Origin of the sequence: Candidatus Methylospira mobilis, from assembly GCF_009498235.1 — a bacterium.
In the GTDB taxonomy this organism is placed as follows: Bacteria; Pseudomonadota; Gammaproteobacteria; order Methylococcales; family Methylococcaceae; genus Methylospira; species Methylospira mobilis.
The window spans coordinates 2300790-2356846 of sequence record NZ_CP044205.1; the positions used below are offsets into that span (position 1 = coordinate 2300790).

Genomic DNA, 56057 nt, shown 5'->3' on the forward strand with positions numbered 1-56057 from the left:
ACTGCCAGCGGCATTGTTTTTATGTATTGTGTTCTCTGCATTAGTTTTCTTACTTGATTTAGTCTCTACGGGCCAGCGCGCATGCAAAAAACCCAGTCAGATTTTCCGACAATACGCCGTAGAAGCCGCCCAAGCCAAGATACTACGCAATATGTCGGCCTAACGCAATGCCCCGCCAATCAACTTGGATGCGTCGGGCTAACATGACCTGGGAAACTACTCCGCGAACTGCACGGCTTCACGATTAAGCGCCAGCCATTGCAAGCCGATAATCGGTATCGCCGAGTCTATCGACCCTTGCTGCATCAACGCCATCGCTTCGGCAAAACCAACCACGCTGACTTTAATATCCTCATGCTCTTCGGCTAATCCGTGCACGCCACCGACGCCGTGAGTATCGATCAGGCCGCAAAACAAGGTAATTTGTTCGGACGAGCCTCCGGGGCTGGTATAAAACCGGCCTATGCGTATCAACTTTCTGATAAAGCACCCTGCTTCCTCCCGGGACTCGCGCATCGCCACTTCCTCAATCGATTCGCCTTCTTCTATACCGCCGGCGACTATTTCCAGCAGCCAGGGATTTCCCCCCGACTTCAACGCGCCGACTCTGAATTGCTCCAGCAATACAACTGCGTCACGTTCCGGATCATAAAGCACCACGGCAACGCCATTGCTGCGCTGATAGAATTCACGCGACAACACCGGGCTCACGCCGCCGCCAAACAACTCATGCCTTACGCGCAATCGCAACAGGTTAAAAAAACCACTATGCAATACTTTTTCATCAACAATATCAAAAAACCTGGTCATGCGAAACGCTCGATAGCTGATTTAATGCAGGCGGAATACCGACGTCAAATCGCGTAAATGGCGAGCCTGATCTTCCATGGACTCGGCTGCCGCCGCAGATTCCTCTACCAGTGCGGCATTTTGTTGCGTCACAGCATCCATTTGCGAAATGGCGCGGTTTACCTGGTCAATTCCGGCGCTTTGCTCCGATGAGGCCGCCGAAATCTCCGCCATAATATCGGTTACGCGGCGTACCGAAATGACTATCTCATTCATGGTTTCGCCTGCCTGCTCGACTTGATGACTGCCGCTGTCGACTTTTTCCACCGAATCCGATATCAGTTGCTTGATTTCCTTGGCGGCGGAGGCGGAACGCTGCGCCAGACTACGCACTTCACTGGCAACCACTGCAAAACCTCGACCTTGTTCGCCGGCACGCGCCGCTTCCACAGCGGCATTCAATGCCAAAATATTAGTCTGGAAAGCCAGGCCGTCTATGACGCCGATAATATCGACAACTTTGCGCGAGCTTTCCTGGATAGAACTCATGGTATTAACGACATCACCGACCGCTTCACCGCCTTTGAGGGCGATAGCGGAAGTATCCATGGCCAGCTGATTGGCCATGCGCGCATTATCGGCATTTTGTTTAACGGTCGCAGCCAACTGCTCCATGCTGGATGCCGTTTCCTGCAAGCTCGCCGCCTGCTGCTCGGTACGTTGCGACAAATCCATGTTGCCGCCGGCTATTTCAGTCGCGGAAGAATGAATGGTTGCCACGGAACTCACTATATCGCCTATCATCGTGGACAAATAATCATGCGTTACATTGATACCGTCGGCGGCTTGTCCGAATAATCCCGGGTAGTTTTTTTCGATACGTTGCGACAAATTGCCGCTCCCCAATGCGGTGGCAACACGCGAAATATCGCTCAATCCTTCGTAGGCGGTCAGGCTCAAGCGGTTCAGTAATTCGGCCAGGGTTTTCGCATAGCCCTGTTTGCTTGTTTCATCCATGCGCGCGCTGAAATCACCATTGGCGACAGCACCAACGACATCGCGCACCTCATCTATAATGCTTTGCAAACTGGCTTTCATGCGCGCCATTGCCGCCAGGATACTGTCGCCGCCGCCGTCGGCAATGCTCACATCGACGCTCAAATCGCCCGCGGCAATACACGAGGCGATACGAACCGCCTCATCGGGGTTGCCGCCTAATTTATGTAATAACTGTTCGTTGAGCGTATTCAGGGACAAACAAATATCCCTGTCAAAACCTCTGCGCCCCGACACGTCGGTACGATGAGTAAAACTGCCTTGAACTGCCGAAGCTACACCCTGCTGCACTTCAGCTACGATGCCCAGCAGATCATCCTGCATCCTTTTAATCGACGCCAGCAGACTGGTTTTATCCCCGGCCTTCAACGCAATCGGGTTTGACAAATTACCCTGGGCGATATTTTCTGTAATCTTCACAACTTCCGCAGGCTCTCCGCCCAGTTTTCCGAGCAGCATCCGCGCTATCCAGCCGCTGACAGCTATACCCAACAAAATGCCGATGACGACCAGCGTCGACACGGCTGTGTAGCCGAACGACATAGCGTCCAACGCCTCCGTGCTATTCTGGCCTACGCGCATATTCAAAAAATCCTTGAGTTCATCCAGATCTTTCTCATAGGCGAGCTGAGTCGGACTCAGTTTTTCGAGTAAAAAACGTTGTGCATCTTCCCGTTTTGCAGGGTTTTTAGCCCACAGTGTAAAAATATCGAGCTTGGAATCATAGCTGGTATGAGTTTCCGTCAGCTTGTTGAATAACTGGCGTCCCTCCGCCGAGCGCATCAATCCCCCCAGTCTGCCCATAATTTCCAGGGAGATATCTCTCGCCTGTGCGAGATTGTTAAACTCCTTCGCAATATCATCCATGTTTGTCAATAATAATGCACTCCTGGCAAACTTTGATTCGCTTTCGAGCTTCAACCGCAAAGTAAACGCATAATCCAGTTGAAGATAGCGGCGCTTGACCAGATCGACTTCGAGTTCGTTGAGATGGCGCAGGGTTAAAATGGAAAATCCGCCCACTATCACCAATAAGCACAAAACAAAACCGAAGCCAAGCAGCAACTGCTGTCTGACGCGCATCCTGGAAAAATTCATACGCCCCCCTATTCCTTTTCCGTGGCAGAATACACAAATTACAGTTGCAAACAAACCTGGCTATTGAAATTTAACCGATTCCAGAAAACCGCTAATGGAATGTCCGAAGCTGCTTCCCAACTGATGCGAAAGCCGGTCCAGCAATTGCTCCTGCGGCGTGTAGTTAACTCTATCTTCCGCCCCGATAATATCCTTGGCGACATGACGGATATCGCCCACATCATCGGCCAAACCCAGAGCGATAGCTTCCGAACCGGCCCAGACCATGCCGGAAAACATGTCCGGCGTTTCTTTCAGGCGGTTGCCGCGCCCCTGTTTCACCGCATCAATAAATTGCAGATGTATCTGGTCGACCAGCTGCTGGATCCGTTCTTTCTCTACGGCATCGACCGGCCCGAAAGGGTCCAGCAAGGCCTTGTGCGCGCCGCCTGTTATCAAACGCCTTTCCGCACCGAGCATTTTGATGGTATCGACAAAACCGAACCCGTTCATGATCACGCCAATGGAGCCGACCACGCTGGAGGGATGCACATAAATTTTGTCCGCTGCTGCGGCTATGTAATACCCTCCTGATGCGCACATATCCGATACGACAGCTAAAATTGGCAGATCGGGCTTTTCCTTCTTGACACGCCGGATTTCATCGTACACATAACCCGCCTGCACCGGACTGCCGCCCGGCGTATTGAGATGAAGAATAATGCCTTTAACGTTCTTGCTGTCCGCAGCATCGCGCAAACCGGCGATAATATTGTCGGCACTGGACTCGGTATCGCCGGCAATGACACCGGTTACATCAATAACTGCGGTATGTTTATTGCCGCCTGATGCGCTCTCGCGATCGAAAGGACCGGCAATCAACCAAAGACTCACTCCCAGATAGACTGCGAACAGCGATTTAAAAAAAATCCCCCAATAACGGGCGCGACGCTGCTCGCCAACGGCGGCGAACACCAATTTTTCCAACACCGCACGCTCCCAGTTGGATTGATTACTATTCGTAGTTTCGGCTTTGGCCTTGTGATCTGATTGTGATTCCGACATGTTGTCTCTCATTGGTTCAAAATATGGTAACTATTCAGTTATCGCGTTGAATTAAAAAACGCGTCGTTCCGGCAGGGAATGCAGCAACCCAAACGCCACGGCTGGTATCAGAGTAACATTCCTGTCAACTGGATACCGGCATTTCCTGCCGGTATGACGCGGAGAGTTTTTCTCCGTACAAGGCCGATCAGACTGATCAGTCTGAATAGTTACAATTTTTGTAACTATTCAGCTAATGCTTCTCCGTTTATCCGTTCGCAGTGGGTCTGTCAAACCTTAGGCGAATTAGCCATCAAGACCACAGATGAGTAAGAGGAAGCGAAGTGAGTCTGTCCAGAACGCTTGCAGCCCGGATAGCCGCAGCCGAACCTGATGGGCGGATTTGCGGATGCACCGGCACGCTTACGCGTGTCTCGACGGGATTGTCTCGCTTCCAGCGGCTGCGGCCATATCAGGAAAATTCACTCTGCATATTTACGATGCATCTTTAATCTATTGCAAACCCGCCAAGGTATCCAACTCACTCTGGCTAAATCCTGCCTGTAAGCGTAACTCGGCATTGTACGGGCCACGCGGCGCTCCTTTCATGTAACGCCCGAGCAGATTAAAATAGCTTGCCTCCAACGGCAGATCGCGCTCCCCGCAAACATAGGCGAACCATTTCGATCCGAGCGCGACATGTCCTACCTCTTCCCGCAGAATAACGCGCAGAATTTCGACACTGGCTTCGTCGCCCACAGCGTTTAAGCGTGCTATCATGGCCGGAGTAACATCCAGTCCACGGGCTTCCATGAAGCGCGGCACCAAAGCCATGCGAGCGAGTACATCGCCGAAGGTTTCCACCGCGATGCTCCATAAGCCGCCATGCGCCGGAAGATCGCCGTAATCGGCGTCCAGGCTTCGCAATCTTGCTCTGATCATCGAAAAATGGCGCGCTTCCTCAATCGCCACACCGGCCCAATCAAGGTAGTACGCTTCCGGCATGCCGCTAAATCGATAGACATGATCCCACGCGAGCAGGATAGCAATAAACTCGATATGCGCCACAGCATGCAGCAACGCTATGCGACCTGCCAAGGTATTGAGCCGGCGCCGAGCTAAGTACCGAGGGTCGACCAGTTCCGGACGCTGCGGTAAGACAACACGGTTAATCGGTAACGGATTGCGCCTATCAAGGGTAAGGCCGCCGGTCTGTAAACAGGAGGCAGCCTGTAGCGTCAAATCCAGTTTGGCGTCGATTTCTGCAACTTGCAACACCTGTTCCGCCAGGTCGAAAATGTTGACACGGCTCACGGTACGATCTAAGCCGCCTCGGCTGCGCGCGCGACAAACTCCGACATTTTATCGAAGTTTAAATAGCGGTAAGTGCTCTCTGCCGCATCGGCTAAATCCTGGACATAACTCATGTAGGCAGCAACATCGGGTATTCTGCCCAATATCGAGCAAATCGCCGCCAGTTCGGCCGACGCCAGAAATACCGAGGCTCCGGCACCAAGACGGTTCGGGAAATTTCGCGTCGAGGTCGATACCACCACTGCGTTATCGGCTACGCGCGCCTGATTTCCCATGCACAACGAACAACCGGGCATTTCCGTACGCGCTCCGGCCTTGCCGAAGCTGCTGTAAACCCCTTCTTCGATCAATTGCGCCTGATCCATACGCGTTGGAGGCGCGACCCATAAATGACTGGGTATAGCCTTACCGAATTTCTCCAATAAACGCCCAGCCGCCCGGAAATGACCGATATTGGTCATGCAGGAGCCCAAAAACACTTCGTCAATGGCTGTACCCGCCACTGCGGAGAGAGGTTTGACATCGTCGGGATCGTTTGGACAACACAGCAACGGTTCGCGTATCTGATCCAGATCGATTTCCAGAATCTCAGCGTACTCGGCGTTTTCATCGGCCTCCAACAACACCGGATTTTCCAGCCAGGCCGACATCGCGGCAATACGCCGCTGCAAGGTACGCGCATCGCCATAGCCTTCGGCTATCATCCAGCGCAATAACACGATATTCGAGCGCAGATATTCTTCTACCGGCGCTTTATTCAGCTTGATCGTGCAGGCGGCAGCGGAACGCTCGGCGGACGCGTCGGCCAATTCGAAAGCCTGCTCGACTTTCAAATCAGGTAAACCCTCGATTTCGAGTATGCGTCCGGAGAAAACGTTTGTTTTTGCTTTTTTCTCTACCGTCAGCAAGCCCCGCTGCAACGCTGCATAAGGTATGGCGTGTACCAGATCGCGCAAGGTGATGCCCGGCTGCATACTGCCGGTGAAGCGCACCAGCACCGACTCCGGCATATCCAGCGGCATTACCCCGGTCGCAGCGGCAAATGCCACCAGTCCCGACCCGGCAGGAAAGGAGATGCCGAGAGGGAAGCGCGTATGCGAATCACCTCCGGTGCCAACAGTATCAGGCAAAAGCATACGATTCAGCCATGAATGAATAATACCGTCGCCCGGACGCAAGGATACCCCTCCGCGATCCATGATGAATGCGGGCAGAGTGTGATGCGTTTTTACATCCACCGGTTTGGGGTAGGCTGAAGTATGACAGAATGACTGCATTACCAGGTCGGCGGAAAAACCGAGGCAGGCCAGATCTTTCAACTCGTCACGTGTCATCGGCCCGGTAGTGTCCTGCGAGCCCACCGTGGTCATGCGAGGCTCACAATAAGCCCCGGGATGCACGCCTTCGACGCCACATGCCTTGCCCACTATTTTTTGCGCCAGCGTATAGCCTATTCCGAGTGCTTCGGCCTCAGCTTGCGGACGCACAAATACCGTAGATGGTCCCAAACTCAACGCCGCGCGCGCGCGGTCGGTCAAGCCACGCCCGATAATCAGAGCGATGCGTCCACCGGCGCGTACTTCGTCAGGAATAATGCCGGTTTTCAGTGAAAACCGGCAAATCTCCTGATTGGAATCATGGCGGCGAATAATGCCTTCATAAGGATAGATATCAATAATATCACCCATCTGCAAAGCGGCTACATCGCACTCTATCGGCAGCGCGCCGGAATCCTCCAGCGTATTGAAAAATATCGGCGCGATTTTGCCGCCGATGCAAACTCCTCCGGCGCGTTTGTTGGGTACGAACGGAATATCTGCGCCGGTGTGCCATAGCACGGAATTGGTGGCTGATTTGCGAGACGACCCGGTGCCAACCACATCGCCGACATAGGCAACTGGAAAGCCTTTATCCTTCAGCGCCCTGATTTGCGCACCGGCATCGGTGATGCCATCGCGCGGTACTTTCAACATCGATTGCGCATGCAACGGGATATCCGGGCGCGACCAGGCATCCTGGGCCGGGGATAAGTCGTCGGTATTGGTTTCGCCGGCGACTTTGAAGACAGTTACCGTCAGTTTTTCCGCCAATTTAGGCCGTCGAGTAAACCACTCGGCATCGGCCCAGGACTGCAGTACAGTCTGCGCATGCGCATTGCCTTCACAGACTTTTTCAACCACATCATGAAGCGCGTCGAAAACCAGCAGTGTATGACTCAAGCCCTGAGCGGCAATCGCGCCGAGCTTTTCACTATCCAGCAACGCAATCAGTGGTGCGACATTGTAGCCGCCCTGCATGGTGCCGAGCAATTCGGTTGCGGTTTCCGGAGAAACCAATGGAGAAACAGTCTGCCCCATGGCGACAGCAGCCAGAAACTCCGCTTTGAGAGCAGCGGCCTCATCGACGCCGGCGGGTATTCGATGTATCAACAGATCGAGCAGCGCCTGTTGATCGAATCCGTCGTATGACGGCGCATTAGCTTTCAATACCTCGACCAACGCTGCAACTTGCGCAGCGGTCAACGGCTGTGGCGCCACGCCTAGCGCGGTACGCTCTGTTATGTGTTTTTTATATTCTTCCAACATATTTTAAGAGGCCTATTTTTCTTGTTTGCCGCGGTCCGGCGACTACCTTCTCCAATCTGGATCCATTATTACAACATAGCCAAACTATAACATGCCAACCCCTTAAAGTTGCGCATCACCGCATTAGTTTAGTATCGAAAAAGCAGAAAATGCCGGTACTAGCCAACTACTACGGTGTGGTCCGTCACTAAAAATAGTTGTCGATGCTAACGCCAAGTTATGAGATAATAATACAGTTGGCTGCGGGGTGTAGCTCAGCCTGGTAGAGCACTGCCTTCGGGAGGCAGGGGCCGGAGGTTCGATTCCTCTCACCCCGACCATAAAAACAAATACTTATCTATTTTACAAAAACAGACTGCCGGAAATTTGCCGGTTTCATAGATTAACCCACTTTTCTCAGGAGAACCATTTCAGTTCCTCCATCATCGTTTATCAGTCTATCGACGCATGACATAAGCCTGTCAATTGTCGCTTTACTGTAATGCTGGGTGACAGTTCCGTGTCTATGCCCAAGCAGATCAGCAATATCCTCCTGTGAAACGTCAGCGCTACGTAGTCTCCTGGCAAATGTATGGCGCAAATCATGTACGCGCACATCATCCAAGCTAACCTTTGCGCGTGCGCTTTTCCACGCGCGATTATTCATCCGTGAAATTCTATTACCTTCCAGGGTAAATACCCACTCGCTTGACCTACCGCGCTGCGTGTTTACCGATGAGGCCGCAGTTGCGTTTAGCGGCACCATCTTATCGTATCCGTTCTTTGTTACCGATCCGGGTATAACAAACACGATACGATCACTGCCGGATACTGTAAATTCCCACTCCCATCTCAACCCGCATATTTCCTGATCCCTGCATCCAGTGTGTACTGCGAATGTTGCCATATTCGCAAGGTAAGCAGGCAGCTCCTTGAACAACCTTACCTGTTCGGCCTGCGTTATCGGGCGCGGCTTTCTTGGGTCTAGCTTCATAATCGGCAGCGTGGGTATTTTCTCAAGCCAGTAGTGCCCGCTTGCATCCCTCCATGCGGTGGCAGCATCGGATAACACGGCGCGAAACGCGCCTATTTCCCTCTTTATGGTTGATGGAGATACATCCCTTGACTTAATATAATCATCGAAAATTTCAGCTCTCACCGCAGATAATTGCATATTGCCAAAGCATTTGACGATATGGCTCAGTGCAATTATCTGCCGCTCTATGCCCCTCGCATCTTTGTTTTCCTTTACATACCGCTCGCATGCCTCGTCTACCGTGTGAGGCTCGCGCTCGCCATACAGAATTGTGCTCCTTACCCGTCGCGTGACTTCCTCAAGGAGCCGCTCCGCCTCTGCGAGATCACTGCTGTGGCAGCTTTCGAAAATCCTGACGCCGCAGATTGTTTTTTCAATATGCCAAATTCCACTCCTTTTTCTAAGGCCTGGTGTTGGTTTTGCCATTTTACTTGCTCCATTTTTTCCCCAGGCTTTCCGTTCGCCGCTTTATATTGATCTACCCACGCGTCAATCTCAAGTCTGTCGTAGGCCACCGAGCGGCCGCCATCCTCCTGAATCTTTGTCAGATATGGGCGCACCTTCTTGTTAAACTCAGGTTCAGACATGTCCACATAAGCCGGGGCGCGGGCTTGCCTGATTAATCGCGGCTGCGTGCTGCCTCTGCTCATACTACCTCCGATAAAGCTGATGCCCCGCTGTTTCCCACCAGTACCGCATCGGGTGGAATATCTGCATGACCAGCTCGTTGTGAATCCGCTTTTTCTGCACAGCGATCTCGTGATCTACGTTTGCCTTAAGATTTTCCCATTTTGATAATTGCACAAGCATTTTTTCGATTGTCATTGCTTTATCTCTTTTTCCGATTGATGCACTGTGAAATTCCCGCTTTGCGCCACAAAAGCCATCGGGCTACGAGGAACCACCCCATGCTGTTCCATGCATGCAACGCCAACAGCAACTACCTTGCGTAACTCGTCGAGTGCTCCGGTATCTCCGCTCTGGCTCATGTAGGCGCGTTCTGCGTCGCTCAGCAGTTGGCGCATAATGAGTAACCAAGACCCGACTTCGTGCGGATGTTGTTCAATAGTTCCCCACTTTCTATTTTGGTATACGCGCTCGTCATTAATTGCTGAATAAATTGCTTTTCTGTCTATCATTGTTTTTCCTGTGTTCATGGATCGATCCTTTTGAATTCGATAACCCATACCCACGGATTTTTATCCCATGAGCCGGGGCCGTTGATTGATTCCCATAATTCTTTATAGGCATCCTCTGCGTAGCACTTGTTGTTCGGGTGCGGCGTAGTATGCGTAGCGTGATAAAAATCACCTTCGCGCCCATGTGTAATTCGGTTAATTCCTTCTGCTAGGACATCTTCTGTGCTAATACCCTGCAACCGCTCGACCCTCACACCAGTAATCTCCAGCACTATACGGCTGGCCCAGCGCGGCATATGAATAGAGGGGTGCCAACGAATACCTCCCGCACCGCGATCAAACGATGCTTGGTAAATTGCCGCATAGTCGACATCGTTATGGTTAATTGTTATCGGCACACCGGCGCTACGAGCATATGCCATGCTAGGAACAATTGCGTGTGTTTCACGTACCCACAGCCAATCATCCTTACGCCCATAGGGACACTTCCAATTACCGCCAGCTCCACACGGATAACGCCACGTACCAAAAGATGAGTTATAGGTAATAGGTTTATCGATCCATCCTTGTACGTCGGGCTGGTTTTTTATAACCCGCCGTGTTTGCGTTTTTCTACCGTCAAGAATGGCTCGAACCATGCCGCCTGAAAAAATGATTGGTCGTTCTATTTTCGTCATACAATCAATATTTCCCGTTGATTATTTGAACACATTCCTGGAACGTCGCTTTCCCCGTACCACCGGAGCAGCCAAGTATCACGCCATTTTGCGCGCCACATTTTTCCGGGGTAAACCCCGCTGGGTATTGATGAGCTGTATTCACTCAAACGATTTAGATCATCATTACTCATGAGCGCATGCGTATCGTCAATAATGATGTTTTGCAACGACGGCTGATCCCAGCATTTACCCATTGGATCGGTTATTTTTGGTATTGTATTTATTGCCATCACTCACCCCTTGCTTTTGCGTACATTGCCCGGTCAAAATCGTGCATGGCAGCAATAGGTGTATCCCCAAAACCGCAAACTCCTGATTGCAGATCGTCACCCCACAAAAAACAGTAACTGTTTCCGTCGATTTTTGGTTTGATGCCCAATGCAACAGCCCAATAATTACGTTTAATCGCAGCCTCTTGCTCAATGGCTATAAGTTCACCAGCATGCGCGTGGAAGTGTTCAGGTATGTTCATGACTAATTACTCCTTGCTTTTGCGAGTATGGCGCGGGCGAATCCATATAAGCACTCATTTGCTCGCATGGCCCCAACTTCCGAGCACCATATTCTGAAAATCTCCCCGTCCGTAAGTTCGCGCAGCGGTGCTGGATGCGTATATAGATTTTCATAGTTCGGATGATCCTTGATTTCCGCTATATCTTCGTCATCCAGGTGATCTGCGTTAAGAATTATCGGAGCGCCGACTACTCTCGCGAATGCTACCGGCTTCTGCTCAACCTCCGGTAGCGCATGGTAAACGGCGCTATAAATAGCGTCAGCGCTTAGATCGGCGGGGAGCATGACACTTCTCAATATGGATTGCAGTACTTCACGCGTTGGCTCTTTCTGTAAAGTTTTCATTCCGCACCTCCAGTAATAGTTGCATTTCTACCCCTGCTTCTCTGCTCCAGCGCAAACCCGTTACCGGCTGACCGCGATTGCGCAAACTCCATTTCACGCCGATAAAAAAACGTCATTGTGCGCGCCCACAAAATGGGTATTGGAATGCCACAGTCCATATCCCAACGCACAGATTTATCACTATCGCGCAATACCAGGGCGCGGGTTTCGTCATACGGCAACGCACTGAGCATCATTAATTGCGTGTCGTGCTTAATGCGCATGTCATCAAGCTGTTTTTTAATTGCAGCGGTTTCTGCTTTCGACTGGCGCAGTTTTTCTGTTAGGTGGTCAATTGCGGTCATTTGTATCTATCCGCACTCCGGTTTGTCGAAAAACCGTATATGCTCAACAGGAATATTACCTATGGTTCCGTCCTGTCGCTCAATAATTGCGGTGGTAAAATTCCCTGCCCCGCCCTCAAACTCTTCGTAATTGGTGCCAAATTGATGAAATATGGCCTCATATTGTCCTGTGAGAACATTTCGCCCGTTTTCACATTCGTACACGCTAACCATAACTTTTCTGATCATCTAATCCCCCTCTGCCGCCGCAATTTGCGGCGCTCGCTGTAATTGCGTCTGCTGTTTATCTGGATTTTGTCTATTGACCAGTAGCGGGAATGGGCGGTCATGCGCTAACCTCATCTTGTTTTTTAAAAACAAACCGCGACGGAGACCAGTCGCAATTAATATCTGTATCAACATGCCCAAAAATAAATTTGCAGCGACTAATGTGTGCGCAATCTCCGCATGTAAGCCCTGCGGGAAGCATCATTTTGTCAGGGTCTTCAGGATTGTAATTTAGGCTATTACTCATGATGCACTCTCCGCAATTTCTTGCGCATATGCTGGATTTTCTCTAAACGAAATAGGCTCGAATTCGTCGAGCTTAAGTCCGAGGCGCTTGCCGTCACGCGCCGTTACACTCACAGCACCCCATTTATTTACCATACAGTCGTGCTCGCCAGCGGCAACGCCAGCGCCACGGAACGGGAAATCTCCGAACTTATCTTTTAAAACGCGGATGCGATCAGGAATAAACCTGGGCATTATTTTCAGTGCTGCGGCCTTATAATAGACATAATGTTTTTCAAGATTTATGCAGTATTCACGATGCATGCAAGCATTGAATTCGCTATGAATGGTCATAATGTAACTCTATCGATTTCGGCTATTACGGAATCAATAAATATGGCGGTATCTGCCATAACGCAATCATTCTCTACTATGTCTGATTGTGTCTGTTTTAGCGCAGCAAGCAACCGATCGCGCTGTTTTTCAAGCTTTGCCGCATATGTACTCGCACCTGCCGCCGTCCATCCTCCATCAAGCGCATCTTGCGGTAATCCGGCGCATGCGTTGACGCAAGCTACAGCTCGGCGCATATTGAGAATTGACTGTTCATCGCTTTCACTTGTTGCATACAGCATGAAGTTAGCTATGAGCTTACAGCCTGGGCCGGTTATGTATCCTGGTTCAGTTTCAGCCACGTACCACGGCTCATTTTCATGAGACGGCTCCCTTTCGTGAGCGGTCATGCGGCCTCCTGCATTTTTTGGTTTTCGATAACACCGCCCTCAATCCAGTACGATTGATTCACGCGACTCGGTAAATTCGGTGCGGATTTGAGAGTTCCCAGCACGATTGCCGTTTCAATTTCTCCCTGCAATGCCAACTCTTCCAGCCAGCAAAACAGGTCTTCACGACCCTTCAGGCTCAGCACGTCGAAACCGTCCAGCACGATGAATTTCAACCCGGACAAATGACTGATAGCCTCGGCGATCATTGCGTCAGCGCGCCACTTTGCGGATACCGATAACAACCTGTAGTCGATGGGCTGCTCGCCTTCTTCGGCAGCGTAGATTTCCATATCCGGACCGATATTGATGCGCTTCCATTCGGCGATATTGGCCGAGTACGCAAGCCGCTCGTTAATCGGTTCGAGCGCCGCTTTCAGCATGTCGCCAGGTATGCCGTCGGGCGCCAGGGCGTCGGCGATCTTCGACCAGTCCGACACGCTGTTATGTGCGACCAGCGCTTTTTTTGTATTTACGTCCGCCTGTTCTGCAGCGGTTTTGGCTGATTTCAATGCGTCCAGCGCACGTCTTTTTTCCTGCTGTTCGGCCTGCAGTTTTTCTGCCGACTCACGGGCGGCGTCGATCTGCCCCGGCGCGGGCGCATCGCCGAGCGTTGAGTTGATCTCCTCCAGCTGCGCCTTCGCCTTCTTGGCTTCTTCAATGGCGCGCTTGCCGTTGTTTACGCAGGACTCCAGTAGTGCGTAGGATTTTTCGTGCGTCGCTATGCCGGACTCGGTAACCGGGTTTTCAACTTCCGGTAGTTCTGGATATGGTTCCAGCCTATCAACCTGAAAATACAGTGCTGCGCCGCACTCCGGGCAACCGTACATGGTTGGCGTGTGGCTTTTGATGCGTCCACGCATATCCTCGATTAAGGCGCGCTCGCGCTCCAGATCGGTTTGATCTATTCCGAGTTTGCGCTGCAGACGTTCAATCATGCCGGCCTTCTGTTCCAGCTCGGCGCGGCGCTGTAGGCTGTCTTGATGCTGCTGCCATGACTGATTTAGCGCGCCCAGCGTTTGCTGAGCGATCGGCAGGCGTTCGCGATTAATAAAATCAATTTGCTTTTCCAGATCAACAATCGCTGCTTCGTCAAATTCAGGTTTTGACACCTGCCAACCATCCGCTTTTTTCTCGCCGTACACTTCGCCGGTTATCGCCTTCCATGCCGCTTTTTCATCTCGCGCACGTTGCGCCGCTTCCTTATTTGCGGCATCGAATCCAGAGCGTAGCATCGGGAGTATGATTTCTGTTTTTGTTGCATCACAGCCTCTTTCCAGTAGCTTGGTTTTTACGAATTCCGGTTTGGCCGATACCCCCATTAAATCAAACAGGAGTGCGCGGCGACTGTTTGTATCGAGCCGAGCAAATCGGCTTGTAGCGAGCAAATAGGTCAGCCGCTCTGACGCATATTCGCCGACGCCAATCTTTATTTGCCGCGGCGTTATCGACGCCGAAAACGTGCCAACATTCGTTTCTATGCAAATTTCAGCGCGCTTGTCGGTTGATCCATGGTTGATGAGCTCATGCGATTCGCTCTTCTTGCTGACCCGGCACAGCTCGCCGGTCAGCGCCAATGCGATTGCGTCGCGGATACTGCTTTTGCCGGCTTCGTTGTTTCCAGCGATCACCGTTACCGGTACGCGTGCCGATATATTTACCGACCGCACGGCGAGAAAGTCGGTGATGCTGATACTTTGGATTTTCATTATTCAATGCTCCCGATGTTTCCGCGACGGCGCTGGCCGGCCTGCTGTTTCGGCGACTTCTTTGCCGCTATCGCCGCGTTGAGTTGCGCCCATTCGGATTCGGTGAATTGGCCCGGTTGTTCGGTTTGCGCGTTATTCAGTTCGCGCTCGGCCTCGGCAATATCCGCTTCTGCGCTGGATCCGTTGATGTAGTCGAGCCATGGCGTGAGTTTTTCTGACGGCGCGCGCTGCTCTGAGTCCAGTTTTTGCTGATGGCGCTCTTGGCGTGACGTGCTTTGCTGGCGAGTTTGTTGCACCGGATCAGGCTCCGGTTCTACATTTTTAGTGAAATTCTTTGGCAGTGTTTCGCCTTGCTTGTGTTCCAGGCTGGTTACTTCGCCGGTTTCCGTGTCGATGTTTTCGTCTTCGTAAATCGGCGCGTCATCAGGAACCAGGTTGTAATCGCCGTCTATCGCATCGAGACCTTGATCCTTACCTGCGTCTGCCATGCTGTCCAGTGCAGCAGCGGTCTGGAACTCAATGGAAAGCGGCAGGTATTTTGACAGTCGGCGAATAACCGTCTTGCGCCCCATTTCTGTAAAATGATCCCACCAAGGCGAGTTGGCTTTTACTTTTTCACCCGTCTTTTTTCCGTTCTTCCATTCGTCCTTATATGCGCTTTGGCTGCTGTCGCGGATACTTTCAATTTGTTGGCGGCTCATGAATTCAAACGAGTGTCCGCCGTCCTTGAGTTTGGCAACGGCATAGAAACCAATGATTTCTCCCCGCTCACCGAGAGCCGGTTTATGCTCCAGCTTTTCATCCAATCCATAAACCATTTCAAAGTGGTCTTTCTCGCATACCTCGTGAGCGGCAATGCTGACAATCTGTCCAGAACGGCGCGCCAGATCGATCAGTCCCTTGTAACCGATAATGACCTGGACAGAATTCACCCAGCGCTCATTGCCCTGTGGATCCTTGCGCTTGGTATTGAACGGAACCAGATATGCATGACCCAGCACTGTATTGGGCTCCAGCCCCATCTGTGCGCACTGGTCGATAGCGCCGATCAGGCTGGGTACGTCGCACTTTGCAAGGGCTGGCGTCGTTGTGGCGGCAATCTGAGCTACTTTCAGAAGCCGCTCAATATTCAGGTGCTGCGGCAGCATCTTGGCTATTTCCGCCTTTTTGCTGTTCAGCAGGTAGGCTACCTGCTCCTTGGGCTTCATTTCGGAAACCGGACGATGCTTTCCTTGGCCGGATTTCATATCGGATAAATTTTGTACTTGTGCATTCATGGTTTTATTCCTCTTTAAATGGGCAGCTTTTGTAGCGTGCGCAGTATTTCTCACTACAAAGTAATGACTTGGGGTTCGGGTAAAACCTGCCCGTCCTGAACATGTCTGCGGCGAACTCAATCAATCCCGGTTGATCTTCGGTCCCGACCATTACGCGCTTTGCGTTGTTGATTTCTCCGTAGCCTATTTCCGGCGTACCTTTCGTTTTCAGGCCGATGATTTCACCCGGAGCCGATATTTCTGTTCCCGTGCTGTGTTCGAACAGCAGTTCGTAGGTTCCGATCTGCGCGCCATGGCCCTTGGTGACTGCCGCCTTTTTCTGCACCGCGTTCGATCCGCTCTTCAGATCGGTTATGCCGATAGCGCCGTCTTTGTGTTTATGCACGCGCGCCCGATCCAGTGTCCCGGTCAGCCTGACATGGATATCCGAGCCGCAATCGATTACCAGCGGCTTCGTTTCCATCTCAACCGACACGTAGTCGTAATTTGGCGCAACCTCGGCGCAGTATTTCGATAGCAGACTGATACCGATGCGCTCCGCGTCCTTTACTGACAGGTCATCTCGCGCTGGGTCGTATTCGTTTTCCGGGTCGCGCAACTTATCAACCAGCACGCCGGCTGCATCATCTATGGTTAGCGAGTCGCCGGAGATACGCGCCTGATCGAAAACAGCGGTCCCAGCATGGATAGCGGTTCCCAGCGCGGCGCGCAGGCCGATTGTATTTTTCATTCCAAGAAGATGAACGCCCTCCCACTTCATAGCGCAGTCAAACAGACCAGCCCATGAACTCGCTCTAACAGTTATCTCAGTCATGCCGCCCTCCTCATCTCCAGCCGCTGCCGCCTTTCTTCCCGAGCCATTGCAATAATCTGCTGCTCCAGCTCGCGGAATGCACATTCGAGAATTATTTCCGTGACATCCTTGCCTTGATAGAAGACCTTGTCGATAACGACGCTTTCCGGCGCTCCCGGCTCTGATTGCGTAGGTCCATATCCGCGCTCGTAATCGCAGTGCACCAGAACCACATCGTTGTTTAATTTGCATTCGACTATGTTTATCATTGGTCACCTACCCTGCTGAGTGCGGAAACGTCAGCGTTTGCCACCAACTCGGCATCTTCGCTATCAATCCGCCCTGAAATACCGATTAACGCGAGGATCAGCATCAAAATTGCCAGCTCACGAAGTTTTTTTATTACGATGCCTGTTGTTAAACGTCGGCGCGCCCACCGTAGCGACATACATGATCGATATTTGCAGTGCATGGCATACGCGATAAGCGCGTGTCTCTGATTAATGCTCTGGTTCATGATTACTCCTGCTGCGAATTAGTACCGGTATGCGATCCGGTAACGGACAACCTGGATTGACGGGATTCGTGTATCTAACGTCCCCAGCCGGTTGCCATGATTCCGATAACACTCGGTTTTCTTGTGTGCACTACCTACCCTACGTAAACTTCATTTATCCAGCGTTTTACGGCGCTTTCGGATAAAGGAAGCGCCCTCGTGAGAAGGCGCTATACCTGGAGCTCTGGATTAATCTGGATCGTGCGTTTGCAGCGCTTCTTCGATTTCTTCTTCAGCGTTCGGATCTGCCGCAGCCAGTACCTGGGTCTCAGGATCGAAGTCGCCGACGATCAGCTCCCTGTCGCGCAAAGTATCAATTGCGTCCTGAAGAAACGGATCGATTTCAGATTTTTCATTTTCATTGGTCATTTGTATTTCCAAAAGTTGTGTTTAAAAAGTGCGTTCTCTCCCGCCGTCGCGAATCTTTCGGCCATCGTTGCGGCTGTAACGGTAATCAGCTACCGACTGCTTTGTTGATCCGGCTACCGTCGCTTTGATTTCAGTGTTTCCTTTCTAAGCTGCCTATACGGCAGCGAACGGCAACCGGATCAAGAAAGCATTGGGTGCGCGCTCTTACCCGGCGCGCTTAGGATGCGATACATACAGCCAACCGCTATTGCGCAAGCGGAGGTGTAACCAGGACTGACTCGCGTCTTTTTTCCGTGCGCGAGGACACGGTGTATCGCATTCGCTTTACCGACCATTCTGGTGACATCAACAAAATGGTCAGGAAAGCGCCTTGTAACCAAGGCAGCAGAATTACGCTGTCGCATCGGTTTCTTTTGCCGGTTGCGGCATTTGGTAGACGAGCCGGAGGAATCTGGCTTCATCCGCACGATCACAATCGTCACCGACCAAGGCGATCCAGAAGTTGTTTACGCCGGTTGCTATTGCGCGATGGCAAGCCGCATCAGCACCGCTTTTGGATTTTTCTGCCAGATCAACGGCGATTTTGATCTGCCGCTCGGCCTCCTCGGTTATCTCTGTGTACGTCCAGGTTTTTTGTGTCATGTCGTCCTCGCGTGTTTTTTGGTGCCGGCATTCTTCCGTCCACCGCTTTGTTGAGCAGGCCCACTGTTTGCCCTGCGCTTTACGCGCTGTAACCTGCTCAAGAAAGCGCCCTTTTGCTATCAAGGGCGTTCGTTTGCTCCGCGCTTCGGTTCAAGGGCGCGTCAGGCCTTGGGCGAAATACGCCTTTTATCCTCCGATGAGTCCGTGGGACTCGCTGTTAAAGAGCGCCGCCCGGTTGGGTGGGTGGCTGCGTCGGGTGAAATATTACACTTACCGTGTAATTTATGTCAACACATTACGTGTAAATATTTTTATAATCCCCTCGCGCCAACCGACAGGCACAAAAAAACCCGCTCGTAGCAGGTTGCGGGCAATAAAAAGCCCGCCGAAGCGGGCTGATTTTGTTATGGGCAACAGGTAGCGCTATAGTGACATTTCTTCCTGTTTTGCAGTTTCAATCCGCTTAAATGACGAAACGAGCATAAATCTAGGTCTTCCTCGCCCATCCATTTCGTACTCACCCGTTACCTCTACTGTTGAACCAAGTAGCGGACGCACTGCTTCAGCGGTAACTTCCGGAAATACACACCGCAAAGTACCTACCCCAGAGATGTTGCGTAAATGGAATCTTGTCTTATCAAGGTCAACCTCACGAAATTCACCAGTAAACGTTCCATGTTTTTTGGAATGAAGTTTGGGTTTTTTCAGGGCATCATGAATAACAACGCGCTCGCGTTGTGATAGTTCAGATGGTTTCTGTCCGGGTACAAAAAGCTCTACCGTATGTATTCCCAACCGGCCTGTTGGCGATAAGCGGTATGCGGCCGTAAGTCCGGCATCCCGAGCGGCGGGATCGGGCATGGCCTCATAGATACCCGCATTCAAGCCTTCATCGTCCACAAAACCTGGAATTATAGATAGTTGCCTAATGGCTGATCGGACTGTTACAAAAACGGGCTCTTGATCGCCATCGAAAAACACATCACCATCACCTGGCTGCAGCTTAACTCCCGCATAAATACTCCCCGGAGCAAAGCCTGTGAGCCTAATATCAAGATTCTTTGCTAGATGATTGGCGCTACTTTCTGTGAGATCAAAAATTGCCTTTGCAAGCAATCTTAGTTGCTTTTCTGCTCCACCAACCAGCCAGTTTATAGCATGTATGCTTGGCAGATAACCTTTAGTGTCCGGGCCTTCTGCATGAAAAACCAAATCTGAGTTTTCAAGCAGTCGCGCCAGTGGATATTCCTCAGCATAAAGCTGGTCAAGTAACTTGTAATAAGGATTTTCAGCCGCAAAAAACTCATCGTGGGTCATCTGCCCCTGCAGAAGACGCCATGCCTCCGCCATTTGCTCATGTATCATGGCTGCGCGATGATGGATCAATGCGTAATTATTCACCATGAATCTATCCTCAAAATACCTTTTTTATCCTTTGCTTCAAGGCCTTTCGTACACGCGGTTTTTTCACCAACATACTGAAAAAATGACGCGAAGTCATTACCTCCTTGCAATACCGGATAAAAATCTACAAGCATATCAGTGCGAAGGCGAAGATGATTACGCTGACAATATAGCACCACCTTTCCGGCAATCAGATCATCAGCGCTACGCAGGTCTATTAATAGCTCTACATCGGATGGTATCGGCTTATCGGTAACATAGCTACCGTCTACAAACAATGGGGCGCGCGGAAAACTTTGGGCTCTGAATTCATTCAGCACATCGCCAAGTTTGCACCATAGGCTTGCGCGGTGATCATTCCAGCACAAGACTGATTCAGCCTCATCAAGTGTGCACGAATGTACACCGACAGGTAGAAGCCCTTTCTCATTCATTTGAGGTATCGACATTACTCATTTCGTCCAGAACTGTAACCGATCTGTACCCGCCTGAAAAATACATTAACAAAACCTGTCAACTTTGACAGGTTACAACCGCAAAACCACCCACTAAAATAGTGGGTCTAATCAACCAATCTTCCGTTTGACCAGATCAGACGTGGTCGGCTTTTCGCCTCCATTTTTTATAGTCTGCAAACCGTCCATCGCCAACCCCTCCAAGGCTGTCATCACTGATTCAACTGGTGTTCCGCTGAGCAATTTTCGCTCACTCAACGGTGCTAGCAACAAATCAACTGCCGTCTGAGTTTCAGGGGGTGCGGCGCTATATTGATCCACTATCTGATATGTGGTGGATGTCCTGTACATGTCTGGTACTGGAGCGCTGATCTCATTGCTCGACTGACTGCCAAACATCAGGAAGCATGGTGTTTTTCCTAGTTTGGTCGCCAGCAGCATGACAGTTTGCGCATCCGGCTCGCGCAGTCCTTGCTCAAAATTTGAAATCCTTGATACCGACAACTGCCCTCCCGTCAGATCAGACAGTTGTTGGAGTTTCAGCCCTGCAGCTTCTCTCGCGGCTTTGATGCGTAATCCAATTTCTTTTTTCATTGCTCAATTAAGCCCGCATACACAACTCGTGTAAATCAACTATTCGTGGAATTCACGCTTGACTATTACACTTTTGGTGTAATAATCTATTCACATGAACCTGATTACATACATCGAGAAAACCGGAGACGCGGCGGCGGCGCACGAGTTCGGGATATCTGAGCGAGCAGCGGCTTCATGGCGTCGACGAGAGCGATTCCCTAGCCTGAAAAAGGCCAGAGAAATATCCGCACTGAAAGGATGGACGCTTGAGCAGGTCTATCCAAAACAGGCAGAAGAATGCCACCAGTAAACCGTTCCTCCTGCTCATGCGCCCGCGCCCGTGGCGAGTAACGACGACGTTCGCAGCTTGCCCTCTTCCGGTAGGGCTTTTTTTGAATTTTAGGCTTCAGTGCATACAGGTACTCCAATGATTAAGGCGATTAAGCTCGTGATTGAAGACTGCTTCAGCTTATCCAGGACTGATCGTCATTTAGGTAGAGCGCCCTGTAAGCGTAGCCTGCTCTATCAGCACAATCGACGATGTGAGATAGAAAGAGCAGCCCGCTCTTGGCGGGTAGCAAGTAGGCACTATCGGATATGGCTTGATAGCCTTCTGGAGCCGATTCCAACTTTGATTTTAGGTTGCGCTGGAACGTATCAAGACGTCTGTAATCGTAGCCTTCATGCCATTCAGGTATTTCGATCAAAAGCAGTATTTGGTTCATTTTTTAAGCTCCATGGGAAAAAGAATGATGAGGAAGACGCATGAGCGATAAATCCCAAGGGAATAGCGGTACGTCTTTCGAAGCAAGTGATGAAATCATGGATAAATTCATGGAAAAAACGCTTGCTATCGACGCCGAAACGGATAGATCCAATACCAAAAAAAACCATGTGGGCTTGATATACCAATTCGTTACCAACCATGTAGTGCAAACCTCTGTCGCCCTGAGCGCTGATGAAAGCGGCAAACAAAAGCTGGAATACCTACCCGTTGAAGAAGTGATTGAGCGGTTGTGTGCTGCGTTTGAAAAGGTCAATGACCGCGTAGCAGGCTGGTGATCGCTGTAACGATGCTTTTTTTTGATGCGATGGGATCTTCCTGTATGGATATGGCTTTGGCGCACAAGGGGCATGAATACACTGCGCACTGGATTTTATCCGTGTTGCGAACACCGGGTTGCCGATATTCGGCGTCCAGCTTGTTGATTACGAGCGATTGAATGAATTTTTCGCAGTGTGGACATTTGACTATTTCCATAGAGGGTTCCTCCCATGCAAAGCGTTGTTGTGTGGAAACTCAATTCTATACGCACGGTCATGAACCCTCGCCATTTTTCCATGGTGCGCAGTATCCCACCGGAAGCGCACCCAGATAATACGACTACAAAACGGAGTTCGTTGTGAGAAGAATTGCTAAACAGACACACCGCGCCCTATTCCTCGCGTTGCAGGCCGACGCAAAGGAGTTCCCTGGCGGCATTCGCTCTATCGCCGAATCAATGGGGATGAACGGAACCAATCTGGCCAATGGCCTGAACCCTGATCACGATGCCCTTCCCCCATCTTTCGGCGTGGTGCTCGAAGTCATCATGCTCGCGCAAGCAAAAAGAGCCGTTTTTTACCTGACCCAGATGGTTGGGCAAGTGCCGATGGATTTCGAAGTGCTGGAGCCCCGGTCACCGGCTGAAGCGATCGCATTGTTTCTGTCGTTGGTTGAGAAAGTATCTGCTGTGCTGGGCCATGGGTCGCATGCCGCAAAAGACGGGCATTTTGACGCCGAAGAGCGCAAAGCGCTTGAGCCTATGTTGTTTGCGCTGATGCAGGCCTGCGGCATTTTGTTGCAGGCGATCAAGCGATAGATTTTATGCGGAACAACGACATCACCAGACCGATATCGCCCATTTGCTGCGGTTGCGGAGCGGAAATACAAGTTGAAGGAGAGCTGTGTCGCGAATGCGCCGCAGGATTCTGCCGTATGGCTTTCAGGTACGTCAACGTATCTGTTGGCGCCATTACCCCGTTATCAGCCGTATGTAATTGATCCTGATGATCCGGTTATTGGTGATTTCGCATGACTGCCTATTACAACGAAATCGACAAAAACGCCGCCGCTTGGCTGCGAGAATTGATAGCAGACGGCCAGATCGCTCCGGGAGACGTTGATGAGAGCAGTATTGAATATGTCAAACCAGACGACCTTGTGGGATATACCCAATGTCACTTCTTTGCCGGGATCGGTGGCTGGAGCTATGCGCTTAGACTCGCCGGATGGCCGGATGATAGACCGGTCTGGACAGGAAGTTGTCCATGCCAACCGTTCAGCGCGGCAGGCAAAAGAAAAGGGGTTGCTGACGAGCGGCACCTATGGCCGGCCTGGTTTCACCTCATTGAGCAGCGTCGCCCTCCAGTCGTGTTTGGTGAGCAAGTTGAATCAGCGATTAAACATGGGTGGCTTGATCTTGTTCAAGATGATCTGGAAGGAATCGGTTACGCCGTCGGGGCGGTCGGTTTGCCTGCTGCGAGCATCGGCGCGGCGCATATCCGTCAGCGACTATGGTTCGTGGCCAACGCCGAGAGCAAACGACAATACCGGATCACAGGAATGCCCGAATCGTCAGGGCGGCCAATCGTTGCAACAGGCAGCGACACTGGCTTCATGGGCTACGCCGCGAGTAACAACGAACAACGGTATCGGTTCTCCGGATCGAGCCATAGACAACAAGAGCAGACTGGAAGACCAGGTGCATCTGTCGGGATGGTGTACCCCTTCTGCGAGAGACTGGAAGGATACCGCCGGGATGGCGACAGCAGCGACGAATCCGGACGGGTCGATACGGAACAGGGTGGATCAGTTACCGAGACAGGCGCAGTTAGCCCCGTGGCCGACCCCAATGGCGGGAACACCGGCACAGAACGGCAACAATGCGGCGGGGAACAACGACAGCTCCCGGAAAACCGTGTTCCTGGCGTCGTGGGCGACTCCGACCGTAACGGACGAGAGGCGCGGAGTGAAGCCGCCACGTCCGCACGACACGGGGGTTCCGTTGACTCAGCAAGTGACTGGCATTGGATCGAATGCCGAGACGGCAAGTTCCGCCCAATTGAACCCGGCGTTTTCCCGCTGGTTAATGGGCTACCCCGTGGAGTGGTGCCAAGCAGCGATCCGAGCGCACCGGGGTATGCCAACGCGACGAGCGAAGCGCGCATGATGCGGCTCAAGGGATATGGCAACGCGATTCACCCAGAGCTGGCGGCTGAATTTATCAGGGCTGCATCATGACGACGCCACAAAACAAAACCATTGCATTCACTGTGCCGGGCGAACCCACAGCAAAGGGTAGGGCGCGCTCAACTAAATCCGGGCGTCATTACACGCCGGATAAAACAGCGCGTTACGAGAATCTGGTAAAAATTATTGCGAGCCAGGCTATGAGCGACGCCTTTCCATTCACTGTGTCAGGCGTTGATGAGTTTTCCCACAAAAACGATATAGAGCGCCTATTTACAGGCGCCGTCATCCTGACATTTCGCGCGTTTTTCTCAGTGCCAGAAAGTTGGAGCGCTAAAAAGAAAAAATCGTGTCTTCTCGGTGAGATTTACCCGACAAAAAAACCCGACATCGACAATATCGAAAAAGCGTTGCTGGACGGGATGAATGGCGTTGTGTGGCGCGATGATGTGCAGGTGGTCGATGTGATTAAAAGCAAGCGATTTGGAAGCCCCGCGCGCGTTGAGGTTGAGGTTACGGCGTTATGAGCGTACTACACGTAGTTTCCGTTTCCGGAGGTAAAGACTCAGACGCAACTCTGTTCTTGGCGCTGAATCGATACCCGAAATCCCGAGTGATTCCATGTTTCGCCGACACCGGAAACGAACATGATGCTGTTTATGAGCATCTTGATTATCTTGAGGCCGCCCTCGATATAAAAATTGTGCGCCTGAAAGCGAATTTCGAGCGGCAGATCGCACGGAAGCGTCTGTTTATTGCTCGCGACCAGCGCACCGGTCGCGATGACCGGGGGCGCAAGTTGCGGTGGAGCAATAAGAGCAAGCGTCGCGCGCTGGAAGCATTGCACCCCACAGGAAACCCTTATCTCGATCTGTGTATGTGGAAAGGACGCTTTCCTTCCAGGAAAGCTCAGTTTTGCACGCAAGAGTTGAAGCGTGATTTGCTGGTCAACTTCCAAATGGACTTAGTAGACGCGGGTCATCGCGTAGTGAGCTGGCAAGGAGTCCGACGCGATGAATCGCTCAATCGGCGCAATGCAAAATTGTTCGAGCGCCTGAACCCACGCTTATACGCCTATCGCCCGCTTGTTGATTGGACAGCACAACAGGTTTTCGACTATCTGCGAGAGCGAAGACTAATCCCCAATACCCTCTATAAACAAGGCATGAGCCGCGTCGGCTGTATGCCCTGCATTAACGCCAACAAAAACGAAATCGCACAAATAGCCGCGCGTTTCCCAGGGCACATACAGCGCATTGCGGAGTGGGAGCGTCTTGTTTGCGCTGTCAGCAAGCGCGGCTTTGCGACATTTTTCAACAAGGAATTGCATACCGATAAAGGCAATGATCAGCATGTGCATGCCACTAACTGTATTGAATCGGTTGTCGACTATGCGCGCACTACCCGAGGCGGAAAGCAATACGGTCTGTTTGAGTCGCATATTGATGTAAGTGAGTGTGCATCAGCTTATGGGTTGTGCGAATGACCATCAATCACACCCACAACCAGCTCATCGACGATTTGGCAGCGCATCTACGCGGCACAACAAATCGTCTTGTTTGGACGGACATGCAGCTCGGCCCCGCAGGATCGCCGCGCCCCGACCTGTTTACGCTTGATAAATCGTACTCAAAATTCCTGCCCCTGGCATACGAGATCAAGGTAACGTTATCTGACTTCAGGCGAGATATTACTGCCGGAAAATGGCAGTCGTATCTCAAATATGCCAGCGGGGTTTATTTCGCTGTGCCGCAAGGATTAGTGTCTCGCGACGACATACCGCCCGGATGCGGGCTGATTGTGCGCACTGAGACCGGCTGGCGGAGTCTGCGCAAGCCGACACTCCAGCATAAAGAAAGCTTGCCACACGCAGCATGGATGAAACTTGTGCTCGACGGTTGCGATCGATCAGCAACTGATTTACGGCTGAGATCAGGATCAACGTATCGAGCAAACAGGGAAATACAACGCAAATTTGGCGAGCGTGTTGCCGCAGCCCTATCCGACAGAGATAGGGCTGAATCAAACCTGAAGCAAGAACAAGCCATTCTTGAATCCAGATTGCAGGATTTGCGCGACAGCCACGAGAAAAACCGCCTGAAGTTAATCGACGAGATCAGACGGGAAGATGCCATCGGCGTACGCGCCCATACTGAGCTGGCTACTGCGTTGGGTCTGAGTCCGGATGCTGACGTGTACACCATTAGGCAGGCCGCACACAGCGCTGCAAGGCGTCTTGATGCAAACAGCGAGATAGCCGCCCTAAGAAATGTTTTGTCGCGTACAAAAATCGCTCTGGATGATGCGCTGAGGCGCGATCCACTGCTGTCTATGGAGCAAGAATGACTATTGACGCGCCGGCAATTCGGAACTATGCCGCATGCTCTGGCAGCAATTCCTTGAGCGCGTCGTTCAAGCCGCCTGTAATTCGCGTAGCGGAAGATTCGATACCACAATGGATTGAATATCCGTTTTCTGGCTGGCATGTTGTATATCAATACCCACCAAAGTGCCATCAGTGGAAAAGTCCAATACCACATCATCGGCTACTTCGTCAGAATCCGCTGCCTGTGAATCAGAAATATGGATATAGAGCGAATCGGTTTCAGCATCGTAACTTAGTTTCATGGGTTGAATCTCCTGTCAGGAAAAGCGTTATGCAAAGTTACGCCGTCACTCAGCGTGACTACGCGCAAGTATTTGCCAAGTTCAGGCACATAGACCCAGTATCGAATCCGGCCATCCGGCTGAATTTCTCGGCGGACGGGATTATTCAGCGCCTCAATGCACCATTCCAGCTTGAGATAAACGCGTTTAATCAGCACATCATTCTGAAAGTACAGCGTGGTGGGATGGTTATTCACCTGGGTCAGTTCTCCGTTTATCTGACTCGCAGTCTACAACATTTGACAAGCGCCTGCTTCCGTGGTTTGCTATTGGCTATCGCCCCTCATGGGCGATACGGGTTTGGTCGCCCGGTAGTTGCAGGCGCAGAAGTTACGCGCCGACAGGTTCGTGGCTTTTTTTATGCCCTCACGATTATGGTGGGTGGCGTATGGGGAGGCCGCGAGGCCTGCCGGTTCCTGTACCCGGTCGACCAACCCCCTACGTCATCCGCCGCCCTGAGTTTGGTCGCTTCGGTCGGCGGTTACTTAACCGTACAGGAGCCCACCATGAATACCATTACCCAAGTCACGCCCGAAATCCGTCTGCACGATGGAAAAGCCGTCACTACGTCAATTGCTGTCGCTCAATATTTCACCAAGACGCACGACAACGTACTCAAAAAAATCCGTTCACTGATAACTCAGTTATCGCCCGACGACTGTGCCGTTACTTTTAACGAGACAGTAATCGACGTTGTCGTGCCAGCCAGCGGTGGAACCCGCAAAGACCCCGCCTACGAAATAACCAAACGCGGCTTCACCCTACTGGCAATGGGATTCACCGGCGAGAAAGCGCTGCAATTCAAACTGCGTTACATCGACGCCTTCGAGGCGATGGAAGCGCAATTGTCGCCAACCCAAATAAAAAAGCGCCTCCGCCGCTCCGTAGCCCAACACCCCGCACTGCCTCCATCGCGTCGTATACGCAGCCGAGACGATCTGAGCTTTACCAAGCGCGACACAGAGGGGAGATTAATCAACTGGATAGTGCAAAGTCCGGTCAACAGCTGGCACGAACACCACGGAATCGGAGAAATCTGGTTCAACGAAATCGTCGAACTAGCGCGCCATAGCCCAGAGGATGCCTATATCGCCATGAAGTGCGCAGGGCCCGCGCTGATGCGTTATTCCGGGTCAGGCCATGCCGACGGCTTCTTTGACCGCATGGCGCGCTGGGCGCTGTCCGCAATCCTGACGCAGGACGCGCCCGATCTACCGTTCCAGTGTCTGCAGATGGGCATGGCGCCCCTGGTGGGAATGGATAGCTTTCTGGAGAAAGCAGCACCTAATGAACTCGAATTTAAATCCATCGTCAGCCGCTTGCGTGACCCTGATTTACGGATTGATAACGAACTCATTTCTGAAATTGGCAGAGCCTGTCTTGAGGTTCTCGTTAAACGTGCGCAAGGGGGAAACCATTAATCCGACAACCGCCAAGATCCTCACCGGCCTGCTGATACTCCCGGCAGGCGTGGTGTTTATCGCGCTGTTCTGCGTGGTCATGGCTGCTCGCGTGGCACTTTGGAGGGCGTGTCGATTTTACCTGCAACGCACCTGTAACGTTTCAGGTTTGTTTCAGGTCGTTGCAGGTTTGTTTATGTCTTGTTTCCGTTCGTTTCAGTTGAGAAATTCAGGTAACAAATGAACTATTTTCCATTCCACATCGGCGACTACATCAGTTCCACGCGGCATTTGACGTGGGACGAAGACTGCGCCTATCGACGGCTGATGGATGTTTATTACACGACTGAAAAGCCGCTACCACTTGATGAAAGGAAACTGTTCAGACTCGTGCTTGCGTCTACCGACGCGCAACGGGAAGCGGTTTCAGTTGTGATAGAGGAGTTTTTTACTAAAACAGATGGTGGATGGGTTAATAAGCGAGCGGATTCCGAAATAGCGTCTATGCGCGAAAAACAATCTGAACACGAGATTCGCTCGGCCCATGAGCGCGACAGAATGTCCAGGCACAGAGAGCGCAGATCTGAAATGTTTTCCGCCCTGCGCGAAGTCGGAGTTGTTCCCGCCTGGGATATATCCATGAAGGAGTTGCAGCGTTTATTCGGCGAGAACTGTGAGGATTTATCGTCTGATGAACCTGAAACGCACCTGAAACGCGAACAGGCCGTTGCAGGTTCACTACCTGCAACGGCTATACCAATACCAACACCAATACCAACACCAGTAATAAAAGAAAAGAGAGTATCCGCTCCTCCGGAGCGGACGCGCGCGAAAAAAAATTTGGTAACGGCGATCAATGAAAATTTCGAGCCTTCCGAAGCCGTGTTGTCGTGGTATGCACGTCAGGGTTACACCGAGCCGATAGCTGCCCATGTCGATTCATTCGTGAACAAATGCAAGGCAAAAAACTACCGATACGCAGACTGGGACGCGGCATTCCGCAATGCAATTACGGATGACTGGGCGAGGTCTCGAACGAGGAAAGTCAATGAGTCAGGAAAAAACCCGATGCAAATCAATTCAGGATTTGCTGAAAAATATGCCGGAATTGGACAAACCGGCGCCAGCGATGAGCGCTGAAGAGTTGATGATGCAAGTCGCTGAAATCAGCAGAAAAGCTGCGCAAACGCTCGCTGATGAACGTAAAGCGAACCGGCAGCGCCATATCACCGAAATGCTGAGGCGATCCGCGTTACCGCGAAGATTCTCCGGTGCGCGCATGATGGACTGCAAGAGAACTCAAGCTCCAGCCTATGCGCAAGCTCGTGAATTTATTTCTGGTTTTCGCGCCCGCCTTGAGACGGGGTCAGGGATGGTTGTCTGGGGTGATGTCGGAACCGGGAAAACACATCTGGTTTGCGCCATAGCCAACGAGCTGATTGCTCAAGGCCACTCTGCAATGTACTGCACGGCGCTGGAGGCGGTAACCCTGGTGAAATCAACATGGAAGCGCGGCAGCAATGGGTTAACAGAATACGATGTATACGGTCGATTCGGTGACCCTGAGTTGCTGATTATGGACGAAATTGGGGTGCAAATGGGATCTGATTTTGAACGCATGGTTTTGACCAGCATTGCCGATACCCGCAGCAGAAACTGCATGCCAACGATCATCGTATCGAACCTGGATTTATCGGGAATTTATGAGCTGATCGGTGAGCGCATGTTTGATCGACTGGTTGGGTTTGACGCGAAGATTGTGCGGATGGAAGGTAGATCACTGCGCCTGAATACGGTTGCGGCCTGATGCGCGTTTTCGCCATCAAATCACCCTCAGGTGCGCTGATACCGCACGGCGATGAAGCTGCGGAACTGTTCAGGTCGCTAAAGGTCGGCCACCCGGTTTCCGTTGAGATCAAGCGCCCAAGGAACTACCGGTTTCACAAGAAGATGTTCGCGCTGTTCAAGCTGGCATTCGATGTGTGGGAGCCGGGTGAACTGAAATACAAGGGCATTGTTGTCGAGAAGGAATTCAACCGGTTTCGGAAGGATATGACCATATTGGCCGGGTTTTGCAAGCCGGTGTACTGCATCAACAGCGAGGTGCGCCTGGAAGCCGAAAGCCTGTCGTATTCCGGCATGGACGCTGACCGGTTCGATCTGGTTTACCGCGCAGTGCGGAATGTCGTCTGGAAGCATGTGCTACAGCACGCCGGTTATCGCAGTGAAGCGGAAGTTGACCGTGTTGTGAATGAGTTGATGGGGTTTGATTGATGAGCACAGCCGCCGAAAAACGCTACATGGCGCAAGTAGCGGCGCTGGGATGCGCGATATGCCGGCGGCTTGGTTTGGGGGTGACGCCGGCGCAAGTGCATCACCCGCGGGCAGATGCGGGCATGGGGCAACGGGCCAGCGACTTCGACACGATACCGCTTTGTCCCTATCACCATACCGGGGACGGCGGGTTTCATGCGCTGGGGCCTGTTCGGTTTGCGGCGGAGTACGGGGTTACGGAGCGCGAGTTGACGGAGCAGACGCGGCGGGATGTCGAGCAAGCGAATACCGATGCGCGGTTGTGGTAGGTCAGGCGCCCGTTTGGTTGAAATGCTCCGAATGCAAGTACCTGTTCATGCCGGAGGGTATTTGCAAGGTAGCGGAGCGTAGGCAGCAGGAATACCATCATAATCCGGATAACGTGATCGGATTATTTCCGCGGTACCGATACAGGCCGGTGCTTGATAAGTATCGTTGGTGTGATTTTGGGAGGATCAGATGAATAGAAAAACACGACAGGTTTTACGGCGCTGCTTCAAGCCCCGCATAAAGCGGATCGGCGACGTTTATTGGTGCAGGTATCGGGAGTTCAATATTTCAGGATGGACGCCAACCGACGCCTATAGAAATCTAATGCAGCAGGTGTTACATGGATAAAAACTAACCCGAGTAAGGCTGAAATATGAATGACACGGCGATTCCAGAAGCTTCAGGACCGGTTAATCAGGGTACGATAACCGGCGTTATCAATCGCAACCATAAAAAACCGCAGCTCAGGAAGGCGGTTTCATACCACGGAGCAACGATAAAGGAAGAGCGTCGCGAGTTGGTTCGAACCTTCGGTGAACGCATGCGAGCGGCTCGCGAGCTATGCAATCTGACGCAAAGCGAGGCGGCCAGACGCTTGGGGTATGGAAACTCATCGAAGCTCGCAAAAATTGAAAATTCGTCCGACACCAATTCAATTCCGTTCCTGCTGATCAGGCGCGCCGCCAAGGTTTATGAGGTTTCCGCCGATTATCTGCTCGGCGCGGCCGATGATTGGGAGACGGACGCACGAATGACTCAAGAGCGGGCCACTTCCGCTTGGCTCATGGATGCTTGGGAAAACACGCGGCGGCGTGACTTGGAAACCCTGCGAAAATTGCATGACAAGTTTTCGAATATGGAGCGCTGCATTGTCGCAATGGTGGCCGCTGGCCATGACGCAGAGCAAGCGATACTCCGGTTCAGTGAGTTGAACCCCACGTTCGAGGACGAGATGCGTGGCGGCGCCAAACTGATAACGGCTATCGGCGACATATCGGATATTACCCGGTATGCCGAAGAGGTTATGCGCAGGTTCCGCATTGAGTGTATAGCCACCAAGCAAACGGACATGTTCAACTCGTCATGGCAGCAAAACCTAAACTAACCCCGGGGGAGTGGCTTAATGTCAGATCCAGATGGCAGGAAGACCCGAGAAAGGGATTCTCGTGGCTGATTGAGGAACTCAGCTTGCCGGTGAGCGATGAAGCCGTGCGTCAACGATCAAAGGCCGAAGGTTGGGCCAAAGGATCGGTAGCGCCACAACAACCCAAGAAACCAGCCACAACAAGACCTGCTGCCTGTATCAAGAAAAAATCCAAGCTTGGAAATACAGAAACCAAGCTTGGAAAAGCAAATCAGCATCAACCCAAGCTTGGAAGCGATGAGCCCAAGCCTGGGAGTGAGCGTGGGATTGGTCGCCCTACCCTGTACCGTGACGAGTATGCGGAGCAAGCATATAAACTTTGCCTGCTTGGCATGACCGATGCGGAAATGGCCGAGTTCTTCGAAGTTTCCGAATCGACGATCAATCTATGGAAGATAGAGTACCCCGAATTTTCGGAGTCCATAGCGATGGGTAAAGGCGTAGCCGATGCAGCCGTTGCGGAAGCGCTCTACAAATCGGCAACCGGCGCTCATTTTATCAAGGAAGACCGCGCCGTCAGCGATGGCTGCGGCGGAACCAAGATCATCACCATGGAGAAGCAACTACCGCCAGAATCGCGCGCGCAATCCTTCTGGCTGAAGAACCGGCAGCCCCAGCAATGGCGCGACAAGGTGGAAGTCAATGCGACTATGAAACTGGATCAAGAAACCCTGGCGATGATAGAAACGCAGTTCGTCGCCCGAATGGCCGCTGCCCATGAACGGCAGCGCGCGGTGCTGATCGAGCGCGGGATCGTGATTGATGCCGAAGACACTGATCTTCCATGATCCGCGTTACCTCGACTTTGTAGACAAGTACCACGCCGATCCCCTGCGTTTTGCTGTCAGCGTATGTGGCATGTCGCCGTCTCAGGACCAGGAAGACCTCCTGCATGCCATCACCCCGGCCAACGCCAAGGTATCGGTCGTATCAGGCACATCGACAGGAAAAACGGCTGGTTTTGGGCGAATTGCCCTATGGCACCTGCTCTGTCACCCCGTTGCGGTTTACGAAGGAAAGATCGAGATAGGTTCGAACACCTACATCGGCGCGCCGCGAATCAATCAGGTGTCCGATGGCGTATGGAAGGAGATGAACGACGTTTATCTTGCCATCGCCAGCGGGCCGTATGCCTGGATCAACGACTATTACGAAATCAACAAGACGCGCGTGGTGGTCAAGGGGTTCGAGGATCAGTGGTTTATTGCCCAGGTCGCCATGCAACAAGGTCAGTCGATTGGCGTGGCCGGCAAGCACCGGTATTGGCAGCTCATTATCATCGACGAAGCCGCCGGCGTGTCGGATGATCACTTCGATGTGATTGATGGCACCCAGACCCAGCCCGGAAACAGAACGCTGATGGCGTCTCAGGGAGTCAAGAATGCCGGGCGTTTTTATGAGTCACACAACAACCTTTCCAAGGCCAATGGCGGCTCATGGACGGCGCTGCGCTTCAGTTCCGAGCGGTCGCCATTCGTTACGCGGCAATGGCTGAAGGATCGCGCCGATGAAACCGGTGGGCGGAAGTCCATAGAATACCGTATTCGCGTGCTTGGTCAGTTTGCCGAGGATTCAGGTAGCATTCTGCTGACGCGCGTGGATCTTGAAAAAGCGTTTAACCGTGGCAGCATCATCGGCGATGACGAGCCTTACGGCATACTGGTGTTGGGCGACGTGGGCATGGGCGAATACCGCGACGATTCAGTTGCAGTCATCGCCAAGGTAATCGGATATGGCGATTTCGGGCCGGACGCAAGGCGCGTCGAATACATTGAAATACCCTACTGCACCAACAGCAAAAACGAGATTATTTTCGCGGGTGACTTGGTAAATCTGGTTGGCAAACTGTCGAACGCTACGCTGCTGGTCGACAACGGCGGCGTCGGCGCCACGGTCAACAAACTGATTGAGGCCTCCGGCGTCCCAGTGGTAAAGATCAACTGGGGCAGTCCATGCTTCAAGAAGGAGTACAAGGACCGGTTTTACAATCGCCGGGCCTGCGCCATGGTCCGCTTCCGCGATGCCATCAAATCCGGGCGCGTATCGTTCCGAATGGAGATAGACAAGCGGCTGAAGGAAAAGATTCTGCTACAGGGTTCCCGCCTGCCCTACCACTTCGCGGAAGCCGGTGGGCTGCGCTATGTCATGGAGAAAAAGGAAGTGATGCGCGCCAATGGCATCAAGTCGCCGGACATCATCGACGCGAAGTCGTTCGCGTTTCTGGAGGACGCGGTTTACATGGCGCGCGAGGGAGACGGTGTCAATTCTGCCGGCGTGGTGGCTTCGGCTCTGGCAGAGGCTGAAGAGATGTTTGCGGATTTGGTTTAGAGAAAACATGAGGATAGTAGGAAAATCTATGCACGATATTTTAAGGCGAACCATTTATTCACTGAACGATCGGAAAGAAAAACTCGCACGCTTCAGTTTGAAGGCCGCAGGACTCAATGACGACCCATCGTTTCTCGCAATTGGATTGCGGGAATATCTTCCAACAAAAAAACTTACCGTACAACAGGCCGTAGCCTTATCCGTAGGGATTAATCCCAAGCATGAGTTCAGCACCCTTACATACGATGAACGCGACGTTATCCAATACGCTACCGGCGACGCTCAGGCGCGTTTAAAGGAGTTTTTCGAGCGTTGCAAGCTGATTCGGGATCACCTGCACGAGCGATCTATCCCCGTACTGGAAGTTTCTCCGAATTATCTGTTCCACAAGGTCATGCTTGATGATGTATTGTCATGGGTTGAAACAATTGTCGAACAGAAACCTAAAATTGGCGTAACTAAAGCAACAACAAAGCCCCCTGGAAAAATGTCTGATGTCGAGTTAAGTCAAGCCTACGGAATGACGGTTTACATGGCAAACAATCTTCTGATAATTTTTCTGGAAGCGGACAGACTAAGTATTGATCTTAACGCACCGCTCCGTGGTGAGCGCGCCAAACTACAGCAGAACGTCATAAAACATCTTAGCGTAGGTAAATTCAATCGTGCCTGGAAATCCGGACTAGAATGCGGGGTCATCGCTCAAGGAACGTGAAATTAACACTCGTGAACAGCCCATCGAAGGTCGCCAATTCCAATGACTCCTTGGTTTTACTGGGTACCCGCCGGTGAATAACTTCGGATTTGTACAAGCCGTTGATGGTTTCAGCTAGCGCGTTGTCGTAGCACACTGCCAGCTGTAACCCATCAATAAAGCGGAAACTCGCCCGTTTCGCCCCTTTCGCATCAGGTATTTTGACTGCATCATCACAAAATACCCAGCCATGCCATGGAAACCCCTTTAATCGTTTACAACCTGGGCGATCGCGGACGCAAGCACCGGGGAAAGGAACGAAACTTCAACCTGCGCAAGCTGGCGGCGGCCATCAACAGCGACGAGACTCAGGAGCGCGTCAAGAACCGCGACATGCCGGGTTTCTACGGGCACCTGTTCCGCGCGCGCTTTGGCCTGAACCCACCGGAAACCGTCATCGTCGGCGGCAATGTCGTGCGGCTGGACCCTGCTTTCGTAACCACCCACCTGCGCGCCCTGCCCGATGGCACCATTGAACACAAGGCCGAATTTCTCAATACCGACGCCGGACAACTGGCGCAGAAGGCCTATGCCAGCAAGTTCGGAGGATTCTCCTCGGCAATTGACCAGATAAAGCCGGAATTCTGTGGATTCGATTATGTGTTCGAGCCCAATTTCAACAACAACCGCGGCTACAGCGTGGCGCTGGATTCTGTTTCGGTCGCTGAACGCGATGCCGTGTTCGACAGCATTATCGTGGCCGAATACAAAGACCAGATGACCGGCTGCCTGCGCCTGCTCGACAGCGTGTCCAAGGCGCATGAGTTGGCCCTGCAGTCGGTGGACCATCTTCGCCAGGAGAACGAGGAGTTGATGTCCATGCTGGCTGTGGGTCGAGACGAGGCGGCGCTCGATAGCGTTCCCATTCTCCCGCTGTCGGTTTCTCGCGCTCCCGCGCAACGCATCATTTCCGACATCGCCTCATTTCGCAACGCGCGCCTACCCCGCTTTGTCGAGCCCAAGGGCGACGAATCAGGGCAGATGGAGCGCGCCTACGACAGATTATTAAACCGTTTCGGCATTGGAGGATAAACCAGTATGTTCCAGCCAGTAAAAGCAGGTTTTGGCGAGTATATGGGCGCGTTTTACGCGCAGTTGAGCGTCACCACGATGCCCATGCGCGAATTTTGCACCCGAGGGTTGGCCAAGAGCATCGCGTTTGTGCCTGGACGCATGATCGACTCGGTAGAGGAAATGCTGGGGCTATGGCAGCGCAACGATAACGACAACGCGCCTACCCAGCCGCGCAAGCTGCCGGTGGTGTTGGTCGCGGTTGACAAGGATTACACCCCTACCGCCCGCGATTTTACCCGTCAGGTGGTTGACGCCCAGTGGTTGACGATTCCCTCGGATACCAAGGAACGCGCGTTCAAGATACGCACTATCGCCGGAGACATTCGCGCCCAGGTGGTGGTGATCGCCGCCGACGACCCTACGGCCAAATCCATCGCCGCGCAGTTCGATTTGTTCATCGACTCGCCGTCGAATCGCGCGTTCAATGCCGCCTATGAATTCGCGGGGCAGGTCATGGATTGGCCGGTGATGCTGGAAACCAGCGATACACCGGCCAGCAATATCAAGGTTGAGGCTAAAAACCTGAGCATTCTGGCCCTCGACCTGAATCTGCACACCACCATCCCGCTGTTCGATGCGCCCAAGGATGGCGAGGTAAGCGACGGCAAGGGAGCGGCGGGCGATGCCGGTGATCCATCAGGTTACCCGGTTGTCATCCAGACCAATCGCACCGCAATGGATGTGGAGCCATGAGCATGACGCCCATTCAAGCCACGTTTGTCGGTTATTCGTCGCGGCCCTGCACGCTGTTCTCCGCCTACAACACCCATACCGGCGTGTTGGCCATCAGTGTCGAGGCCGATTATAGAAAGGATCGGCGCGAGGGCTGCGTGGTAATCACCAACGACAAAACCGTCGACCGAGACGCCCTGTTCAGTGATGACCACCTACATGACGCCATTGCCGCTTTCTTCTTGCTGCAGGCCGGCATGGCTTCCGACAACAAAAGCCCGCGACTCGTGTTTTCCGAGAAAACGCAGCGCGTTAACCCTTCCAACGCCATTGAAAAGGATGGAATGGATGCCTCCGGACCACGCTATCGCATATCCGAGAGCATCACCTGCGCACAGATGGCGGCGCTGGCGACGGCCTGGTATGCAAGCTGTCGCGCGGATTCCGTTGAAGGGGCGTTGGAAATGTTCGATAAAGTGAATGCGCTTAACGATTTGCTGTCGGGGAAAATCGTATCCATATGATCGACAACCAGACAACCGCCGCAAAGTCGTTTTACCGCGAAATAAGAACGTTCTCGGAGCGCACGCGGCCATGGGACACCGCAGTGTTCTATCACACCAAGCCGGATGAGGCTTTGGACGCCACGCTGGTATCGGAGCGGGTATATGGTCGGCGCGACGAATTCCTGGCGGTAATGGCCGCTGCCGGGATCGACACCGCGAATCAACCCATACCGCAAAAAATGCTGACGCTTCCGACTGAAACGCAATTGGCGGCTATCAAGCGCCGTACCGGCTTCGAATCGATTGCCGATTATCGCGAAAATTTCGCGCCGACATGGGCAAGTTGAAATGGTAGATACCTCATGGCTAGGTAAGCTAAAGGGATCTGCGGGAGAAGCCAAAGGACGATTGGCTGATGATGCCGCGCAACGCTCTGCCGCAGCCAAAGAAAAGCACAGCATCATCCTGAATCAGAATGAGGTGCTGACAGGAAACTGGGACGCGCACAAGGTTCTCTTCACCACGCTGGGTGGAAAGTTAAGGACGATAACATCCGATGACCTCACCGCGTTCAGGAGAAATATTCAAACCGCGCAGGCAAACTTCACCAAGGGTATCACCGCCAAGCAAGTAATTGAGCTTTCCTTGCACGCTGATCGCATGGCATCGACGGAAGAAATACACATGGCGGTTCCCGTCAGCGCAACTAACGGAACCGTGCGCTATATCACCAACTCCGGCCCCAACTCCAAGGTGACGCGCCATCATGTCACGGTTCAATTTCTCAACTACATGGCTGAGGCATCCTCCGGAGCCGGTGGTGCGCGCAAGTCCGCTCAGCGCCTGCGCCTTGCCCCGCTTAAATTCGATTGCGATTGCGAACGGCACCGCTACTGGTTTCGGTATATCACCACCATTGGTGGCTTCAATGCTGGCCGCGCTGAAACCGGATATCCGAAAATAAGAAATCCCAATCTTTATGGCGTGGGCTGCAAGCATGTCCTGCGCGTCATGGCCGACATCCGCAGCGGCGGCGCAACGCTTGCGTTTTTAACCAGGCTACTGAAAAAAGGCAAGGCTGCTGACAACGCCAAGGCAGCCGTGCGGCAGGCGCAAAGCGAAGCAGAAAAAGTTGCCGCCAACCAGGAAAAAAGGAAATCGGCAAAAGAGCTTAACGCCATACGAAAGGCGGTCAATAACGCCACGAAGCCGAAGAATCTCTCCGCGCGGTCGAGGCAGGTGAAGCGGTCGCCAGATCCAGAGGAAGCTATTCGAGTAAATATGCGCGCGATGGGTATCAAGGATGAGCGGCAAATTGAATCAATGATCCAGCTGATGCGCACGCAAGCGCAGGCAGACAAATAAAACGGATACCCGATGCTGAGCAATGTGCCAACGGCTATCAACAAGATGACGCGCAAGGTGATCAAACATCACCCGAATGCCTATAACTGCCAGATATTCAGAAAGGCGGTGAATCGCCCCGACCCACAGATGGGAGGAATCCCCACGCTCGGCGGCATCGGCGTCCTTGATACCGAGGATGAGGAAGATATTTCATGGGAGTGGATCGCGAACGGCTACTCAATGACGGTGGAATCGTTCCAGCCCAGCCCGATGATGTCCAGACAGGACGCAAACAACGGCGATACCGAGGAATACCGATTTCTGATCGTCCCCGAGGATGACGCCGCAGATCTTCAGCTAAAAAAACATGATGTGGTGTACCTGCTGCTGGGTGAGTTTATCCGACTGGCCTACGAGATCGTCGGCATCGAGACCGTCATCAACATCCCGCCTTACGCCATGCGCTATGTCATGAACCGGCGCGACGATCTACACATGGTTGGGCAGTCGGCTTGGTAATCATCTCAGATATAAGCCTGTAACCGGGCATCAATTAGCGGAAAACCGCGCAAAGCTCCCCATTGTCGTCGTCATATTCTTTTCGGTATGACTACCGACACGCCGATCTACACGCAATTCAAACACAACGCCAAAGCCGCTATTGCCCACTTAATTAAAGAGCAAAAGGGAATCGCAGTGGCTGCGCTCTATCACCCGGAAATAGGCGATATTGATCTGGTCTGGGGAAAAACGACAGATGATGCGAGATCGAAAGGAACCGGCATTGCCAAAATACTTAGGTGGCATCCCGAAGTCCTGCGCGACCTGCAAGGTTTTATCTCATCGCTACACGTTCATCAACGACACGGCAAAAAGATTCACTTGACTGGAAACGCTGGTGAGAGGGCAGCTGTGCAGGTTGATTACGATCAACGCAATGGACATTGGTTGTTGACCGCGTATATCAAGGGATATGCCGCCACCCATGCCGATACTTCAGCGGCAGACATGGCGAACGGGAGACCGGATTCTGCTATTCCCCCGAGCGGCGACGAAAAAACATTAGACTCATTAGTGTCTAATGTCAATACCTCCTTTGAAAAAGGTCGCAGCAGTCTTGGTACGAGGACGGACACTACCAAGTTTGACGCCAAGGATGACACAGCTCGCCTTAACCCTGCTACAGGAAAAACTGTAGACTCAGCAAATACGCCTGTCAATAGCGCTGATGCGCTTCTTCACATCGAAAACGCCGCCCACGAAGGCGCGTTCGGTAATAACCCCCTGCCCTCGCCCAGCGATGCCCAATGCACTGCCGGTAACTACAAGGTTGGGCGAGTTGAAATTGCCGGGTTCAAGATTGCCATAGAGCAGCCGCGCGGCACCTATCGCACTGGAATCGACGCCAAAACCGGAAAGCGCTGGGCTACGCGTCTCGCCGGACACTACGGCTATTTCTCTGGAACCAAGGGTGCTGACGGCGACCCGGTTGACGTGTTCATCGGTTTTTACCCCTACTCTGAAATGGCCTACGTCATCAACCAGTTCATCAATGGTCGCTTCGACGAGCATAAAGTAATGCTGTGTTACCCCGACGAATACAGTGCGCGCAAGGCGTATCTCGACAGCTATGAGCGCGGCTGGAAAGGCCTGCAAAACATGATCCCAGCCACTCTGGAACAACTTCGCTGGTGGCTTAAAAACGGCAATACCAGCCGACCGCTACGCCCTGAATTTCTCCCCTTTGCCGGACTTGAAACCATGAACCAGAAAATTTACTGGGATGGCAACGCCATGCCCATTGATGCATCGCTCGATAAAGTGCTGTACGACATCCGCCGCTCCGTGGATGGCGCGCTTATTTTCGATGCGGTCAGCATGACGGACATTGTTGAGGATGCCGATGGACTGGCAGCGTTCGATGCGCTGGTTACGCCCTATGCGTCACTGGAACGCAAGATGGCAGTGCTGCAGCGGGTGATGGATCGTTACGGACAAGCGGTAAAGGTAACCGCGATGCAGATCAGCGATCCGTTCACGCAGCGCGGCGTCGCCAATGTCGCCGTCATCTACGAACTGAGCGACGGGCAAACGGTAAGCGTTTTTCTGCACAACCCGGATGTAACGCCGAGAAAGATCGCGCCTACCGACGAGCTGATTTCATGGAAGTGGCTGCTTAACAAGAAGGACATCACCATCGTGGTGGCGCCCGAAAAAGGCCAGGACTTGGACGTTAAGGAGGTAGGTAAGCGCATCATGCGACTGGTCGAGAAAAATAGCGCGTTGTTCGGCAAGGCCAATGCCCAACGCGCCGAGCGCATGCAGTCCATAGAAGATATTAAAACTGAAATCGTCGGCCTGGAGGCCGAGCTGAAAACCAAGCTGCATGAGCTTGAGGTAGCGAAGGTTGAGGCCGAAGACCGGGCGATGAAATCAACGCCTTCAGAGGGTGTTGTGGTTACGTACCGTGAAGCACTTCCACCTACAACCAATGCCGTGGAATCGCCAACACCAGAAGCGCAGGAAGGTACAGATCATCAGGATGTATCCGACATTGATGTCGGATACATCAATGAACCTGTAACTGAAGCGCCCTTATCGGAAGCGCGGCCGCAACATGATGGTCAACAAACGCCAGACACTGCCGTCGCAGTTTTAAAGGATGGATATTCCAAGCTATCCCCGGAAGAGATCATCGTTACCAAGATGAACGAGGCAATGCTAGCATTGATTGCAGCAAAGGATAACGGCGATGCGCGCAGTATCTCGGAAGCAGAGCAATTGATGCGTGAAGCCTATGGCTCGGAAGAAGCGACGCCGATGCTGAAAATGTCTGCGGCAGAACTGCGCGACCTGCATAACGCGGTTGCTGGGAAGCCGTTTGAGGCTACCGTAGCGGCGTCTGCTTTTGGTGGGCTAAGGCCTGCGCTTGATCTTGTTGGCGCGGAAGTACCTGAAAATAAAATCGTCTTAGCTGGTAACGAGATTGGAGATTTCCCCGATACGCCCGAGGGAAAAAAAGAGTTAAGAGTGGCGGCGCGAGCGGTCTTCGAATCTATGCTTGGAAAGTGGGTTTCATGCCCCGCTCTGGATGGGGACGTTGAGATTCGCAAAAGCGGTATGAATAAAACGCTAAGCCTGAGCGGAGACCCACGCAAGTTGAAACTCGTTGCCGCGCTAGAAGAACTTATTCGTATCGGAAAGAAACTGGATACCAAACCCAGCTATGCGCCAGAAATTGAAAGAAGTGTTATAGCCTACCACTACATGCGATCTCTTGCGAATCTTGAGGGTACGGACATCGCCGTTCGCTTTATCGTTAAGGAAGATGAAAAAGGTAAATTCCACTGGGATCATAGCGTTCATGATACCGATGCAACGTTTGATAGCACAAAAGAAAACGGGCCGAATTTCTCCGACCCGCTTCTTGTCACTACTTCATGCGGCGGGGGAACGTATCCTTCCCGCTTAGCGAGCGACCAACTTGATGGCACTGTAGAAGAAGGATCAGCAGATTTCAACGGTGATTTCATTGTTGATGAAAACGAAATTGGCGATACATTTGAAGTTGAAACTTCCACCGATGAAGAAGACATAACCAATACGCTGGATTCAGCTGTAGGTGGTGGGCATATGGTATTCAACCTGTTTATTGAAGGTGAGCCGCCTGAAGTAGTTGATGAAAATGATTCTGGAGATAACCCCGGAGACGAAACCACCAAGCCAGCGCCAGAAATACCCGTTATCGAGCTGACCAGCGAGAGCGGCGGAGAAAACGTGAATGCCGATGGAGGAAAAACGGGCTCCGTCGACGCCGCCTACCTATTCGCCAACGCAACCGATGAATTCAAGGAATGGCTGTCCGAATACCTGAAAAAGCCGGATTATTCACCATTTGTTACCGCCAGGGAAATGGATCAAGCGGCCAAACGCAACGGAGCCAGTGTTGACTGGGGCGTGTTTTCCGGCACAGACCAGGATATCGACTCAGACGGCTATGTGGGCGAGGTCAAGAAGGGCGGAGAGATCGTTGGCCGCATCGACATTGGCAATGATGGCAAGGCGATGGTGTTCGTTGGTGCGACCGGAGATCAGCGCGTTGTCTTCCCATCCGGCGTGGAGGCGGTCTATTCCGATGATGATGCCATCGAAATGGTTGACGTCCTGTTTTCTACCCAATCTGGAGATACGCAGCCCGCTATTGCTACTGACCCGCAGCTGGTAGCAGACTTAGCCCTGCTTCACTCCGTCATAGATGGGACCGTAGCCGATATCCTTTCTCCCGAACTCGGCGAACAGATGGCCGCCACATTCGAGCGCAATCAGGACAACGCGGAGTTCATGGAATTGTTCAACCGGGCTGTGAATGCCTACACCGCCGCCATGATGGCGGCCACGGCATAAGGGAGCGCTGGCGATGTCACTATTAGAAAAGCTTTTCGGCGCAATCGCCACAAGAAGGAGCGCGCTTGATGCCGCCGCCCCGCCCTGCCCCGTCTTGGATGCCGTTACCAACCCAATTGAGCAACTGAAGCTGACCACCGAGCTGGGAAAAGTACGCAAGGAAATTGCTGGGCTGGGTGATTCGGCAATGGACGCCATGAAGCGCCTTGGGCTTACTACCCGGCTTGGCAAGATTCGCATGGAGCTGGGCGGACAACAGAATCAAGCTCTGGCTTTGGAGCCAGATACAGCGCCCCAGCAACCTGAACCAATTCAGGAAGCCCATGACGCCCCCGTGGAGACCGTTCAATTCGGCCTGCAAGCAAGTGGCGTCAAGACCCGTGAAAAGATCAACGCGCAGGTGTCGGCCATAACCGACCAGATTCGCGCCGGCAGAAACCCTGCGACGCTGACCGACGATGAAATAGCGCTGCTCAAGCAATATTCCGGCAAGGGTGGGTTGACGATCAACTCCCAGCACGAGTATTACACCCCGCCCCATGTTGCCGAAGGGGTGTGGGACGCGCTTAAAGCCAATGGCTTTGAAAATGGCAACGCTCTGGAACCGGCCACCGGCGCCGGTGTATTTCTGGCTACCAAGCCCAGCGGCGTCATTGCCACAGGTACCGAGATCGACCAGACCAGCGCCACTGTTGCGCAGATCTTGAACCCTGGGGACGTGGTATCTAACCAGTCATTCGAGTATCTGGCCGCGTCATCGCCCGATAACAGCTTTGACGCCGTGATCGGAAACGTACCCTTTGGCAACGCCCGAGGCCCGAGCGCGCACGATGACCCGCCCTACAAATCCGAAAAGCTGATCGAGCGCTATTTCGTGCAGCGCGTGATTGACAAGGTTAGGCCGGGCGGACTCATCTGCCTGGTTGTGCCGGTGAATATCATTCAGGCAAAGGGCAAGGCTTGGGAGAAGTTTCGTATTGCCATCAGCAAGAAAGCCGAATTCCTGGGCGGTCACAAGCTGCCATCCAAGACGTTTTCGAAGCAAGGCACCGATGTCGTGGTCGACGTGCTGGTGATGCGCAAGCATGGCGCCGATTTTCTCGCGCAAGTGGATAACCTGCCGTTCGACACATTGACCGCGGCCAACGTGGTTTGGGCGGAGTTCATCGAGGGCCGCTACTGGCAAGGCGAAGGAAAGCGCTACATCAAGGGCGAGTTCGTACCCAAAGACCCGACCAAGTTCCGCGACTCGGACAAGGTTATCGCCGGCGAAAACATGACCGATGAGGCGCTAAAGCGCGCGCTTGCGGTTAAATTCCACTCTCGCATTGATTGGGAGATGCTGGATAGCGCCGAACCGATTGTCCGCAACTACATAGACGGCGACCGCAAGGAGATCAATGGCATTGATTACGAAATGCAGGGCGGCGCGTGGGTAAAGATAGCCTACACCGAAAGCAAAACCGAGCTGGATACGACTATTTACGGCGTTGACTCGTTGGACGCGCTGGAGTCCATCATGCAATCGGATTCCGGCATCCTGTCGTTGGGCTGGGGAAATATCGAAGCGGCATGCGATGCGTTTCCCAACCTCGTGCCGCAACATGTCAAGGACGCGCTAAATTTTTCTCGCTTGCAGTCGGATGACAACCAATGGCGGGCATTTCGCGGCGCGGTAATCGGCGCCAGGATCGAGTCGTACCTGAACAGCGGCAGCGATGACGCAAGTGATCTGGCCGAACTGAAAGAATTGATCCTGCATGAGATCGTTAAATACGGACACCCCAACAGCGTTACCGGCCTGACCGTGGCCGGCAAGGAATCGAAGCGTTTAGGATTGTTCATCAACTCGGTGGATGAGGCGGGTAACTTCTCGCCGCTACTGGAAACCGGGACCATTCGCCAGGAAACAGCGGAATTTAATTCCGCCGATCCGGTATCGATCGTCACCTATCTGTTTGAGCAGAACCAGGACCCGGTAGAACTCAGTACGGTGCTGTCGATGTACGACGGAGAAGCCATGATGGAAGACCTGGGCGACATCACCAAAATACCGGGGCTGGCCGTGTCGCCCGATGGTTTCATCTACCCATTCGATCAATATTGCTCGGGCGATGTATTCCCCAAACTCCGGGCAATGCGCGAAGCGATGCTATCGGAGAAAGATCCGCGCATTATCGAGCAATACAAGCGCCAGATCGAAAGCATCGACGCCAAGCGCCGCAAAACGCCGACCGAAGACATTACCTTCCGCATGAGGCAAAAGTGGTTCGATCAGAAAAACTACGTGATTGAATTCCTGCATGCCAATGGGTTTAAGGTTACGATTCAGTACGACGAAGAACGTGGTGAATTCGTTTCCCGGGGAACCGGTGGCGGACTGATACCGCAAATCGTCAATTACCTGAACGAAAAGCCGGTAATGGGCGGCGTCAAGGTCTCGGATTACAAGGACGCCATCAAGGCGCTGGAGGATCAATTCGACGCCTTCATGAAGTCGCACCCGAACAGCGAAGACCTGACCAATCAGTACAATGAAAAGTTTAACGGCTATGTCGATTTCAGCTACTCCTGTAGCGACCTGGGGCTGACCAATCTGGGCGACAGAATTAAGCCGCATACCTACCAGAATGAAGCCATTCGCCGACTGTCGCGTGAAGGAAAAGGGATTCTTGGTTTCGACGTGGGCCTGGGAAAAACCTTTACCTCCCTGGCGCTGCAAGCCTACAACGAGCAGATGGGGCGTTCCAAGCGCACCTGCATTGTTGTTCCTGACTCGGTGTTGGCAAACTGGTATCACGAACACAAGGCGTTCTATAAGGATACCTCACGCATGCTGGTTGTCGGCATGTCGCCGAAAACAAACAAGGATGGCACTGCGCAACGTGAGGCGATTGTCGACGAACAAGGCAATCCGAAGCTGCTCAACGGAGAACCCATATACCAGGATGTCTTGACCAAGGACGACGCGGAAACCATCTGGGCGAAAATGCACAGCATTCCGCAGTCCGACTTGTCGCTGGTGATCATGTCGCATTCCCGCTTCGGCATGATACCGGTCAAGCAGCAGACCAAAAAGAAATACACCGAAGAAATGCTGTCGCGGGAGCTGATGAGCGCCGGGGATGCCGACAAGCTGATGTCCGCAAATCCGGGCAAGCTGTCATATGCCGACGCGCAGAATCAAGACCGCATGGAGCAGAAATACTCCGACGAAGGCACGCGCAAACAGGACGCATACCCGTATTTCGAGGACATGGGGTTTGATACCGTCATGCCCGATGAGGCGCATTTTTATAAAAACGCCTTCAAGCCGGGCAAGGAAGCGAGCCGCATCGCTTATCTGCCAACGCCCGACCCATCGCAACGCGCCATCGACCTGTCGTTGAAACTGGCGCATATCCGCGAAATGAACGGCGGGCGCGGCGTTGTGTTGCTGACGGCCACCCCGGTTACCAACAGCCCGCTTGAAATCTACAACATGTTGTCATTCCTGATTCCGGCAGAGGAATTCGAGCAGTTTGGCGTCTACACACCCGATGATTTCGTGCGCGTGTTCGCCGATGTGCAACAGATCGAGAAGCTCAAGGTTTCCGGAGACGTGGGTAACGTCGACGCGATGGTCGGCTTCCAGAATCTGGATGGCCTGCGTTCGCTGTTCCACAAGTACGCGATTATTAAAAATGCCGAGGACGTAAACCTTCCCCTCCCCGGCATCGAAGAAACCCAATCAACCGTTGAGCTATCCGAGGAACAGCAGGGTATCTATGTGGCGCTGCGCGCCGAGGCCAAGACGGCATCGTCTCCCAAGAAAGAGGAGCGTGAAACGGTACGACCGCTGTTCTCTATCATCCGCGACATGGACAGAACCACCACCGATCTGGACATGTATTACAAGCAGATCACCTTCATCTTCGCGCCCGCGCACAAGGAAGCGCTGGAAAAAGCGCTGGCGATGATGCCGAAAACGGTACAGCGCAAGGAGTACGACGCCGACAAGGAAAGAGATGTGGTCATGACGGTGCCGTTAGAGTACACGCTCACCGAAAAAGACGGCAAACTGGTGGTGGTCATGACCGACGCCGGCGAAGAGGACATGGTGGCCGCCATGCAGAAGGTCGGCATCCCGGAAGATGAAGTGGCGCACCCGATCACGCCAAAATATGCCGAACTGCTGAAGAACCTGAAAAAGGAACTGGATGTTGGCGGAAAGCAGCTAATTTTCATCGAGGAAAAAACCCAGCACCGGAAGCTGGCCCGGGTCATCGTGCATCACCTGCCCATTACGCTGGAGAACATCGGCATTATCAACGCCACGGATGCCTCCGGCGAAAAGCTACAGCGCATTTCAGACAGCTACAACGCCGGCAAGATCAAGATTGTTATCGCCAACAAGAAAGCGGAGGTCGGCGTCAACCTGCAAAAAGGCACGACGGCGATTCATCACCTGACGTTCCCCTGGGTTCCGGCCAGCATGCAGCAGCGCAATGGCCGCGGCGTCCGGCAAGGCAACACTGCGGCGACGGTCAATATCTACTACTACATAGGGAAAGGATCGTTCGATCTGTTCCGCCTGAACCTGATCAATAAGAAAGGCAACTGGATTAACGATGTGCTGCGCGGCACCGAATCGAACATGGAATCCAAGGGCGACGGCCACCTGTCGGCGGAGGATGTCATGGTGCTGCTGTCCGATAACCCGGAAGAGGCCAAGGCGCGCATGGAGGAAGCAAAAGCCAAGCGCGAAGCCGCAAAACGGGCTAAATCCGACAAAGCCATGGTCATCAACCTGAACCAGCTCATAGAGGCGCGGCGCAAACTCGCATTGCTGGATGGCTGGAAATCGGACGAAAAGACCAAGATAGAAGCGGAGCTGGCGAAACTGGCGGCGCGCATTGCCGCGCTTGAGGAAGATGATGGCGAGGAAGCCCGTAAAGACCGCTCCGATAGTAGGCGCAAGCAGTCCCTGCAGCAAAAAAAGCTCGATACCCTGGACGCCCGTTATCTGGCTATCGAGGAAAGCGCATCGGCGACAGTGAAACAAAAAACCGTATTCCTGAAAGCCAAGGCGGCAGCAGGCGAACTACCCTTTGATGCGGGCGCTGTCGACAATCCGGAATCGGTGCTGGTTACCAACGATGGCCGGATAATAAAGCCGGGCATGGTGTTCGACATTAAAGACGCGAAGTACGACCGTGACCGCAAATTGACCAAAGGCCTAAATCTGGTTGAAGCCATTGACGCATCGGCGCGCACCATCACCTTCAAGCCCAAGAGAGAAAATTACAGCTCGCGGCCCATCAGTCTGAACGATCTGCACAACTACGAGCTGAAGCCGGTATCCATGACGATTGAGGAATGGGACTTGGCGAACAAACTCGCCAATAACCTAACGCTGAAGGATGTCATCGGGTTGGGGTTTGCCACCTACGACAAGTTCAAGGATCAAATCAAACTGGCCTATAGGGAATACTATATCGCCGATCTGGGGGACGGCACGGTAACACTGACCAGGGAAAGCTCCAGTTATCGTTCCCTGGTGGATGCCCGCTTCGTCTGGCCGGATGGCGGCAGCGAGGCCATTAAGCGCCAAGTGGTCAAGGATTACTACCGCAACATCACTGTTTATGGCACGGACTACGGCGGCCCGATTATGGAAACCCTGTTCGGCGAGGATTGGAATGCCGCCATTCAGCAATATGCAGAAATGGCGACGCAGGAAGACGTGTTGCGTCAGGCGCAAGCCATTTTTGAGGCCGACGTTCAATCCAGGGGCATGGATGAATACCAGTTCATCGAGCGCAACAAGTGGTTCGTAGCCAATAATTGGCGCGAATATACTGCAAAGATACCAGGCGACAATGTACAGGAGATAATGGATTGGGTGCGAACATTCATGGCGGACAAGATTGCGGCCTACGAAGCCGAGTCCCGGAGACGCCAGGACGAGGCCAACCAGAAAGCCGCCGAAGCGATTAAATCCAGCCCGGACTACAAAGAGATTCCAGAGGGTATTGCGCTAAAGCTCTCGGAAAAAGGCATCACCGCCCTGTACAACACCGAATCGGTCTACATTAAGCGGAGCAATTGGCCGGCCTTCTCGCTGCTGCTGTTGCAGGACTCGAATGGCAAGCAAGGATTGCTGTACGCCGCCAAGGAGCGGCTGAAAAGCGCCTATGGCGCGCAATTCGCCGCCGATATATCGACAAAGTTCAGCGGCGCATGGTGGTATATGCCCTCCTCCCATAAGCTCGACGATATCGTTTCCGTTATACTCAACGATCAGGACGCGCCGGTGATCGAGACCAACAGGGACGCTCCGGAAAAGCTGAAAGTTCCTGCCGACAAAATAGCCGTTGGCGATGAACTGAATGGATTTGTCGTCCGATCGCTGGGTAAAACCTGGGCGGCTAAGGAATATGAAATCAGCGCCGTCAAGCGGGATTCGGGCTTCGATATCGAAGAAGGCGACTTGATCCAATACGCGAGATTTTAAGCATGAGACTCTACAGCAAAGACGATTTACAAGACGCCCTGTTCGAAGCGCTGAACAGCAATAAAAGCTCGGCTGAGTTCGTCAAGAAATATGTCACCAATCTGGGCAAAATCATCAAGAAAAGGCCGCAGCATTACCGCTATTTCGGTCCGTACTGGTGGGCGCTGAAGTCGATCATGCTCAAGTACGAAGTACCCGGCATTGATGATTTTGTAGATCTGGAGTGGCTGGAAAAAATCAATCAGGCGCTGACCGGCGATGACTATGTCTGCGTGGCGTCCTGGGCCATGCAGGAAAGCCGGTTCGGCGGTCTGGAACTACCCACCAACACCGTGATGCTTGAAGACGCCGAGGGCAATATGACCGAATGCGTCACCATAGACCCGTTTCTTGAGGCGCTGATTAAAAGCGGTTGATTTTGGACTCACTTACCCATCGCTAAACGGGCGGCATCCGCCAGAAATCCACTCCGGGTAGAGTGATGGGCGCGGGCGTAATCGTCAATCTTCGCCAGCAGTCGGCGCGGCAGGGTGATATTAATTTTTTCGGAACGCCCATCGAAACGCGCGGTATCTACGTCGACCAAGGCCCATACGCCGCCCTCGAAGTCAGGGTTTAGCCTATGCTCGGCGATCGGTCGCGGAACCGGAATTTCCTCATCGTCGTCGGTCATGCCTTCAAGGTGCAGGTCAATAGCTTCCGCCACACTGTTCAGGGCGTCGTCGAAGGTGTCGCCCGCCGAAAAACATCCGGGAAGATCGGGAACGGTAACGCCAAAACGCACGCCGTCATCGGTATGCAATACCACGGGAAAGCGCATAATAAACTCCTATTTCCACCCCGCCTGTTTCTCGATGCTGCGTAGCGCACCGGCAGGGATGTCGCTGTCAGGGTGCTTTACAGTCACCCGGCCCGGATTTGTCGGATGCTTGAATTGATGGTGCGAACCTCTGACTCTATCCAGATACCAGCCTTCCGACTCCAGGCGCTTGATGACTTGCTTGCTGTCCCTGGTGGTTATTATAACCACCAGTCAGTAATTGACAATGTATTTGACAGGGACGCGGCTACCGGAAGATTACCACTGTCAACCTGTCAATTTTTACAGTTACGCCGATGCACGGCGCAGGGCTATAATGCCGGTGAGCAATCAGGAAACATAAGCCGTGCAGGGACAGCCGCTTCAACCGTTTACCGCAATAATCACAATAGCCGCCGATATGAGGCAAAGTTTTGCGTCATATAGGTGGGCGAATTTTTCGTTATGCCCCTTAGGGATTTGCACGAATGCAAACTATAGATGAAGCCCTGATCGAAAAATTCAAACAAATCCTTTGTGAGCCCCCCTCCCCGGGACGCCAGAAGGAGCAGGTTGTACAGGACTTTCTTGAGCAACACACAGAGCTGATTCCGATTCCGAACCGCTTGAACCACCATCTCCATTTTCAATCTGTAGTGTCCAAGTTCCCACTTGGTACTGAACTGACTACAGACTACGTCTACATCACAAAAAGTTCTGACGTTTGGAGAGTAACCCTTGTCGAATTGGAGTCTCCGGATAAGCGCATCTTTACCAGTGACGTTAAGAAAACGAATACTTCAGCAGAGTTCAATGCAGCGTTGAATCAGGTAAGAAGTTGGAAACACTACCTTGATGAAAACAAAGCCGAAGTAATTCGTCGCCTTGACCCGTTGCTACAACCAATAAACATGAGGCGGAACCCCATCGAGTTTCACTTCCAACTCATCATTGGCCGATCCGAAGACAAAAACCTAAGCGTGGAACGGAAGAAACACTTTAGAGGACTCATTGATGAAACTGGGATCGACCTTTTAACATTTGACCAACTGATTGACTGGTACAGAAACGATCAGCGCTATAAGAAGCTTGTGCTGCGCCTCACGGGCGCGCAATACGCTTTCAAGCATATGCATTTCGAGCCGACACAAATTCTTTCGTATGTGGGGCCTGACCGTCTATCCCTAAGCTCCGACGAGTTTGGGCGCTTAAAGGCTGCTGGATACGAAATGGACAAGTGGAGCAAGGGTGACTTGCTCACCTACAACGTCAAATTTGCAGAATCGACAAGAAACCAAGAGCTAAATAAAGGACGGCACTCTTTTTACTCTAAATAAAGGTGTATAATTTACTTTAGTCGCAACAGGCCATCATTCAAATGAGCTGTTTAGCAATGAAGACCAAGGAAAGATCTATGTCTCACGATAATACAATCAAAAATTACATGAAGTTTCTTTGGGGACCTCACTTAGCGGAGATTGTTTTTGAGTCGCCCAGCCGACAAGCAGTATCTAGCTCCGTTCAAAATGCTTCCGTAATTTCCGGGTTTAGTATTGCAGCTATAGCCATAATTTTGGCTACCACCCCTCTAACCTCACCTTTATTGATCACTCTTGTTTATTTATTTCTAGCATTAATGCTACTATTTAAATGCGGCGATTGCTTGACCAATTCACTGCATTTTGATGACCCCATAACCAACCAGAAAGAACTAAAGTTTTATCGCAGGCAGGTTTACTGGGGATGGAGGCATTATAATCTGGCCATAATAATAATTATTGCATCGATAGCATTTTTTTCCATTATAAAAATACAAGACCAAAATATACCAAGCCACCTAAAGCTATCCTTGTACACTGCAATTACCTTGGTTTTCGCATGGTGGGCATCATTTTGGTTTGTGGATTTATGGAAAACAATTATTTTCATTGTAAAATGTGAAGACAAGAATTACAGCAACTACTCGACAGAGCAAAAGAAGTTAATTGAGCGCAATATTCTTTTCAAGTTAATCTTGTATTCCGGTATAACTGTAACTTTAACTATATTATTAACTCTTTTGCCTTTTGGTTTTTTTTCTTCATGTGTAGATGTGCAGGCATTATTAATTACATTGATATTGTTTGCAGTCCTTCGAGCGATAGTAATAGATACATTTTGACCAGTCACTATGCTTGAGAGATTTATGATCTACGCTGGATTCTGCCTTGTTTTCTGTCTTGGATTAACAAAAAAAGCACCCACTTCGGCGCTAGACTCAGTCTCGTTTGTTGTGCCACGGCCTAACGAAGCGTTCGAAGCGGACGCGCTTGACGATCAGCCTACTTACCACAGTTTTTGCGCGTACCGCTCAACTTTGCGTTGGTCATCTTGATACTGAGGCGCGAACGATGAGCGAATTTGATACGCGGAAGAAGGCTCTACTAGAACCATTATTCATCGAAGCTGGCAACGCATTGATGGATTGCCAGACTTTCGAGTACGGCCTAACGCTTCTGCTCTTTCATCTTGCCAGACTCGATAGCATAACTCTCGACCCTCAAAAGGTTGCTCTAATTTTGGAGAACCAAGACAAGAAAACGGCAGGCCAGCTAATTGCCATGCTGAAGAAAAAGGCCAACGTAAGCGACGGTATCGAAAAAGCCTTGGAAGTTGCTCTCGCTTCACGCAACACACTTATCCATCGCATATTGATAGACAACGCAGAGAAACTTCCCCAAGCAGAAACGAGGGCATCGCTGCTTAAGGAAATTCGAAGCCTGCGCGCTAATGTTCAAAAGGCAGACAAGAAGTTGCGCCCGTTCATCCACGCATTTGGTCTCGAACTCGATGGCTTTGACAATCGCCAATTCGAAGCCGAAGCAAAGGCAACGTTTACGTGAACCCGATGCCCAACCCTTCAGTCGAGAGGGGCTGCGCAAAAGCGCGCAGCCCCTCACTTTTACGTTGTTGGGCATCATGATGAGGATCGTGCCATTTATTCTTGGCTTGGCGCTAGATATTGCACTCAAGCGCCTGACGCGGCCGCATACGGTCTACTCGAAGCTTGCGATAACAGCACTGCTCATCAGTGGCGGAGCCTTCATCACCCCATTTTGGCAACAAGCCGTTGAAGGTCTCATTGCGCCCTTGGACAATCCAGGATGCACCGGCCCACTTCCATCTATCGCATCAGGTTCGATTTTTCTCTTGTTATCCTTTTTGTTTGGATCTATATCGCAAAGGCATTCAACGCAACAACGGGAATCACTTGTAGACACAAAATCGCTCAGTGGTCCTATCTCAATTGGGCAGGCGCAAGTTTATTGCTACTGCGGGTCGGTATTGGCAATGTCAAACATTGATGTGGTCATTACCTCAGAGAATAGAGATCTACATCTTGGAAGTATTAACGGCACTTCTGTTTCAGGAAGAATTAGGCGACTTGCCGCTTCATATAACAGCGATGGAACACTAAGCGCCGACCATCTGCTTAATCACACCATCCAATGGAAATCGAATCAGCATCACAAGGGACCATACAGATTGGGGCAATGCATAGTCTCTCCCCCATTTAATGCCAAACGTCGCGGCATCAAATCCATAGTTCATGCAATCACACTTGAAAAACGTGACTCAGGATTAAATATCGTAGAGGAATCTGCGAACCGAGAAGTAATCGATTTTGTTATCAAACATTGCAACGTACAACAGTATTCTTCCTTTTTTCTACCAATATTTGGACTCGGTAGTGGTGGCCTATCTCGAGATGATGCGATCTCCAGAACATTAACCCCTCTCATTGCCAAGCTTCGTACCACGGCTGCGCCCCTTTCTGTTTATGTGGGAACCTATCGTCTCTCTGATGCAGCAATTGCTTCGACATTTTTGCTGAGAGCGCAATGACCCCCCATCTCGCAGAGGATGTTGCATCGCTCTTATGTCGGCTAGATGAGCGCAGGACAGGAGCAATTATAGGTTACACAAGCGGAGTCTTTGATCTTTTTCATCAAGGGCATCTCAACTATCTAAACGCATGCAAACTGGCTGTGGATGTATTGGTTGTCGGTGTAGACGCCGATATCTTGGTTCGGATTAGAAAGGGCAGTCATCGTGCTTACGAAAAATGCAACACAAGGGTCGCCCATGTACAAGAGACAGGCCTTGTAGACGAGTTATTTATCAAGACGAATTCCTCCGACGAGATAATTCCCATCATTCGACCGCATAGATACTTTATTCCAAGCAACCGCCAAATCAGCGCTCTGCGATCCCAACTTCTAAACGACTTATCAGTACGACTTGATGTGCTTCCTTATACAAGTGGGGTATCTACAACGAAAATGGCACGGCTAATTGGAATTTCTTCGGATAGCAGTGACTTTGAAAATAAGTGAATTCGATCGATGCCCAACCCATCATTCCACCGGACTTGCGCGAAAAACCACGCATGAAGCCCAATATCATCGCCACCTGACAAGCTTATCGCTAACTCAACTTAAGCCCGCCCCACGCGGGCTTTTTTGCGCCCGCAAAAAATAACCACCCCGCACCCCGCCCCCACCAAAACCGGAAAACAGCGCAAAAACCGCCCTACCCTCACCCAAAACTATCACCTGAACCTCGGCGCGTCGCCGAACACAGTCTGATAACTTTTGGCGAGATCGATATGCCCAATAAAATCAAGCACCAATACTCCCGTAAATCAACCGCCGAGGTGGATGCGTTCACCCAGGGGTTGCGGGAAAACGCTTTTAACCAGCAGGGAACATTCGACTCTGCGGCAACCTACGACTTCCTGTCTAATGTCACCAACCAAAACACAGGAATCAAGGTTCCCGACAACCTGCAAGCGGTTTACGATGAAGTCGGCGAGAAGGGGAGCGATGTCGTTACCCGAGCCATTCTCGATGGCATCAATAACTATGAAACAGCGCACGGCTGCTCGGTTCCGGCTGACATTCTGGAGCAGGCGATACATGCCGCTTACGGAACCACGAATGAGGCGCGCCGAATAAATCAGCTTCCGGCGCTGGACTCGGCGAACAGCAACCACATGGACGAGCTGAGCCTGCAGCCCAATCGCGCCGTTGTCGCCATTCTTTCGATAATGGCGGAGGCGATCCCGTTCGCGCATTACCTGCCGGCGGACATCGGTTCGAATGAAGCGCGTCTGGCGATCATGCAACATCAGGCCGGCAGCACCTACGGCGGCTATCTCGAAAACGCCATTCTGGATGGGATCGCCAGCGGCGAAGTCTTTATCACCTCGTCGCGGATTCATAAACTGGATATCAACAGTCAGGGCGCGGCTACCGCGAAACTGACGACAATCCAAACAGACGATGAGCATTGCGATCAAAGCGACACGGCGGTAGCGCCAAAGCTGTTGCGCGGCACAACTATCGTCTACGTGAACGGCAAGGTGGCCGCGCGCGAAGTCGATAACACCGGTAGCGGCAATTCGCCCATCAGCGGTACCGCGATCGTTGCGGGAACCAGCTACGCCATATCGGGAACCATTAATTCCGATACCGGCGTGGTGACGCTGGCGACCACGCCAGCTATCCCCAACACCAGCGATGTATCGGTCATTGTCGAAGGCTTTATCGACTATGAACGGAGCCCTGAGCTGACGCCGCGGATTATAACGGCGGTCAACATTTTCAAGCTGCAC

65 protein-coding genes and 1 tRNA gene (2 of these 66 cut by a window edge) are annotated in these 56057 nt (G+C 52.3%); 32 read left to right on the plus strand and 34 right to left on the minus strand.

Annotation, left to right across the window (positions count from 1 at the left end):
- The 6 genes from F6R98_RS21600 to acnB all read right to left on the minus strand — a co-directional run.
- Positions 1-14 carry the 5' end (the start) of a hypothetical protein gene (locus F6R98_RS21600; protein WP_194270220.1) on the minus strand. 205 nt of this gene lie to the left of the window's left edge, so the window shows 14 of its 219 coding nt (coding positions 1-14); it begins with the start codon at positions 12-14; its stop codon lies off the left edge, out of view.
- A 202-nt stretch (positions 15-216) separates the two neighbouring features.
- Complete coding sequence (locus tag F6R98_RS10245; RefSeq protein ID WP_153248928.1) at positions 217-810, minus strand: NUDIX domain-containing protein; 594 nt, start codon at positions 808-810, stop codon at positions 217-219.
- Between the two features lie 21 nt (positions 811-831).
- Positions 832-2943 carry a methyl-accepting chemotaxis protein gene (locus F6R98_RS22625; RefSeq protein ID WP_153248929.1) on the minus strand — a complete coding sequence of 704 codons (2112 nt, stop codon included), beginning with the start codon at positions 2941-2943 and terminating at the stop codon, positions 832-834.
- 60 nt (positions 2944-3003) lie between these two features.
- Positions 3004-3987 carry a S49 family peptidase gene (locus F6R98_RS10255; RefSeq protein WP_153248930.1) on the minus strand — a complete coding sequence of 328 codons (984 nt, stop codon included), beginning with the start codon at positions 3985-3987 and terminating at the stop codon, positions 3004-3006.
- A 492-nt stretch (positions 3988-4479) separates the two neighbouring features.
- Positions 4480-5280, minus strand: coding sequence for a ferritin-like domain-containing protein (locus tag F6R98_RS10260; RefSeq protein WP_153248931.1), 801 nt, complete (start codon positions 5278-5280; stop codon positions 4480-4482).
- An 8-nt stretch (positions 5281-5288) separates the two neighbouring features.
- A complete protein-coding gene (acnB, locus tag F6R98_RS10265) occupies positions 5289-7865 on the minus strand; it encodes a bifunctional aconitate hydratase 2/2-methylisocitrate dehydratase (protein ID WP_153248932.1) in 2577 nt (858 codons plus the stop codon).
- A 243-nt stretch (positions 7866-8108) separates the two neighbouring features.
- On the opposite strand from acnB, the gene F6R98_RS10270 reads away from it, so the two are divergent.
- Positions 8109-8185, plus strand: a tRNA-Pro gene (locus F6R98_RS10270).
- A 62-nt stretch (positions 8186-8247) separates the two neighbouring features.
- Here F6R98_RS10270 and F6R98_RS10275 read toward each other — a convergent pair.
- From F6R98_RS10275 to F6R98_RS10375, 22 genes are all read right to left on the minus strand, one after another.
- On the minus strand, positions 8248-9306 hold the full coding sequence (locus F6R98_RS10275) for a tyrosine-type recombinase/integrase (protein WP_153248933.1): 1059 nt from the start codon (positions 9304-9306) through the stop codon (positions 8248-8250).
- A gap of 225 nt (positions 9307-9531) precedes the next feature.
- Entirely contained in the window at positions 9532-9705 is a 174-nt protein-coding gene (locus F6R98_RS21605) for a hypothetical protein (protein WP_194270221.1), read from the minus strand.
- Complete coding sequence (locus tag F6R98_RS10280; protein ID WP_153248934.1) at positions 9702-10037, minus strand: hypothetical protein; 336 nt, start codon at positions 10035-10037, stop codon at positions 9702-9704. Before F6R98_RS10280 ends, F6R98_RS21605 begins: the two co-directional genes overlap by 4 nt.
- A complete protein-coding gene (locus F6R98_RS10285; RefSeq protein ID WP_153248935.1) occupies positions 10034-10696 on the minus strand; it encodes a hypothetical protein in 663 nt (220 codons plus the stop codon). Before F6R98_RS10285 ends, F6R98_RS10280 begins: the two co-directional genes overlap by 4 nt.
- Positions 10693-10968 carry a hypothetical protein gene (locus F6R98_RS10290; protein ID WP_153248936.1) on the minus strand — a complete coding sequence of 92 codons (276 nt, stop codon included), beginning with the start codon at positions 10966-10968 and terminating at the stop codon, positions 10693-10695. Before F6R98_RS10290 ends, F6R98_RS10285 begins: the two co-directional genes overlap by 4 nt.
- Positions 10968-11210: a hypothetical protein gene (locus F6R98_RS10295; protein ID WP_153248937.1), complete on the minus strand. Its 243-nt coding sequence runs from the start codon at positions 11208-11210 to the stop codon at positions 10968-10970. The genes F6R98_RS10290 and F6R98_RS10295 overlap by 1 nt, the downstream gene beginning before the upstream one ends.
- A gap of 2 nt (positions 11211-11212) precedes the next feature.
- Positions 11213-11596 carry a hypothetical protein gene (locus F6R98_RS10300; RefSeq protein WP_153248938.1) on the minus strand — a complete coding sequence of 128 codons (384 nt, stop codon included), beginning with the start codon at positions 11594-11596 and terminating at the stop codon, positions 11213-11215.
- Positions 11593-11940, minus strand: coding sequence for a hypothetical protein (locus tag F6R98_RS10305; RefSeq protein WP_153248939.1), 348 nt, complete (start codon positions 11938-11940; stop codon positions 11593-11595). The genes F6R98_RS10300 and F6R98_RS10305 overlap by 4 nt, the downstream gene beginning before the upstream one ends.
- Before the next feature lie 6 nt (positions 11941-11946).
- The gene (locus F6R98_RS10310) at positions 11947-12168 is read right to left on the minus strand and encodes a hypothetical protein (protein ID WP_153248940.1); all 222 of its coding nucleotides are present in this window, start codon (positions 12166-12168) and stop codon (positions 11947-11949) included.
- A 97-nt stretch (positions 12169-12265) separates the two neighbouring features.
- Positions 12266-12454: a hypothetical protein gene (locus F6R98_RS10315; RefSeq protein WP_153248941.1), complete on the minus strand. Its 189-nt coding sequence runs from the start codon at positions 12452-12454 to the stop codon at positions 12266-12268.
- A complete protein-coding gene (locus tag F6R98_RS10320) occupies positions 12451-12786 on the minus strand; it encodes a hypothetical protein (RefSeq protein WP_153248942.1) in 336 nt (111 codons plus the stop codon). Before F6R98_RS10320 ends, F6R98_RS10315 begins: the two co-directional genes overlap by 4 nt.
- Positions 12783-13175, minus strand: a complete 393-nt coding sequence (locus F6R98_RS10325) for a hypothetical protein (protein ID WP_153248943.1) — start codon at positions 13173-13175, stop codon at positions 12783-12785. The genes F6R98_RS10320 and F6R98_RS10325 overlap by 4 nt, the downstream gene beginning before the upstream one ends.
- Positions 13172-14923, minus strand: coding sequence for an AAA family ATPase (locus F6R98_RS10330; protein WP_153248944.1), 1752 nt, complete (start codon positions 14921-14923; stop codon positions 13172-13174). The genes F6R98_RS10325 and F6R98_RS10330 overlap by 4 nt, the downstream gene beginning before the upstream one ends.
- Positions 14923-16200, minus strand: a complete 1278-nt coding sequence (locus F6R98_RS10335) for a recombinase RecT (RefSeq protein WP_228125208.1) — start codon at positions 16198-16200, stop codon at positions 14923-14925. The genes F6R98_RS10330 and F6R98_RS10335 overlap by 1 nt, the downstream gene beginning before the upstream one ends.
- Positions 16201-16204: 4 nt before the next feature.
- Entirely contained in the window at positions 16205-17014 is an 810-nt protein-coding gene (locus F6R98_RS10340) for a RecB family exonuclease (RefSeq protein ID WP_153248945.1), read from the minus strand.
- Positions 17011-17262, minus strand: a complete 252-nt coding sequence (locus F6R98_RS10345; protein WP_153248946.1) for a hypothetical protein — start codon at positions 17260-17262, stop codon at positions 17011-17013. Before F6R98_RS10345 ends, F6R98_RS10340 begins: the two co-directional genes overlap by 4 nt.
- Positions 17259-17510: a hypothetical protein gene (locus F6R98_RS10350; protein ID WP_153248947.1), complete on the minus strand. Its 252-nt coding sequence runs from the start codon at positions 17508-17510 to the stop codon at positions 17259-17261. Before F6R98_RS10350 ends, F6R98_RS10345 begins: the two co-directional genes overlap by 4 nt.
- Before the next feature lie 228 nt (positions 17511-17738).
- The gene (locus F6R98_RS10355; protein ID WP_153248948.1) at positions 17739-17918 is read right to left on the minus strand and encodes a hypothetical protein; all 180 of its coding nucleotides are present in this window, start codon (positions 17916-17918) and stop codon (positions 17739-17741) included.
- 390 nt (positions 17919-18308) lie between these two features.
- Positions 18309-18560, minus strand: coding sequence for a hypothetical protein (locus tag F6R98_RS10360; protein ID WP_153248949.1), 252 nt, complete (start codon positions 18558-18560; stop codon positions 18309-18311).
- A 423-nt stretch (positions 18561-18983) separates the two neighbouring features.
- Positions 18984-19964, minus strand: coding sequence for a hypothetical protein (locus F6R98_RS10365; RefSeq protein WP_153248950.1), 981 nt, complete (start codon positions 19962-19964; stop codon positions 18984-18986).
- Positions 19958-20413, minus strand: a complete 456-nt coding sequence (locus F6R98_RS10370; protein ID WP_153248951.1) for a DUF6932 family protein — start codon at positions 20411-20413, stop codon at positions 19958-19960. The genes F6R98_RS10365 and F6R98_RS10370 overlap by 7 nt, the downstream gene beginning before the upstream one ends.
- 117 nt (positions 20414-20530) lie before the next feature.
- Positions 20531-21013: a helix-turn-helix domain-containing protein gene (locus F6R98_RS10375; protein ID WP_153248952.1), complete on the minus strand. Its 483-nt coding sequence runs from the start codon at positions 21011-21013 to the stop codon at positions 20531-20533.
- 94 nt (positions 21014-21107) lie between these two features.
- Here F6R98_RS10375 and F6R98_RS21610 point away from each other — a divergent pair, with 94 nt between their 5' ends.
- The gene (locus F6R98_RS21610) at positions 21108-21305 is read left to right on the plus strand and encodes a hypothetical protein (RefSeq protein ID WP_194270222.1); all 198 of its coding nucleotides are present in this window, start codon (positions 21108-21110) and stop codon (positions 21303-21305) included.
- 154 nt (positions 21306-21459) lie between these two features.
- Here the strand turns inward: F6R98_RS21610 and F6R98_RS10380 are convergent, their stop codons facing one another.
- The gene (locus tag F6R98_RS10380) at positions 21460-21720 is read right to left on the minus strand and encodes a hypothetical protein (RefSeq protein WP_153248953.1); all 261 of its coding nucleotides are present in this window, start codon (positions 21718-21720) and stop codon (positions 21460-21462) included.
- 40 nt (positions 21721-21760) lie between these two features.
- Here F6R98_RS10380 and F6R98_RS10385 point away from each other — a divergent pair, with 40 nt between their 5' ends.
- The gene (locus F6R98_RS10385) at positions 21761-22057 is read left to right on the plus strand and encodes a hypothetical protein (protein ID WP_153248954.1); all 297 of its coding nucleotides are present in this window, start codon (positions 21761-21763) and stop codon (positions 22055-22057) included.
- Here the strand turns inward: F6R98_RS10385 and F6R98_RS10390 are convergent.
- Positions 22032-22256: a hypothetical protein gene (locus F6R98_RS10390; protein WP_153248955.1), complete on the minus strand. Its 225-nt coding sequence runs from the start codon at positions 22254-22256 to the stop codon at positions 22032-22034. The two genes, F6R98_RS10385 and F6R98_RS10390, sit on opposite strands and share 26 nt — an antisense overlap.
- A gap of 142 nt (positions 22257-22398) precedes the next feature.
- Between F6R98_RS10390 and F6R98_RS10395 the strand changes: the two genes are divergently transcribed.
- The 5 genes from F6R98_RS10395 (at position 22399) to F6R98_RS10415 (ending at position 26573) form a co-directional block, all read left to right on the plus strand.
- On the plus strand, positions 22399-22857 hold the full coding sequence (locus F6R98_RS10395; RefSeq protein WP_153248956.1) for a phage regulatory CII family protein: 459 nt from the start codon (positions 22399-22401) through the stop codon (positions 22855-22857).
- Between the two features lie 212 nt (positions 22858-23069).
- Complete coding sequence (locus F6R98_RS10400; RefSeq protein ID WP_153248957.1) at positions 23070-24278, plus strand: DNA cytosine methyltransferase; 1209 nt, start codon at positions 23070-23072, stop codon at positions 24276-24278.
- Positions 24275-24754 carry a RusA family crossover junction endodeoxyribonuclease gene (locus F6R98_RS10405; protein ID WP_153248958.1) on the plus strand — a complete coding sequence of 160 codons (480 nt, stop codon included), beginning with the start codon at positions 24275-24277 and terminating at the stop codon, positions 24752-24754. Before F6R98_RS10400 ends, F6R98_RS10405 begins: the two co-directional genes overlap by 4 nt.
- Positions 24751-25713 (plus strand): phosphoadenosine phosphosulfate reductase domain-containing protein, encoded by a 963-nt coding sequence (locus F6R98_RS10410; protein ID WP_153248959.1) that lies wholly within the window; start codon positions 24751-24753, stop codon positions 25711-25713. The genes F6R98_RS10405 and F6R98_RS10410 overlap by 4 nt, the downstream gene beginning before the upstream one ends.
- Positions 25710-26573 (plus strand): MmcB family DNA repair protein, encoded by an 864-nt coding sequence (locus tag F6R98_RS10415; protein WP_153248960.1) that lies wholly within the window; start codon positions 25710-25712, stop codon positions 26571-26573. The genes F6R98_RS10410 and F6R98_RS10415 overlap by 4 nt, the downstream gene beginning before the upstream one ends.
- 66 nt (positions 26574-26639) lie before the next feature.
- Here F6R98_RS10415 and F6R98_RS10420 read toward each other — a convergent pair whose 3' ends face one another.
- Positions 26640-26855 carry a DUF2283 domain-containing protein gene (locus F6R98_RS10420; protein WP_153248961.1) on the minus strand — a complete coding sequence of 72 codons (216 nt, stop codon included), beginning with the start codon at positions 26853-26855 and terminating at the stop codon, positions 26640-26642.
- Positions 26852-27091 (minus strand): hypothetical protein, encoded by a 240-nt coding sequence (locus F6R98_RS21615; protein ID WP_194270223.1) that lies wholly within the window; start codon positions 27089-27091, stop codon positions 26852-26854. The genes F6R98_RS10420 and F6R98_RS21615 overlap by 4 nt, the downstream gene beginning before the upstream one ends.
- Positions 27092-27400: 309 nt before the next feature.
- Between F6R98_RS21615 and F6R98_RS21620 the strand changes: the two genes are divergently transcribed.
- The 18 genes from F6R98_RS21620 to F6R98_RS10520 all read left to right on the plus strand — a co-directional run bounded on the left by F6R98_RS21620 (position 27401) and on the right by F6R98_RS10520 (position 50018).
- Entirely contained in the window at positions 27401-28315 is a 915-nt protein-coding gene (locus F6R98_RS21620; RefSeq protein WP_194270224.1) for a Rha family transcriptional regulator, read from the plus strand.
- Between the two features lie 219 nt (positions 28316-28534).
- Positions 28535-29434, plus strand: a complete 900-nt coding sequence (locus tag F6R98_RS10435) for a YdaU family protein (protein WP_153248964.1) — start codon at positions 28535-28537, stop codon at positions 29432-29434.
- Entirely contained in the window at positions 29424-30101 is a 678-nt protein-coding gene (locus tag F6R98_RS10440) for an ATP-binding protein (RefSeq protein ID WP_194270225.1), read from the plus strand. Before F6R98_RS10435 ends, F6R98_RS10440 begins: the two co-directional genes overlap by 11 nt.
- Entirely contained in the window at positions 30101-30568 is a 468-nt protein-coding gene (locus F6R98_RS10445) for a DUF1367 family protein (protein ID WP_153248966.1), read from the plus strand. The genes F6R98_RS10440 and F6R98_RS10445 overlap by 1 nt, the downstream gene beginning before the upstream one ends.
- Entirely contained in the window at positions 30568-30876 is a 309-nt protein-coding gene (locus tag F6R98_RS10450; RefSeq protein WP_153248967.1) for a Ref family recombination enhancement nuclease, read from the plus strand. Before F6R98_RS10445 ends, F6R98_RS10450 begins: the two co-directional genes overlap by 1 nt.
- Before the next feature lie 374 nt (positions 30877-31250).
- Positions 31251-31982, plus strand: coding sequence for a helix-turn-helix domain-containing protein (locus tag F6R98_RS10455; protein WP_153248968.1), 732 nt, complete (start codon positions 31251-31253; stop codon positions 31980-31982).
- Entirely contained in the window at positions 31961-32809 is an 849-nt protein-coding gene (locus F6R98_RS22030) for a hypothetical protein (RefSeq protein WP_228125209.1), read from the plus strand. The genes F6R98_RS10455 and F6R98_RS22030 overlap by 22 nt, the downstream gene beginning before the upstream one ends.
- Positions 32784-34349, plus strand: a complete 1566-nt coding sequence (locus tag F6R98_RS10465; RefSeq protein ID WP_153248969.1) for a hypothetical protein — start codon at positions 32784-32786, stop codon at positions 34347-34349. The genes F6R98_RS22030 and F6R98_RS10465 overlap by 26 nt, the downstream gene beginning before the upstream one ends.
- Before the next feature lie 28 nt (positions 34350-34377).
- Positions 34378-35064 (plus strand): hypothetical protein, encoded by a 687-nt coding sequence (locus F6R98_RS10470; protein WP_153248970.1) that lies wholly within the window; start codon positions 34378-34380, stop codon positions 35062-35064.
- A gap of 234 nt (positions 35065-35298) precedes the next feature.
- Positions 35299-36135, plus strand: coding sequence for a hypothetical protein (locus tag F6R98_RS10480; RefSeq protein WP_153248971.1), 837 nt, complete (start codon positions 35299-35301; stop codon positions 36133-36135).
- Positions 36136-36141: 6 nt separating this feature from the next.
- Positions 36142-36870: a hypothetical protein gene (locus F6R98_RS10485; protein WP_153248972.1), complete on the plus strand. Its 729-nt coding sequence runs from the start codon at positions 36142-36144 to the stop codon at positions 36868-36870.
- 2 nt (positions 36871-36872) lie between these two features.
- Positions 36873-37373, plus strand: a complete 501-nt coding sequence (locus F6R98_RS10490; RefSeq protein ID WP_153248973.1) for a hypothetical protein — start codon at positions 36873-36875, stop codon at positions 37371-37373.
- Complete coding sequence (locus tag F6R98_RS10495; RefSeq protein WP_153248974.1) at positions 37370-37702, plus strand: hypothetical protein; 333 nt, start codon at positions 37370-37372, stop codon at positions 37700-37702. The genes F6R98_RS10490 and F6R98_RS10495 overlap by 4 nt, the downstream gene beginning before the upstream one ends.
- A gap of 1 nt (position 37703) precedes the next feature.
- Entirely contained in the window at positions 37704-38720 is a 1017-nt protein-coding gene (locus F6R98_RS10500; protein ID WP_153248975.1) for a hypothetical protein, read from the plus strand.
- A gap of 12 nt (positions 38721-38732) precedes the next feature.
- The gene (locus F6R98_RS10505; RefSeq protein ID WP_153248976.1) at positions 38733-39221 is read left to right on the plus strand and encodes a hypothetical protein; all 489 of its coding nucleotides are present in this window, start codon (positions 38733-38735) and stop codon (positions 39219-39221) included.
- Between the two features lie 87 nt (positions 39222-39308).
- Entirely contained in the window at positions 39309-43106 is a 3798-nt protein-coding gene (locus F6R98_RS10510; protein ID WP_153248977.1) for a defense against restriction DarA-related protein, read from the plus strand.
- Between the two features lie 13 nt (positions 43107-43119).
- The gene (locus tag F6R98_RS10515; protein ID WP_153248978.1) at positions 43120-49602 is read left to right on the plus strand and encodes an SNF2-related protein; all 6483 of its coding nucleotides are present in this window, start codon (positions 43120-43122) and stop codon (positions 49600-49602) included.
- A gap of 2 nt (positions 49603-49604) precedes the next feature.
- Entirely contained in the window at positions 49605-50018 is a 414-nt protein-coding gene (locus F6R98_RS10520) for a hypothetical protein (RefSeq protein ID WP_153248979.1), read from the plus strand.
- An 8-nt stretch (positions 50019-50026) separates the two neighbouring features.
- On the opposite strand, the gene F6R98_RS10525 is transcribed toward F6R98_RS10520, so the two are convergent.
- Together F6R98_RS10525 and F6R98_RS10530 are read right to left on the minus strand one after the other, a co-directional pair.
- Positions 50027-50422, minus strand: a complete 396-nt coding sequence (locus tag F6R98_RS10525) for a type II toxin-antitoxin system HicB family antitoxin (RefSeq protein ID WP_153248980.1) — start codon at positions 50420-50422, stop codon at positions 50027-50029.
- Between the two features lie 9 nt (positions 50423-50431).
- Positions 50432-50632, minus strand: coding sequence for a type II toxin-antitoxin system HicA family toxin (locus F6R98_RS10530; protein WP_228125210.1), 201 nt, complete (start codon positions 50630-50632; stop codon positions 50432-50434).
- Positions 50633-50889: 257 nt separating this feature from the next.
- On the opposite strand from F6R98_RS10530, the gene F6R98_RS10535 reads away from it, so the two are divergent.
- The 6 genes from F6R98_RS10535 to F6R98_RS10560 form a co-directional block, all read left to right on the plus strand.
- Entirely contained in the window at positions 50890-51738 is an 849-nt protein-coding gene (locus F6R98_RS10535) for a Shedu immune nuclease family protein (RefSeq protein ID WP_153248981.1), read from the plus strand.
- Between the two features lie 77 nt (positions 51739-51815).
- Entirely contained in the window at positions 51816-52562 is a 747-nt protein-coding gene (locus tag F6R98_RS10540) for a hypothetical protein (protein ID WP_153248982.1), read from the plus strand.
- Positions 52563-52791: 229 nt separating this feature from the next.
- Positions 52792-53283 carry a hypothetical protein gene (locus tag F6R98_RS10545; protein WP_153248983.1) on the plus strand — a complete coding sequence of 164 codons (492 nt, stop codon included), beginning with the start codon at positions 52792-52794 and terminating at the stop codon, positions 53281-53283.
- Complete coding sequence (locus tag F6R98_RS10550; protein WP_153248984.1) at positions 53231-54286, plus strand: hypothetical protein; 1056 nt, start codon at positions 53231-53233, stop codon at positions 54284-54286. Before F6R98_RS10545 ends, F6R98_RS10550 begins: the two co-directional genes overlap by 53 nt.
- Entirely contained in the window at positions 54283-54777 is a 495-nt protein-coding gene (locus tag F6R98_RS22750) for an adenylyltransferase/cytidyltransferase family protein (protein ID WP_153248985.1), read from the plus strand. Before F6R98_RS10550 ends, F6R98_RS22750 begins: the two co-directional genes overlap by 4 nt.
- A gap of 272 nt (positions 54778-55049) precedes the next feature.
- On the plus strand, positions 55050-56057 hold the 5' portion of the coding sequence (locus F6R98_RS10560) for a hypothetical protein (RefSeq protein WP_153248986.1). Its footprint extends 708 nt past the window's final position; 1008 of the gene's 1716 nt are visible here — the first part of the coding sequence; its start codon is at positions 55050-55052; the stop codon falls past the right edge of the window.

Coding starts and splice junctions, on each gene's coding strand:
- F6R98_RS21605 (WP_194270221.1), bottom strand. CDS start 9,705: ATGACAATCGAAAAAATGCTTGTGCAATTATCAAAATGGGAAAATCTT.
- F6R98_RS10520 (WP_153248979.1), top strand. CDS start 49,605: ATGAGACTCTACAGCAAAGACGATTTACAAGACGCCCTGTTCGAAGCG.
- F6R98_RS10535 (WP_153248981.1), top strand. CDS start 50,890: ATGCAAACTATAGATGAAGCCCTGATCGAAAAATTCAAACAAATCCTT.
- F6R98_RS10255 (WP_153248930.1), bottom strand. CDS start 3,987: ATGTCGGAATCACAATCAGATCACAAGGCCAAAGCCGAAACTACGAAT.
- F6R98_RS10500 (WP_153248975.1), top strand. CDS start 37,704: ATGGTAGATACCTCATGGCTAGGTAAGCTAAAGGGATCTGCGGGAGAA.
- F6R98_RS10400 (WP_153248957.1), top strand. CDS start 23,070: ATGACTGCCTATTACAACGAAATCGACAAAAACGCCGCCGCTTGGCTG.
- F6R98_RS22030 (WP_228125209.1), top strand. CDS start 31,961: ATGGCAGCAAAACCTAAACTAACCCCGGGGGAGTGGCTTAATGTCAGA.
- F6R98_RS22750 (WP_153248985.1), top strand. CDS start 54,283: ATGACCCCCCATCTCGCAGAGGATGTTGCATCGCTCTTATGTCGGCTA.
- F6R98_RS10280 (WP_153248934.1), bottom strand. CDS start 10,037: ATGAACACAGGAAAAACAATGATAGACAGAAAAGCAATTTATTCAGCA.
- F6R98_RS22625 (WP_153248929.1), bottom strand. CDS start 2,943: ATGAATTTTTCCAGGATGCGCGTCAGACAGCAGTTGCTGCTTGGCTTC.
- F6R98_RS10320 (WP_153248942.1), bottom strand. CDS start 12,786: ATGACCATTCATAGCGAATTCAATGCTTGCATGCATCGTGAATACTGC.
- F6R98_RS10350 (WP_153248947.1), bottom strand. CDS start 17,510: ATGAACCAGAGCATTAATCAGAGACACGCGCTTATCGCGTATGCCATG.
- F6R98_RS10325 (WP_153248943.1), bottom strand. CDS start 13,175: ATGACCGCTCACGAAAGGGAGCCGTCTCATGAAAATGAGCCGTGGTAC.
- F6R98_RS21620 (WP_194270224.1), top strand. CDS start 27,401: ATGAATACCATTACCCAAGTCACGCCCGAAATCCGTCTGCACGATGGA.
- F6R98_RS10340 (WP_153248945.1), bottom strand. CDS start 17,014: ATGACTGAGATAACTGTTAGAGCGAGTTCATGGGCTGGTCTGTTTGAC.
- F6R98_RS10275 (WP_153248933.1), bottom strand. CDS start 9,306: ATGGCAAAACCAACACCAGGCCTTAGAAAAAGGAGTGGAATTTGGCAT.
- F6R98_RS10345 (WP_153248946.1), bottom strand. CDS start 17,262: ATGATAAACATAGTCGAATGCAAATTAAACAACGATGTGGTTCTGGTG.
- F6R98_RS10505 (WP_153248976.1), top strand. CDS start 38,733: ATGCTGAGCAATGTGCCAACGGCTATCAACAAGATGACGCGCAAGGTG.
- F6R98_RS10410 (WP_153248959.1), top strand. CDS start 24,751: ATGAGCGTACTACACGTAGTTTCCGTTTCCGGAGGTAAAGACTCAGAC.
- F6R98_RS10440 (WP_194270225.1), top strand. CDS start 29,424: ATGAGCGCTGAAGAGTTGATGATGCAAGTCGCTGAAATCAGCAGAAAA.
- F6R98_RS10295 (WP_153248937.1), bottom strand. CDS start 11,210: ATGAACATACCTGAACACTTCCACGCGCATGCTGGTGAACTTATAGCC.
- F6R98_RS10390 (WP_153248955.1), bottom strand. CDS start 22,256: ATGGAAATAGTCAAATGTCCACACTGCGAAAAATTCATTCAATCGCTC.
- F6R98_RS10545 (WP_153248983.1), top strand. CDS start 52,792: ATGAGCGAATTTGATACGCGGAAGAAGGCTCTACTAGAACCATTATTC.
- F6R98_RS10405 (WP_153248958.1), top strand. CDS start 24,275: ATGACGACGCCACAAAACAAAACCATTGCATTCACTGTGCCGGGCGAA.
- F6R98_RS10435 (WP_153248964.1), top strand. CDS start 28,535: ATGAACTATTTTCCATTCCACATCGGCGACTACATCAGTTCCACGCGG.
- F6R98_RS10510 (WP_153248977.1), top strand. CDS start 39,309: ATGACTACCGACACGCCGATCTACACGCAATTCAAACACAACGCCAAA.
- F6R98_RS10385 (WP_153248954.1), top strand. CDS start 21,761: ATGAGCGATAAATCCCAAGGGAATAGCGGTACGTCTTTCGAAGCAAGT.
- F6R98_RS10480 (WP_153248971.1), top strand. CDS start 35,299: ATGGAAACCCCTTTAATCGTTTACAACCTGGGCGATCGCGGACGCAAG.
- F6R98_RS10360 (WP_153248949.1), bottom strand. CDS start 18,560: ATGACACAAAAAACCTGGACGTACACAGAGATAACCGAGGAGGCCGAG.
- F6R98_RS10540 (WP_153248982.1), top strand. CDS start 51,816: ATGTCTCACGATAATACAATCAAAAATTACATGAAGTTTCTTTGGGGA.
- F6R98_RS10380 (WP_153248953.1), bottom strand. CDS start 21,720: ATGAACCAAATACTGCTTTTGATCGAAATACCTGAATGGCATGAAGGC.
- F6R98_RS10415 (WP_153248960.1), top strand. CDS start 25,710: ATGACCATCAATCACACCCACAACCAGCTCATCGACGATTTGGCAGCG.
- F6R98_RS10245 (WP_153248928.1), bottom strand. CDS start 810: ATGACCAGGTTTTTTGATATTGTTGATGAAAAAGTATTGCATAGTGGT.
- F6R98_RS10525 (WP_153248980.1), bottom strand. CDS start 50,422: ATGCGCTTTCCCGTGGTATTGCATACCGATGACGGCGTGCGTTTTGGC.
- F6R98_RS10550 (WP_153248984.1), top strand. CDS start 53,231: ATGGCTTTGACAATCGCCAATTCGAAGCCGAAGCAAAGGCAACGTTTA.
- F6R98_RS10470 (WP_153248970.1), top strand. CDS start 34,378: ATGCACGATATTTTAAGGCGAACCATTTATTCACTGAACGATCGGAAA.
- F6R98_RS10315 (WP_153248941.1), bottom strand. CDS start 12,454: ATGAGTAATAGCCTAAATTACAATCCTGAAGACCCTGACAAAATGATG.
- F6R98_RS10455 (WP_153248968.1), top strand. CDS start 31,251: ATGAATGACACGGCGATTCCAGAAGCTTCAGGACCGGTTAATCAGGGT.
- F6R98_RS10300 (WP_153248938.1), bottom strand. CDS start 11,596: ATGAAAACTTTACAGAAAGAGCCAACGCGTGAAGTACTGCAATCCATA.
- F6R98_RS10310 (WP_153248940.1), bottom strand. CDS start 12,168: ATGATCAGAAAAGTTATGGTTAGCGTGTACGAATGTGAAAACGGGCGA.
- acnB (WP_153248932.1), bottom strand. CDS start 7,865: ATGTTGGAAGAATATAAAAAACACATAACAGAGCGTACCGCGCTAGGC.
- F6R98_RS10305 (WP_153248939.1), bottom strand. CDS start 11,940: ATGACCGCAATTGACCACCTAACAGAAAAACTGCGCCAGTCGAAAGCA.
- F6R98_RS10515 (WP_153248978.1), top strand. CDS start 43,120: ATGTCACTATTAGAAAAGCTTTTCGGCGCAATCGCCACAAGAAGGAGC.
- F6R98_RS10375 (WP_153248952.1), bottom strand. CDS start 21,013: ATGAAAAAAGAAATTGGATTACGCATCAAAGCCGCGAGAGAAGCTGCA.
- F6R98_RS10465 (WP_153248969.1), top strand. CDS start 32,784: ATGCCGAAGACACTGATCTTCCATGATCCGCGTTACCTCGACTTTGTA.
- F6R98_RS10485 (WP_153248972.1), top strand. CDS start 36,142: ATGTTCCAGCCAGTAAAAGCAGGTTTTGGCGAGTATATGGGCGCGTTT.
- F6R98_RS10285 (WP_153248935.1), bottom strand. CDS start 10,696: ATGACGAAAATAGAACGACCAATCATTTTTTCAGGCGGCATGGTTCGA.
- F6R98_RS21610 (WP_194270222.1), top strand. CDS start 21,108: ATGAACCTGATTACATACATCGAGAAAACCGGAGACGCGGCGGCGGCG.
- F6R98_RS10370 (WP_153248951.1), bottom strand. CDS start 20,413: ATGTCGATACCTCAAATGAATGAGAAAGGGCTTCTACCTGTCGGTGTA.
- F6R98_RS10420 (WP_153248961.1), bottom strand. CDS start 26,855: ATGAAACTAAGTTACGATGCTGAAACCGATTCGCTCTATATCCATATT.
- F6R98_RS10495 (WP_153248974.1), top strand. CDS start 37,370: ATGATCGACAACCAGACAACCGCCGCAAAGTCGTTTTACCGCGAAATA.
- F6R98_RS10330 (WP_153248944.1), bottom strand. CDS start 14,923: ATGAAAATCCAAAGTATCAGCATCACCGACTTTCTCGCCGTGCGGTCG.
- F6R98_RS10490 (WP_153248973.1), top strand. CDS start 36,873: ATGACGCCCATTCAAGCCACGTTTGTCGGTTATTCGTCGCGGCCCTGC.
- F6R98_RS10450 (WP_153248967.1), top strand. CDS start 30,568: ATGAGCACAGCCGCCGAAAAACGCTACATGGCGCAAGTAGCGGCGCTG.
- F6R98_RS10355 (WP_153248948.1), bottom strand. CDS start 17,918: ATGACCAATGAAAATGAAAAATCTGAAATCGATCCGTTTCTTCAGGAC.
- F6R98_RS10445 (WP_153248966.1), top strand. CDS start 30,101: ATGCGCGTTTTCGCCATCAAATCACCCTCAGGTGCGCTGATACCGCAC.
- F6R98_RS10290 (WP_153248936.1), bottom strand. CDS start 10,968: ATGGCAATAAATACAATACCAAAAATAACCGATCCAATGGGTAAATGC.
- F6R98_RS10365 (WP_153248950.1), bottom strand. CDS start 19,964: ATGGTGAATAATTACGCATTGATCCATCATCGCGCAGCCATGATACAT.
- F6R98_RS10335 (WP_228125208.1), bottom strand. CDS start 16,200: ATGAATGCACAAGTACAAAATTTATCCGATATGAAATCCGGCCAAGGA.